The following is a 55560-nucleotide window of genomic DNA, read 5'->3' as shown; positions in this document are numbered from 1 at the left end:
AGCAGTCCCATACAGCAACACCGCCTTACGCGAGCACGCACCACCAACCCGTATCAACCATTTGACCAGGGCGGCGATCTGCCGACCTGGGACGTGCCGTTGACTCGTAATGAAGGGGTCTGGGGTTCGATTCCCCAAGGCGGCTCCAGGTCAGAGGCCCCCACCGGGTTCCGGTGGGGGCCTTTTGCTAACACCCTTGCTAACAGGGCCGCGGATCTGGTGGCTTTCCCCGCGACAGGGTTGAGCGTCGGTCGCCTTCAACGCGCCGATACTGCGGCCGTCTACGAACACGGTCTGCCTGAGACGGTGCGCCGCTCGCACAGTGAGCACCACACCTCGCCCGGCTCCGGCAGTCCGGTTACTTCGTTCAGTAACGGTCCCTTGATCTGACTCAGGGCTGTGGTGTCTTTGCTGAAGCAGCGGGCGACCCAGACATCATGATCGTATGTCCACCAGTTGTCGAGGTGAAGGTGCACAGCGGACGCTCCGTCGAACCACCACAGGTCCGCTGGCCCTGAAGCCTCATCGATTCGCGGAGGAAAGCCCGCACCCACCAGAACCGGGGCCGTTCCCCGTGTCGTGACCAATTCCAGCGTCAGATGTGACCAGCGGTGGACGGCCACAAGCAGCGCGTGCGCCTCAAGCCGCTGCTCGACGGTCCGGTTGAGGATCCTGAGCGGCTTGTCGGCGAGGGTCATCCCGACGCGGCCGTCCAGTAGAACCTCCACACCCCACGTCCAGTCACCGTCCACGATTCCGTAAAACGCCCATCCGTGGGGCGTCCAGTGGACCCTCGCATTGCCATCCAGCCCGTATTCCATTCCATTGGGTCCCAAAGCCGGGCACCACAGCCCGCCGTACCTCCGCTCGAAAGCGATCATCGCCTCAACGGCTTCAGTAGGAGCCTCGACCTCGATCCCGGCATGATCAACGGCACGGGCAGCCCGTTCGATCCAGTCCGCGGGCGTTGGTTCATACCAGCGCGCGTTTTCGTGAAGGAAGGTGTGGAGACGAGGCGATACCGAGCGGTCAGTTCGTATGTGCACATCTCAACGTAAAGTCCCTGAGCCTGCACTGGGCAGGGTCAGGGACCTTTGTAAGAGGCCGAACCATCTCTTATTCGAGAGCTTTGGCGAAGACATCGGCGGCGGCGGTTTCCGCTGAGCGGATCACGTGGGCATAGACGCGGAGGGTGATCGCTGGATCAGCATGCCCGAGCCGGGATGCGACCACATGGACCGGGACGCCGGCCAGGAGGAGCTGTACAACCAGCTCGGTTACGGCCTGACGAAACTCAGTCCCGCCTCCGCGTAAGCCGGACGTCGTCGCCGGGCCGCGAGGGGCGTCGCACTCCGCCCGCGCCGCCGAGGCCGCGCGGTGGGCGGAGGTGAGCCGCTCCGCGAACTTCCCGCAGGTGAGTGATCCCCCCCGACGGAGGCACCCGGCAAGGGGTGACCGAGACCCCCTTTCCCTCGCGTCGCATCACCCACCTCGTACGGCAGGCCGGACGCGGCCGTCGACGCGGTCCGGGCGCGATGTCCGCGGGCCGCTGACCGGCCGCTTTCGGCTTGACTTCGCCGTCGCGTCAACATCTACCGTCGTGAACGAGCCGGAAGATCCGGCCCGGTGACGGTGGGAGCGGGTGGGCGGGCCATGGCGTGGTCGATCGCACAGGTGGCGCGGATGTCGGGGGTGACGTCGAAAACCCTGCGTCACTATGACGAGATCGGGCTGCCGGCACCCGCCTGGGTCGGCGGGAACGGCTACCGCCACTACGAGGAGGAGCAACTGCTGCGGCTGCAGCAGATCCTGGTCCTGCGGGAGCTCGACCTCGGTCTCGCCGAGATCAAGGAGATCGTCGACCGGCACACCGACCCGGTGGAGGCACTGCGCGAGCACCACCGGCGGCTGCTGGGGGAGCGCGACCGGCTGGACGCGGTGGCCCGCGTGGTCGCTCGCACCATCACCGAACTCCAGGAGAGCGAAGGAAAGGATGACATGTCCAAAATCAGCAGGCCGGAGAACCTGTTCGAGGGGTTCGACGGGGCGCGGTACGGCGCGGAGGCCCGCGAGCGGTGGCCGGGGCACTGGGAGCGGTCCGGGCAGCAGGAGCTCCTGGACACCGCGACCCCGCAGGAGATCGACCGCATGGGACGGGAGGCCACGGCGGGAATGATCCGGATGGCCGAGCTCATGGCCGCCGGCACACCCGCCGACGACCCGATCCCGCTTTGTGGAGCCGGGCTTCTCGCGAGGTCTGACGCGCGGTTCGCCGCGAACTTATCGGTGAAAACCGGGCCTTTTTCCTCCCGCCGGAGTGCCCGAGCCGTACCGGAGGGCCACTCGGAGTCGGGTACACGTGCGATGAGCACCTGGAAAACCCCATAATCTATGGCTTATGTCTGAACGGGGTGAGGGACAGTCAGGGGTCGCGTCCAATGTCGGGCGCCTGGTCGCCATCGCGGCGGCGGCGGGGTTGCTGGTCGCGGGGATCGCGTTGCCGGCCGTGGGAGGCGCGGGTCTGGGCTTCGTGTCGGCCACCAACGAGCTGAATCTCAAGCCCGAGGATCTCGTCGAACCGCCGCCCGCGGAGGTCTCGATCGTCCAGGACGCCAGGGGCAAGGAGATCGCGCGCTTCTACGAGGAGTACCGCGAGGTCGTCAAGCTCGACCAGATCTCCGAGATCATGAAGACGGCGATCATCTCGATCGAGGACTACCGGTTCTACCAGCACGGCGCGATCGACCTTGAGGGCACGATCCGCGCGTTCGCCAAGAACCTGCACGCGGGCGGGGTGAGCCAGGGCGGATCCAGCATCACCCAGCAGTACGTCAAGCAGGTCCTGCTCAACTCGGCCTCCACCGACCAGGAGAAGGACAAGGCGCTGGAGGCCAGCTACGCGCGCAAGCTCAACGAGCTGCGTCACGCGATGGCGGTGGAGGAGAAGTACTCCAAGGACGAGATCCTGGGGAAATATCTGAACATCGCCTACTTCGGCGCGAGCGCCTACGGCGTGGAGGCCGCGGCCAAGCGGTTCTTCGGGGTGAAGGCGGCGGACCTCACCCTGCCGCAGGCGGCGACGCTGGCCGGTGCCGTCCAGGACCCCAACGCCACCGACCCCAACCTGGGCAAGAAGCAGCGCGAGCGGTTGCTGAACCGGCGCAACGTCGTGCTGGACCGGATGGCCGAGCTGGGCAAGATCACCCCGGCCGAGGCGGCCGAGGCGAAGGCCACCAAGCTCGGCTACAAGGGGACGAAGTTTCCCGGCGGCTGCGAATCCAGCAATTACCCGTACTTCTGCATCTACGTCCGCAACGAGATCCTGCGCAACCCCGACTTCGGCAAGACGGCCAAGGCTCGTGAGGACTTCCTCAACCGGGGCGGCCTGACGATCAGGACCACGATCGACCCGACCATGCAGGCGGCCGCCAACGCCGCGATCAAGAAGTGGGTCCACCCCTCCGACAACCCGGTGGCGGCCGAGGCTCTCGTCCAGCCGGGTACCGGGGCGATCAAGGCGATGGCCGCGAGCCGGACCTACGGCCGCAGCAAGGCCAGGAACGAGATGTCCTACAACCTCGTCGCCGACGCCGCGCACGGCGGCGGCGTCGGCCTGCAGGCCGGCTCGACCTTCAAGACGTTCACGCTGCTCACCGCGCTGGGACAGGGGATGAAGGTCAACGACGGGCTGGCGGCCGGTGCCGGTTTCCGCGCCTCGGGATACTCGGCGTTCAAGAACTGCAAGGGCGAGAACATCGGCGACCCGAGCCACACCGTCACCAACGACGAGGGCAACCCCGGCTGGAAGACCCTGCAGACCGGCACCTGGGGTTCGGTGAACACCTTCTTCATGGCGCTGGAACAACGCGTCGGGCTGTGCGAGACGATCAAGACCGCCAGGTCGCTGGGCATCCACCGCTCCGACGGTCTCAAGCTCCTGGAGTTCTCGACGTTCACGCTCGGCACCAACGAGATGGACCCGGTGACCGTGGCCAACGCGTACGCCGCGATCGGCGCGCGCGGCAAGTACTGCTCGCCGATGGCGATCAGCCGGATCACCGACCGCAACGGCAAGGTCACCACCTACAAGCCCAAGTGCCGCCAGGCGATCGACCCCGAGGTCGCCGACGCGGCGGCCGACGTGCTGTCGGGCGTGTTCACCAAGGGCACGATGCGGTCCGTCGGCGGTATCGGCCGCGACGCGGCGGGCAAGACCGGCACCACCGACAGCTCCGCCACCGCCTGGTTCGCCGGGTTCACCCCGGACCTGGCCGGCGCGGTCAGCATCGGCGACCCGCGCGGCTCACAGGACTACAAGCTGAACGGCGTCACGATCGGCGGCCGCTACTACGGCTCGGTCTTCGGGGCCAGCATTCCGGGTCCGATCTGGAAGGACACGATGCTGGCGGCGCTGAGGAACGTCGAGCCGACCCCCTTCACCCCGATCAACACGGAGCGGTTCGGCGGGTGCGGCCAGAGCTGCCAGCCCGCGCCGCCCCCGTCGAACGACGACGAAGGGGGCCCCATCGAGATCAACCCCGACGATCCCGGTGGTTTCGGCGGGCCCGACTGGAACAACGGTCCCGGCGGTCGCGGGAACGACGGCGGTGGCCGGGACAACCCCTTCGGCGGGGGCGGCGGCTGACGGGTTCTCCCACGGGGGCACGTCCTGCCGTTCTCCCACGGGGTCACGTTCTGCCGTTCTCCCACGGGGTCACGTCCTGCCGGGCGTGATCCCGTATCGCTGGAGTCGCTCGGCCTCGTCGGCGCGGCCGAGCTGTCTCAGCAGGCCGATCGCCCGTCGCAGGGCGCCTGGAAGGCCCAGTTCGGCGGCGCGCAGGTAGGCGAGGACGGCCCTGTCCGGGTGGCCGGTCTCGTGCAGCAGGACGGCGGTCCAGATCAGGGCGTCGGTGTCGCCAGCCTCGGTACGGGCGCTCAGCCAGGTGACGGCCTCCTCCGTCTCGCCGGTCTCGTACATCAGGTCGACCGCGTGGCCCAGGGCGCCGGTGTCGCCGGTCTCGGCGCGGGCCCGGAGCCAGGTGACCGCCTCCCCGGAACGGTCCAGCTGGTACATCAGGGTGGCGAACCGCCCGAGGGCGTCGGCGTCGCCGGTCTCGGCGCGGCCTCGCAGCCAGGTGATCGCCTCCTCGGCCCGCCCGGTCTCCTGGAGCAGCTCGACCGCCTTCCACAGGGCGTCGGTGTCGCCGGTCTCGGCGCGGGCCCGGAGCCAGGTGACCGCCTCCTCGGTCCGGTCCGCCCGCTGGAGCAGCTCGACCATCCGCCACCCGGCGCCGGTGTCCCCGGCGTCGGCGGCGTGCCGGTAGGCGGCGAGGGCCTCCTCGGTCCGGCCCGTCTCCTGGAGCAGCTCGACCATCCGCCAGCCGTCGCCGGTGTACCCGGTCTCGGCGGCGTGCCGGTACGCGGCCAGGGCCTCCTCCAGGCGACCCTCCCGGTGCAGCAGGGCGGCCATCGACCAGTGCGAACCGGCGTTTCCCGATTCGGCGGCGCGCCGGTGGGCGGCGATCGCCTCCGTGGTCCGCCCCGCCCTCTCCAGCAGGTGCGGCAGCAGGTCGAGGGCGAGACGGTCGCCGTCCTCCGCGCGGGCGTACAGCCAGGTGATCGCCTCCCCGAACCGGTTCGACTCCCGCAGCAGCTCGACCGCCTCTTCGAGGGCGAGGCGGTCACCGGTCTCGGCGCGGGCGCTCAGCCGGGTGATCGCCTCCTCGATCTGTCCCGTCCGCTGGAGGAGGCCGATCGATCGCCAGTAGGCGTAGGTGTCGCCGGTCTCGGCGCGAGGTCCCAGCCAGGTGATCGCCTCCTCGACCCGTCCCGTGTACTGGAGCAGCTCGACCTTCTTCGCGATCGCGCGGTGGTCGCCCCTCTCGGCGCGAGGTCCCAGCCAGGTGATCGCCTCCTCGGCCCGCCCGGTCTCCTGGAGCAGCTCGACAGCCTCCCACAGGGCGCCGGTGTCGCCCCTCTCGGCGCGGATCCGCAGCCAGGTGATCGCCTCCTCCGCCCGTCCCATCTCCCGCAGCAGGGCGACGGCCTGCTTGAGGACGTGGCCGTCGCCGGTTCTCGCGGCGCGACGGCAGGCGGTGATCGCCTCCTCCGTGCGGCCGGTCCTGTACAGCAGGGACGCCAGCCACTCCGGGGCGTCGACGTTCCCGGCCTTCGCGGCGCGCAGGTAGGCGGTGAGGGCCTCCCCGTGGTGTCCCGCCCTGTCGAGGAGCGCCGCGGTCCAGACGGGAAGACCGGCGTCGCCGAACCAGTCGTGGGCGCCTAGCCAGGTGAGCGCCTCCTTCGCCCTTCCCTTGCTCACGAGCAGGGCGATCGCCTCCCTCGGGGCGTCGGCGTTCCCCGCCTCCGCGGCGCGCAGGTAGGCGGCGATCGCCCTCTCGCGGTGTCCGGCCCCCTTGAGGATGGCGCCGCTCCAGCCGAGGGTCCGGGCGTTGTCCGGCCCGCCGTGGACGCGCAGCCAGGTGAGCGCCTCCTCGGTACGTCCCGTCTCCCCGAGCAGGGCGATCGCCTGCCGGGGGGCGTCGGGGTCACCGGCCGTGGCGGCTGCCCCGTACAGCAGGAGGGCGTGGTGGTAGAGCCCGCGGGCCCGGGCCTCGGCGGCGAGGCGCGGCAGGTCCTCGTGGTCGGCGTGGAAGACCAGCGCGTCCCACAGGGCCGCGGGAACGGGACGCGTACGGCGCTCGGCGCGGCCGAGCTGCTCCAGGTGGTCCGCCAGCCGGTAGCGGGGGTACGAGGCCGGCTCGTCGTGGCGGGGACGGACGCGTGTGAGGGGGCCGTGAGCGCCACAGGCGTAGGCCAGGGCCCGTTCGAACCAGTCCCGGGGCAGGGAGCCGTACTCGTAGTCGGTCAGGTAGTCGAACGCGGCGGTCTTCAGGAGGGCGTGCGGAAGGGCGGGGCCGTGCTCCGCGCGCCTGGCGTCGATGGCGGCCTCGATCACGGCCTTGGCCGGGGCGGGCGCGTTGCGGTAGCGCTCCACCATGCCGGGCACGCCGGTCAGGTACTGGGTGATCCGGCCGTCGCGGGCCCCGGCGTACGCGCGCTCCAGACGCGGGTCGCCGCCCGCCGCGCCGCGTACCGCCTCCAGGGGGGATCCGGTGAAACGGTCGGGGACGTGGACGGCCGTGCCGGTTACCAGCGCCCGTGCCTGGGCGCGGGGGTCGGCGCCGCCGCTCGCGGCGGGAAGCGCGGTGAGGGCGGCCCAGTATTCGGGCCAGAGGGTGCCCAGGACCAGCACCGGGCCGCGCTCCGGGTCGTCCACCAGGGCCCGCAGCCCGGCGGCGACGCGCTCGCCCAGGCCGTCGGCCGCGGTGAGCAGGTAGGACTGCGACTCGTCGAGCCACACCACGGTCCGCGGCGCGAGGGAGCCCAGGGCGAGGGCGGTCGTCTCCGGACGGCCGGGATCGCCCGGTTGCCACAGCCGCCACCCGCCGGGCAGCAGCCGCACGGCCTCCCAGCAGGCCCGGGTCTTGCCGGTCGACGAGTCGCCGACCAGCATCGCGACCGCGCTGCGCCCGGCCACCGCCCGCCGTACGGCGGCGGCCAGGCGGTCGTCGTGGGGGCGCGGCACGTAGGCGGGCAGGCCGGGCATTCCGGCGGCCTTCGCGCCCGCGTCGATCGCCCGCTGCACCCCCAGCGAGAACGGGTCGGTCAGCGAGCGGATCGGCAGCCCGGCCGGCGAGGCCAGGCGGGCCCTCCTCCACAGCTCGCGGCCCCGTGCCACGGCGTCGGAGGTGCCGGCGGGGTCTCGCCGGGCCAGACGGGCCAGCACGGTGATGACGGCCGTCAGGTCGGCCTGGCTGGGAGGCGGCTCCACCGAGGCCAGCATCCGGCGGACGGACTCGTGTCCGGGGGCGCCGGGACCGGGGAGGTCGCCGGCGATTCTCTCGGCGATGTCGTCGGGAGTGGGGGCCCCGGCTTCCAGGTGCAGCTCGTGCAGCAGGTCCCCGAGTTCACGGAGCGGTCCCTGAGGAGGCCGCGAGCGGATGAACAGGAGCGGTCGCCGCCGTACGCCGCCGTTCTCGTCGCCGTTGTTCATTTCTTGTCGCCACTCATCGCAACATCATCGCTCTCGACGGAGCCTGCGAAAGGTGGAAATCGACAATAATAAGGTGACAAATATGCTTCCGTCGTAAGCAGGGGTCGGTTTCCCGGTGGTGTGGCGCTCGTGGGGCGTGTTCCGGTCGTAGCTGTCGATGCGGAAAGAGACCTTTCCATTGCATGAACCGATAATAGGTATTTAGACGTTTTCAACGTATGTTCAGGGGATATTTCCGGGCTTGACGAGCGAATCCGAGGGCTTCGAACCGGCCACACCCGCCACACCGGCCGGACTTTCCATGCTGCATCGCCGCGGTCAGTTCGGTCAGTTCGGTCAGTTCGGTCAGTTCGGTCAGTTCGGTCAGCATGGTCAGTCAGCGCGAGCAGCGCGGTCAGCGCGTAATGGAGTGGCGCCGGCCCACGGGCCCCTGTTTGGATGCGGGTCATGATTGCCACTGAAGGCTCGGGGGCCCTGCTGGACCTGATCGAGCATTACTACGACGCGGTTCCGCGACGCGAGGCCCGGGTCGAGGACCACGGACCGCTCACCCTGTTCGTACGGGAGGGCGCGGGGTGGCCCTTCTACGCGCGCCCGGCTTCCGGGTGGTCCGGCGCGGTGCGGGTCGACGACGTGGCCGGGGTCCGCGCCCGGCAGCGCGAGCTCGGGATCCCGGAGAGCTTCGAGTGGGTCGCCGAGATCACGCCTGGGCTGCGCGCCGCGGTCGAGGGGGCGGGGCTCACGGTCCACGAGCACCCGCTGATGGTGCTCGGGACGGACGCCGCGCCGGAGGTGGCGTCCGGACACCCGGAGGTGCGGGTCCTGGGGGCGGACGACCCCGCGCTGCCCTCCGCGCTGGTGGTTCCGCACCTCGCCTTCGCCGAGCCCGGCACCCGCGTCGGCGCGGCGGACACCGCGGACCTGGCCGAGGCGATCCTCGCCCGCGCCGGTGACGGCTCCCTGGAAAGCGGCGCCGCACGGGTCCGGGCGGGACTGACGGTGCTCGCCGCGGCCGTCGAGGACGGTACGGCGCTGTGCGCGGGCCAGCACAACCAGGTCGGGGAGGTGAGCGAGATCGTCGGGGTCGGCACGCTGCCCGCCGCCCGTCGTCGCGGCCTCGCGCTCGCGGTCACCGCGGCGTTGATCGCCGACGCCCGCTCCCGGGGAGTGAAGACCGTCTTCCTGTCGGCCGGGGACGAGGACGTCGCCCGCATCTACGCCAGGCTCGGCTTCCGCCGCGCAGGCACGGCCCTGATCGCCGAACCCGCCGGTTAGGTCCCCGCCATCCGGCCTCCCCGCCGTCCGATGTTCCCGGCGGTCGGTGCTTTCACCGGTCGGGGTCTTCGTCGGCCGGGGTCCTCACCGATGGCGGTTCCCGGGCTCCGGCACCCGGCGGTCGTACGACTCCGCAGCCGAGACGACCGGCCGCTCGGACCGGGCGGCCGGAAGGCCGGTGCCCGGGGGCTCCCGGTTTGGATGGCCTCGATCACGCGGAGCCGGCGACGGAGACGAACCCGGAACCGGGCCGGTAGTTGGGAGACTGGTGCCGGAAGTAGGTGTTGTAGACCTGGCAGTAGTGGCCACCGCGGGCCAGCAGCGTGGTGTGGTCGCCCTCCTCGACGATCCGGCCGTGGTCGAGCACGATGATGCGGTCGACGTGCTCGATCGTGGAGAGCCGGTGCGCGATGACGATGGAGGTGCGGTCGGCCAGCACCCGGTCCAGGCCCTCCTGGATCTGGGCCTCGGTCAGCGGGTCGACGCTGGCGGTGGCCTCGTCCAGCACCACGATCGCCGGATCCTGGATGAGCAGGCGAGCCAGCGCGACGAGCTGGCGCTGGCCCATGGACAGGGCGCGGCCGTGCTCGCCGACGTCGGTCCGCAGGCCGTCGGGCAGGGCGTCGACCCAGTCGCCCCCGCCGACCGCAGCGGCCGCGGCGAGCACCTCCTCGTCGCCCGCCTCCGGCCTCGGGTAGCGGATGTTGTCGGCCACGGTGCCGCTGAACAGGAACGGGACCTGCGGCACCGCGCCGATCTGCCGCCGGTATCCGGCCAGGTCCAGCGTGCGTACGTCACGACCGTCGATCAGCAACCGGCCGTCCTGGAACTCGTAGAACCGGGTGATCAGCTTGCTGAGCGTCGACTTGCCCGCACCGGTGTGGCCGACCAGCGCGACGCTCTCGCCCGCCTCGACGGTGAGGTCGAAGCCCCGCAGGACGGGGCTCCCGGCGTCGTAGCCGAACGTGAGGTCGCGGAACTCGATGCGGCCCGCCAGCCTGCCGACCGGCTGGGGGTCGGTCTGCACGACCCGGGGAGGCGCGTCGATCAGGGCGAAGACCCGCTCCGACGCGGACAGGCCCTGCTGGAACTGGGACCAGAACGCGGCGATGGAGGTGAGCGGGAGCCAGAAGAGCGCGACGCTCTGGAGGAAGAGGAACCAGTCGCCGCCGGACAGGCCGCCGCCGAGCACGGTGGTGCCGCCCAGTTGGACGAGCGCGACCGTGGCCAGCCCGGCGACGAGGAAGAGCACGGGGAAGATGCCGGAGAAGACGAACCCCTGCCTGAGCGTCACCTGGTAGCTCTGCCGGTTGATGGGGCGGAACTCGTCGTAGATCCGCTGCTCCTGGCGGAAGTTCTTGGCGACGGTGATCCCGCCCATGGTCTCCTGCAGGGTGGCGTTCACCCGGCTCAGCGAGCGTTGCGCCCTGCGGGTGCTGCTCCGGGCGACCCGCCGGAACAGCAGGGCGATGCCCATCACGATCGGCGCCACGAGCAGGGTGAGCAGGGCGAGCTCGACGCTGCGCAGGAAGAGCATGATCGTGACGAAGCCGACCATCAGCACCTGGCTGATCAGGTCCATCGTCAGGGTGGAGACGGTGGCGAAGTCGTCGGTGTCGGAGGTGACCCGGCTGACGATCTTCCCTGACGGGTTCTCGTCGTAGAACGACAGGTCACGCTCCAGCACGGCGTCGAACGCGTCCTGGCGGAGATGCAGGACGACGTCGCCGGTGACCCTCGCGCTGTACCACTGGCGGACGAAGTTGAACAGCCAGCCGAGCACTCCGGCGATCAGCAGACCGGCGGTGAGCTGCCAGCCCACGTCGGCGATCGTGCCGTCCTCGATCCCGTCCACACCCCAGCTGACCAGCAACGGCATCGCCGCCTGGCTCAGCGAGAACAGCACGATCATGACCGCGACCAGGACCATCGACCCCAGCTTCGGCCGGAAGTAGGACAGGATCCGGCGAAGGAGGTCACGGTCGCCGTAGGTGCGGTCGTAGTCGTCGGCGTCGAGGCCGTCCATGATGAAGCCCATCAGCCCTGCGCTCCCTGCTCGCCCGCGAGGACCACGGCCGGGTCGGTGGTGTTGCCGGACACGGCGCCGTCGGCCGTGTCGGCCGCGTCGGTCACGTCGACCTCGTCGTAATGGGAGAAGATCCGCCGGTAGAGGCGGCTCCGGGTGAGCAGCTCGTCGTGCGTGCCGTAGTCGACCAGCTCGCCCCGGCGGAGCAGCAGGACCTTGTCCGCCCAGCGGATCTGGGAGAGCCGGTGGGTGATGAGGAGGGTGGTGCGCCCGTCGAGAACGCGGCCGATGGCCTGCTGGATCCTGTCCTCGGTGGCGGAGTCGATCGCGCTCGTCGAGTCGTCGAGCACGAGGATCGCCGGATCCGTCAGCAGGGCCCGCGCGATGGCCAGGCGCTGACGCTGGCCGCCGGAGAGGGTGACGCCGCGCTCACCGATGACCGTGTCGTAGCCGTCGTCGAGCTCGCCGATGAAGTCGGCCGCCTGGGCCTCCTCGGCGGCCCGGACGACGGCGTCGCGCTCCGCCCGCTGTCCCAGCCCGAAGGCGATGTTCTCGGCCACCGACCGGGAGAACAGCACGATGTCCTGCTCGATGGTGGAGATCTGGGAGCGCAGCGAGTCGAGGTCCCACTCGCGGACGTCCACGCCGTCGACCAGGATCCGGCCCGCGGTGACGTCGTAGATCCGGGGGACCAGCTTCGCCAGGGTGCTCTTGCCCGAGCCGGTCTCGCCGACGATCGCCACGGTCTCGCCCGGCCGTACGGTGAACGTCACCCCGCGCAGCACCGGGTCGTCCTCCCCGTAGCCGAACGTCACGTCCTCGAAGACGATCTCCCCGCTGATCGGCGCGGCGTGGCCGTCGGCGCGCTGCCCGAGCTCGGTCTCGGTGTTCATGATGCTCAGGATCCGGCGGGAGGACACGATGCCGATCTGGACCAGCGAGAAGGTGAAGATCGAGATGTTGGTCGGGAAGCCCAGCATGGCCACCAGGCCCATGAAGGCGACCAGCTCGCCGATCGTGACGGCGCCCGCGGCGTGCAGGTAGAGGCCGTGCCAGAGCGAGCCGGCCATCGCGAAGGCGAAGAGCAGGGTCGGCAGGTAGCGGGCCTGGACCAGGCCGTTGCGGGCGAAGGAGTCGCGGTAGAGCCGCGCCAGGGTCCTGAACCGCCGCCGCTCCTGCTCCTCCTGCGCGGTCACCTTGATGACCTCGATGCCGCGGACGGCCTCGTTCAGCCCGGCGTTGAGATCGCCGAACTGCTCCCGCATGCGAGTCGCCACCGGGTTGAGCCGTCCCATGTAGTGCCGGAGCGCGACGACGAAGGCGACCGCGAAGACGCCGGGCACCAGCAGCAGCCGCGGATCGATCGTGACGATGAAGACCAGGGGCACGAGGCCGGTCAGGCCGGAGTCGACGATCAGGTCGACGCCCGGACTGATCATGGTGGAGAGCTGCCGGATGTCGTTGGCCGCCCGCGCCATCAGGTCGCCGACCCGCTGCCTGTTGTGGAAGGTCTGGCTCTTGCCGAGCAGGCTGACGTAGAGCTCGTCCCTGGCGTCCCGCTCCAGCCGCTTGGCCAGCACCTCGCTGGCCAGCCGCGCGACGACGTCGAAGGCGCCGCGGGCCAGCACGATCGCGAGCAGCACCAGCGAGATCGCGCCCAGTGCCCGCGCCCCGCCGCCGTCCTCGCTCAGCACGGCGTCGAAGGCCGCGCCGGTGAGCCCGGGGACCATGGCGTTGAGCACGACCATGATCAGCGATGCGCCGAGGAACCCGGTCAGCTGGAGCGGATGGCGGCGGACATGGGACCAGAGCCAGCGCACCGGACCCCGCCTGTCGTGCGGGCGGCCGGATACGGAGAACTCCGAACTGCTGGTGACCACGAGCTCGCCCCCGAGCGGATCGATGATGGGATCGAACTTGTTTTCTACCACCGGGCACCGACCGTTTCCCATCGCATTTTCCGGCGCCCGCCCCACCCGGCGCCCACCCGGCGCCCGCGATTGGCGTACTCGGAGGTGCCCGAAGTGCCGGGGCGGACTCGCGTGAACTCGCCCTCACCTGTCTGGACGGTCCCCCGAGAGCCCGGTCGATCGCCGGATACGGCGCGGACGGATACCACGTGGACCACGCCGTCGAGGCGTGGCGGGTACGGACCACTCGCTGCGGAACGCCCGTGACCGGCGATCGGTGCGAGGAGCTGGGCTACTACCCGCGGAGCGCCATCGCGCCGACCCACCTGGAGAGGTGGCGGCTGAGAACCGGGTGACGGAGAAACCTCGCTGGTCGCGACAAGGGCCGGCGTAGCGCCTCCCGGCGGGCCCCGGTGTACCGGGTCACCGCCGGGAGGCACTGGGTCGGTTCGTCACCTGGAGGTCACTGCCAGGTGTCCAGGCGGCAGCCGTCGGTGGTCTTGCCGTTGTTGCAGTGGTTGAGCTGGAGGGCGTCGAGCTGGTAGGCGAAGGTCTGGCCGGCGGGGCTGACCACCGAGATCTGGACGCCGGCCGCTCCGGCCGGGGCGGTCGCCCTGTGCCGGTATTCCGTCCAGGTGCTGGTCAGCGCGATGGTCGGACCGTCGCTGGTGGAGATCAGGGTATTGGACGAGTTGTACCACGACAGGCGCAGCTTCACGTTGCCGGAGGTGGCGGTGGTCATCTTGGCGAAGAACTTGTAGGGCTGGCCGGCGGTCACCGCGGGTTTGCGGGTGACCGATACGACGCCGGCGGCGTGTGACTGCACGTTCATGGTGAGCGACCGGCGGCCGTCGTAGTGCTTGGCCGAGATCTGCGACGTCGGGCCGGGCGGGGTCACCTGGATCCAGCCGCCGCCCGAGACGCTGAACCCGGTCGGGGTGGCGTACGGCGCGTCGGCCTCGACGGTGCGTTCCTGCGCGGTCAGCAGGTCGTTGCTGTAGCCGATGTCGCAGCAGGTGGGGGTGGTGAAGTAGGGCCAGGCCGCGACGTTCACCTTGCGGGTGTCACCGGCCTCGTTGCCGGTGTAGAAGGTCGCCGTGGTCTCGCTCGGGTCGTAGTAGTTGTTGAAGTCGTGGTCCAGCTGCCAGTCGTAGGCCGGGTTGGACATGACGTCGGGATAGCTGAGGTGGTCGACGGCCTCGGTGACCTTGGGATGGTCCACGTAGAAACCGTCCGCGGCGAGGTGGGTCAGTTCGTGGAGCTGTGTGGCGCTGGACCATTCGTCGACGGTCGCCGCGCACGTCGTCGTGCACCAGGCGGTCGCGGTCCCGTTGAAGTCCTCGAACACCACGTACTTGCGGTTGGCGTTGTCGTATCCCGCCGTGCCGAGATCATCGGTGATCTTGTCCACCGTGGTCTCGCCGCCGATCACGCCGGCCTCGATCTTCTCCGGTATCACCAGCGCGCGGGCGTAACCGGAGTAGGTGCCGGTGTCGTAGCCGGTGCGGCAGCTCAGCTTCAGGTGCTGGTCGTAGTTGGTGGACTCGTCCAGCTCCAGGTCCATCCGGTCGACCAGCTTGGCGATCTGCTCGACGTGGGTCTCGTAGTTGTTCCCGCCGCCGTCGTGCCAGGCGTAGATCACCTGGATGGCCGGGGTGCTCGCGCTCGCGTTCTTGGGGTCGGACAGCGTCGTGGTGCAGCCACGCTTGGGCACGTCGGCGTCCACCGGCAGTGAGTACGGACCGGTGGGTTCGTTGATGTACGGCGGCGCGAACGCGGCCACCGGACTCGCCATCGTCAGAACGACGAGTCCCCCCGCGGCGATCGCCGACATGATGCGACGTAGTTTCAGCGACAAAAGTGTTCCTCCCGTTGAGAACCCATGATCGGGAGAGTAATCAGCGCCGCTGACGAAATAAATACCTCATTTCAAACATTTTCGGACTGATAAATAAGCGTACAGTCTCGCTCTGATATCGGGTTTGCCGTAACCAAAAGTGTAATACCGATAATAGTTTCAGTTGGCCATCTTTTTCTGACAAAAACCTCGATAAGGTATCTTGGGCTGATTTAATTACTAATGTCCACAAAAAGGATAGTTTATTACATTTTGTGCTATGTGGCGGAGTCGACGTGCCGATAGGAGGCCCGTAGCAAACAGTGTCCAGCGGATATGGCTCTGAACTGCGGTCACTGAGGGTTTTGAGGATGGTTGCCGATCTCCTCGGCCGTATCCCCGGTGACCCCCTGGAGATTCCGCGGGCGGCGTCGCCGTGGTTGGCGGGCCAGACGGCGGTGGTGGGCACGACGGCCGGATCGCCAGGCCGTACCGGCTGGAATCGGGATGCCGGACCTGAAACCGGCATGTAGCCTGCGCGGGGACTTGGAAAGAGGGAAGCGCAGTGGCACATGTTGAGGTCGGGCATCTGACATACGTCCTGCCGGATGGGCGGCCGTTGCTGGACGACGTGTCCTTCCGGGTCGGCGAGGGGGTCAAGGCGGCCCTCGTCGGGCCCAACGGGGCGGGCAAGACGACCCTGATGCGGCTGATCGCGGGTGACCTGCAGCCGGTCGACGGGAGCGTCGCCAGCTCCGGCGGCCTGGGCATCATGCGGCAGTTCATCGGCAGCATCCGCGACGGCAGGTCCGTGCACGACCTGCTGGTCAGCGTCGCCCCGGGGCGCGTACGGGAGGCGGCCGCGCGACTCGACGCCGCCGAGCTCGTGATGATGGAGCGCGAGGACGAGAAGGCGCAGATGCGCTACGCGCAGGCCATCACCGACTACACCGACGCGGGCGGCTACGACATCGAGGTGCTCTGGGACACCTGCGCCATGGCCGCCCTCGGCATGCCGTACGACGACTGCAAGTACCGCGAGGTCAACACGCTGTCGGGCGGTGAGCAGAAGCGGCTGGTGCTGGAGGCGCTGCTGCGGGGGCCCGACCAGACGCTGCTGCTCGACGAGCCGGACAACTACCTGGACGTTCCGGGCAAGCTCTGGCTGGAGCGGGCGCTGCGCGAGACGGCGAAGACGGTGCTGCTGGTCAGCCACGACAGGGAGCTCCTGGCCAACGCGGCCGACCGGATCATCACCGTCGAGTCGGGCAACATCTGGGTCCACGGCGGGGGCTTCCGCTCGTACGCGCAGGCGCGCAGGGAGCGCAACGAGCGCCTCGACGAGCTGAAGAAGCGCTGGGACGAGGAGCACGCCAAGATCAAGCGTCTGGTCCTCATGCTGAAGCAGAAGGCCAAGTACATGGACACCATGGCCGCCGCCTACCACTCCGCCCAGACCCGGCTGCGCAGGTTCGAGGAGGCCGGGCCGCCGGAGGCGGCGCCCAAGGAGCAGTTCATCAGCATGCGGCTCAAGGGCGGCCGGACCGCCAAGCGGGCGGTGATCTGCGAGAAGCTGGAGCTCACCGGCCTGATGAAGCCGTTCGACCTGGAGATCTGGTACGGCGAGCGGGTCGCGGTGCTGGGCTCCAACGGCTCGGGCAAGTCACACTTCCTGCGCCTGATCGCCGGGGAGGAGGAGGTCCGGCACACCGGCGTGGCCAGGCTGGGCGCCCGGGTCGTCCCCGGCCACTTCGCCCAGACGCACGCCCGCCCCGAGCTCATCGGCCGGACGCCCTGCGAGATCGTGATGACCGAGCACGCCCGGCTCAAGAACGAGGCTATGAAGGTGCTGTCCCGCTACGAGCTGGCCGGGACCATCGCCGAGCAGCGCTTCGAGACGCTGTCCGGCGGCCAGCAGGCCCGGTTGCAGATCCTGCTGCTCGAACTGTCGGGCACCACCCTGCTGCTGCTGGACGAGCCGACCGACAACCTCGACCTGGCCAGCGCCGAGGCTCTCCAGGAGGGGCTGGACGCCTTCGACGGGACCGTGGTCGCCGTCACCCACGACCGCTGGTTCGCCGATGACTTCGACCGGTATCTGGTCTTCGGCGCGGATGGGAAGGTCTACGAATCATCCGAACCGGTATGGGACGAGGCCAGGGTGGTCCGGCAGAGGTAAAGACTCGGGCCGTTTCCGGCGCGTCCAGGTGGGTGAGGGGCCGTCACCGGTTATCACGGCAGGGTGACGCACAGCACCCGAATCGTCGGCGCCCTCGCCCTCCTCCTGCTCGTCGGATGCGCCGGATGCACCGACGACGACGAGGAGACGAAGCAGGCCGCCGCGCTCCAGCCGATCGCGGTCAGGGAGCAGGCCTCGTCCATCATCAAGGGCGATGATGGATACGTGGTGAACTGGGCCGGAGTGCTCGCCAACACCAACCCGTGGCACTTCGGCGAGCACGTCGTGGCCACCGTGGTGGCCAAGAACTCCGAGGGCAAGGAGGTCGTCCGGCTGGAACAGCCGCTGGACGCCGTGCCCCCCGCGGGGACGCTCCCCTTCACCGGCCAGGTGGTGACCCAGGACAAGCCCGCCGCCGTGAGCATCGCGTACCGCCCGGCGCGCTGGCACCAGGCGGGCCGGATCGTCTCGGCCTTCCAGCCCTTCCCGGTCCGGGAGGTGCTGACCGACCGTACGGCCGACGGCGACTATCTCGTCACCGGCTACGTCGGCACCCCGTACGTGATACCGGCCCGCAGTCTCGCCGTCACCGCGCTCCTGCGCGACAAGCGGGGCAAGCTGCTCGGCGGTGGGAGCACGTTCGTGGACAACGTCCAGGCGGGACAGAAGCGGCGGTTCATCCTGCAGATCAAGAGCGTCGCGAACACCGGCGACATCGCCTCCGCCGAGGTGACCGCGCGCACCTGGGGGTCGAGCAGCCGCCCCTTCGAGCAACTCGCCCTCGGCGGTTCGCTGCCCCTGAACACGGTCAAGCCGAAGATGCCGCCGTTCGCCAAGGACCGGGGCAGGCAGGCCCCCCTCGCGGGCGCCGTCGGCCCGTGACCGCCGGCCTCGTGACCCCTCGCCCATGGCCGGGGAGTCCTTCCTCGGTGTACCAATAGGAGCGATTAATTCGATTAAATGGCTATTTGTCAATATTTATGACTGCTATTAGTGACGGGCTTTCACTCGATTCATTGACATTACGAAGACAGTCGGAGTCACCGCCCGCGAATCGCTGGAATTTCCGGTTACCCAGCGTTTACCTTCGATTGCATGACTGACAGTGTCCTGGTCGCGGCGTTGTGCGCGAGGAATCCCGGAGCCCTCGCCGATCTCTACGACTCATACGCGGAAAGCGTCTACCGATACTGCCGTTCAATGCTCGCCACCTCCGACTCCGCGGAGTCGGCACTCCTCGGCACCCTCATCGCCGCCGAGGCCCATGTTCACGCGCTCGCCGACTCCCGTCGGCTGGAGGCGTGGCTGTACGCACTCGCTCGGGGGGAGTGCGTACGGCGCCATCTCGCCGAGGGGCCCGTCCCGGTGGTCCCCGCCCCGCCCGTTCCCGTACCGGTGGTCACCGCCGGAGGCGACGCGGACCTGCGGGTGATGGCGTGGAACGCCACCCGGAGCCTGTCGCCCGACGACCGTGAGGTCCTCGACCTGAGCTGCCGGCACGGCTTCGGGCCCATCGACCTCGGCGCGGTCCTGGGCGTCACCCCCAAGGTCGCCGGCGCGCTGTACGAGTCGGCGAGGGAGCGCCTGCGCGACGTCGTCACCGCGGAGGTCCTCGTCCGCAAGGGGCCGTACGACTGCGCGAGCCGGGCCCGCATGCTCACCGGCTTCACCGGCGAGCTCACGCCGGAGGCGCGCGAGCGGGTCATCCGCCACGTGAACCGCTGCGACACCTGCGCCCCGCACCGGGTCAGGCAGGTCTCCGCGGCCAAGGTCTTCGACCTGCTCCCCCTGGTCGCGCTCCCGCCCACGCTGCGCGCGTGGGTGATGAGCTACTTCACCGACCCCGATCGGGTCCCCTACCGGCGCGACGTCGCCCACCTGGCCGGTCCTCTCGACAACACCGGGTTCCCGGTCGCCAGGGGTCGCGGACGTCGCCGCTCCTACGCGCTGGCCGGTACGGCGGCCGCGGTCGCCGCCGCGGCGGCGCTCGCCCTGTTCCTCGCCCAGACCGTGGCCGACCCGGGAGGCGCGCGCTCCGGCGTCGCCTCGGGGACGTTCCCGGTGGTGGCTGAGCCTCCGGACGCCCGGATACCGGGAGAGTCCCGGCGGGGAGGCACGTCCGCGCCGCTGGAGCCCGTCGGGGAGGGGGTGGCCGTCGAGCGGATCGGCTCGCTCGGGATGACGGAGCCGGTCAGTGTCACCGGACCCGCCTTCGGGGGCGACCGGCCGGGGCTGCCGGGCCCGACCGGCACTTCGACGGAGGACGCGCCCCGGCAGCCGGGTGACGGATCGTCCGGCGACGGACCGGCCGATCCCGCCCGTGAAGGACCTTCGAGCGAGTGGCCGGTCGACCGGCCGGCCACCCCGGCGGAGAACCCGGCCCGGCCGTCCTCGCCCGTGTCACCCGTGTCACCCGTGTCTCCCGTGTCTCCCGTGTCTCCCGTGTCTCCCGTGTCTCCCGTGTGGCCCGTGCCGCCGGGATCTCCCGGGGCCGGCGCGCCGGACAGGCACCACCCGTCTCGCGACCACCACGGACACTCCGCCCGCCGCTGCGGGATCACCCACCGACCTGCGGATCCGGCGCATCCACGGGCGAATCAGGGCTCCCCGCAGACGGATCCGGCACCTCCGCGGGCGGATCCGAGGTCTCCGAGAGGGGAGCACAGGCCCCCGCGTGCTGCCCCTCGGCCGCCGCAGGCGGACCCGGCCCCACCGCGGGCGAACCCCCGGTCCCCTCGTGTGGACTCCGGGACCTCCCGGGCGATGATCCCCCGCCCGCCGTACGCCGACCTGCGGCGCCCGCGGACGAACCCCGGTCACCCGAGGTCCGGTCCGCGGCGGGTCCCTGACGATTCCCGGCCGGCCCCCGCCGATCCGGGACGGACCCCGGACGGCGCGGGTCACGGGGCGAGCCCGGACGGCCAGGGCCCGGCACGAATCCCGAACCGCTCGGCTCACGGCCGGACCCCGGACAGTTCAGGTCACGGGCGAACCACGGGCAGCCCTGCCGCCAGGCGGACCACGGACGGCTCGGCTCCGACTCCGGGGCGGACCTCGGACGGCGTGAGCCGGGGGTGGGCCTCGGACGGCGCCGGTCAGGGGCGGTCGCCGGGCGATTCGGGCCGGGAGCGATCCTCGGCGGATCGGTAGCGATCCTCGACAGGTCGGGTCCGGTCCTCGGCAGGTCGGGGGACGATCCTCGGGAGGTTCCCCGCTGGCTTCCACCGGTACGAATCCCGCCAAACCGCCCGCGCGGCCGGAGGCTTCCGTCCTTTCCTGGTCGGCTGCCACACCGGTCTGATCGGCCTGATCGGCCTGACCGGCTCGACCGACCTGGTCGACCTGACCGGTCTGCCGCCGTCCCCCTTCCCCGGTCCTCGCTTCCCCTTTCCCGGCACCGCTCCCGGCACCGCCTTTCCCGTTCCCGAACCCCCCGCCTGTCCCGTTCCTCAGCACTGCCTTCGCCGTTCTCCGGCCCCTGTTCCCGGCCTGTCCCGGACCTCCACCGGGAGGGCCGTACGGACGTCCGGGGAGAAAACCGTCGCGTGTCTGTCGCGCGCCCGTCGTACGAGAGATCAGGTGTGAGATACGGGGACCGAGGTCCCCGCCGACGGGGGTATTGTGGCGGGCGGTGACCACGGGGCGTGAGTGACATGTGTGCGGAGAGTGACGAACGGGAATGTTGAGGTAGGCCGCCGCCTGGCACGCGGCGACGCGCCGCGTCGTGCGGTGAGACCGCGACACGTGGTGAGACCGCGATACGCGGTATTCAAGGTGACTCCGGGGGGAGACGCATGCATTCAGTCAGACGGCGCCGTCATGCCGCCGCGGTGGCGGGCCTCGCCTGTTGCCTGATCGCCGGGCCGGGGCTCCCCGCCGGCGCCGTTCCCGGTCGGCCGGGACCGGCTGACGACGCCGCGCCGGGTGGGGTGTCGGGGCCGTCGGCCGACGAGGTCGCCGACGCGCGGGCGCTGGCCCGCGAGCGCGGTGAGAGGCTCGGCTCGACCACGGTCCTGGTCGCCGAGGCGCGGGCCAGGCTGGAGGAGCTGGCCGCCCAGGCGGAGCGGCTCGTCGAGTCGTACAACGGGGAGCTGGTCAAGACGGCTCGCGTCAAGAAGCTCGCCGAGCAGGCGGCCGCGCGGGCCAGGACTGCGGGTTCCGAGGTCGGGGAGGCGCGGCAGGCGGTGGCCGCGATCACCGTCCAGAACTACGGCGGCCTGGACATCGCCCAGCCCATGATGGCCATGATCACCGACAGCGGCGGTCCCACGGACGACGGCTACCTGCGCAGGGCCAGCATCCTCGCCCACATGGGCGGGGGGCAGGCGGAGACGCTCAAGCAGCTGCGGGAGGCCCAGGAGGTCTTCGCCATCCTCCAGGCGCAGGCGGACGACGCCTACGCCGTGCAGCGGGAGGCGCAGGCGAGGGCCGAGGAGACGAAGCTCGCGGCCGAGGAGGCCGTCGCCAGGCAGGTCGACGAGACCCGGCGGATCGAGGAGGAGCAGGCACGGCTGGAGAAGCTGGCCGAAGAGGCGCGCGGCGCCGCCGACCTGCTCGCCAGGAAGCGCGAGGCGGCCCTGGAGCAGGCCAGGATCGCGAGGGAGAACGCCGAGCGCGCCCGATACCAGGCGGCCGCGGTGCGCCGCGAGGCGGCGCGGATGGCGGTGGCCTCGGGAGAGCCCGCGTCGCGCTGGGCGCTCACCGTGACGGCCGGTTCCGCCAGGGGTGACGTCGCCGCCGACTGGGCGCTCACCCAGCTCGACAAGCCGTACGTGTGGGCGGCCGACGGGCCGGCCGCCTACGACTGCTCGGGGCTGACCATGCGGGCCTGGGAGCGGGTCGGGGTCCTCATGGACCACTGGACCGGCACCCAGTGGACCGCGGGCCCGCACGTGCGGCTCAGCGAGCTCCAGCGGGGCGACCTGCTCTTCTACGGGCAGATCACCCAGAACCCCGGCGACATCCACCATGTGGGGATCTACATCGGCCGGGGGCTGATGGTGCACGCCCCGCAGACGGGGGACGTGGTCAGGGTCGCGCCGATGTGGCGCAGCGACCTCGTCGGCGCGACCCGTCCCGTGTGATGACCGGTCAGCGAACTACCGGCCGGACGACCTGCCGAAGAACGACCGTCCAACGGACGCCCAGCCGGACGACCTGCCGAAAGACGACCGTCCGACGAACGACCGTCCGACGAACGACCGGCCAGCGAAAGACCGGCCGGACGAACCGTCAAAGAGCGACCGGCCGAAAAGACGACCGGCCGGCGGACGACAGGCCCGAACGACCGCCCGATGGACGACCGGCCGATGGACGACCGGCCGATGGACGACCGCCCGATGGACGACCGGCCGAAAGGCGACCGGCTGGAGAACGACCGTTCAGAAGATGACCGGCCAAGGGGCGGCCGGCCAAAGACCGGACGAAGACCGGGTAATGACCCGGTCGCGAATCAGTGCTTTCCGTGGACCTCGTCCTTGGCGCGCTTGATGGAGCGGACGATCTCCTCTTCGGCCTCCACCCTGCCGACCCAGTTGGCGCCCTCGACCGACTTACCGGGCTCCAGATCCTTGTAGACCTCGAAGAAGTGCTGGATCTCCAGGCGGTCGAACTCCGGAACGTGGTGGATGTCGCGGATGTGTTCCATCCGGGGGTCGGTGGCGGGGACGCACAGGACCTTGTCGTCGCCGCCCTTCTCGTCGGTCATGCGGAACATGCCGACGGCCCGGCACTTGATCAGACAGCCGGGGAAGGTCGGCTCCTGGAGCAGCACCAGGGCGTCGAGGGGGTCACCGTCCTCGCCGAGCGTGTCTTCGATGAAGCCGTAGTCGGCGGGGTACTGCGTGGAGGTGAAGAGCATGCGGTCGAGCCTGATGCGGCCTGACTCGTGGTCCACCTCGTACTTGTTCCGTTGCCCCTTGGGAATCTCAACGAGAACGTCGAACTCCACCGCGGTTCCTCCACTCAGGCCCCCGGGCACCCCCGGTTGGGCGTTAATGTCTCGTAGGCGATTTATGCCTTTTGGATACCTTGGATACCGATGATGAGAGGACGGCGACGAAATGCGGCGTGAGCGGTGGGTGGCCTTGGTCACTCTCGTCCTGCTGCAGATTTTCGTCGTCGCGGCCGGGGCACACCTGCTCACCAGCGATGTGCTGGACGAGGGTGAGCCCGAGACGATCGTCGCGTCGGCCGAGCCGCCCCCCGTCCCGGTCATCACCGCGGGTCCGGTGCTGGCCGCGGGGGGGAACGGCCCTCTCCCCGCCAAGGGTACTTTGGCGGAGCGGCTGACCGAGGCGTTGGGTGACCCCGCCCTGGGGAGAAGTGTCGGCGCCGCGGTGCTCGACGCGGAGACGGGCGCCCTGCTGTTCGGCAGTGGCCCGGCCACGGGCATCACCCCCGCCTCCACCACCAAGGTCGTCACCGCGGTCGCCTCGATGGCCTCGCTGGGACCCGACGCCAGGCTGAGCACCCGCGTGGTGCGGGGGGCCTCGCCCGGTTCGATCGTCCTCGTCGGCGGCGGCGACCCGACTCTGGCGAGTCCCAGGACGGCGGGGAGCCCGGTCTATCCACGGCCCGCCTCGCTCGCCACCCTCGCCTCACGCACCGCGAGGGCGCTCAAGGGGGCCGGGGTGTCCAAGGTGACGGTGGCCTACGACGACTCCCTCTACACCGGGCCGCGCACCGCCGCGACCTGGAAACCCGGCTACGTCCCCGAGGGCAGCGTCGCCCCGGTCACGGCACTCATGATCGACGAGGGCAGGGCCTCCCGGGGAAGCGACCAGCGGGTCTCCGACCCCTCCCGCGCGACGCACGCCGCGTTCGTGTCGCTGCTGTCGAAGTACGGGATCACGGTCTCCAGGTCCGCCAGGCGTTCCAAGGCCCCGGCCGGCGCGCAGGAGCTCGCCCGGGTCGACTCCGCGCCGGTCTACGCCCTGGTCGAGCGGGCCCTCACGCTCAGCGACAACGACCTATCGGAGGCGCTGGCCAGGCACGTGGCGATCAAGGAGGGGGAGCCGGCCTCCTTCGACGGCGCCGCCGCGGCCGTCGGCAAGGTGCTGACCAGGCTCGGCGCGGCGAAGGGCGTGCGGGTGTTCGACGGCAGCGGGCTGTCGCCGAAGAACCGCATCGCCCCCGAGGCGCTCGCCCGCCTGGTCTCGACGGCGGCCTCCCCGGCCAACCCCGGCCTGCACCCGATCATCAGCGGCATGCCGGTCGCCGGTTTCAGCGGCACCCTCGGGCACAGGTTCGACAAGCTCCGCTCCGCCTACGGGCTGATCCGCGCCAAGACGGGCACCCTGGACGGGGTCAACACCCTGGCGGGCATGACCACCACGCGGGGCGGACGGCTGGTGACCTTCGCCTTCATGGCGGACGAGGTCCCGCCGGGCTGGGGCAAGGCGGAGGCGGCCCTCGACAGGCTCGCCGCCGCGGTCGCCGCGAGTTGATCACGGGTTCCGGGTGCGCGAGTCGGGGGGAGAGCACGTACGGTGGACGGTATGCAGGTGATCGACTGGGATCTTGCCGTAGCGACCGGAACGCGCCTGGTGCGCCCCGGGCCGCAAGTCAGCCGAGAGGAGGCCCGGCAGGCCGTCGCCGATTTACGGCGGCTCTCGCGCGAGGCCGAGGGGCACGTCCGCGAGTTCACCCGAATCGACACCGAGACCGCGCCGCAGGCCGCGACCATCGTCGACAGGCCCGGCTGGATCAAGGCCAACATCGAGGGCTTCCGGGTGGTGCTGGAGCCGCTCACCGAGCGGATGTCCGCCCGGGGGAACCAGACGCCGGCGATCGTGAGCGCGGTGGGCTCGCGCGTCACCGGTGTCGAGGTGGGCGCGGTGCTGGCCTTCCTCGCCTCCCGCGTCCTGGGGCAGTACGAGCTGTTCCTGCCGCCCGACCCGACCGGCCAGGCGCCCACGGGACGCCTCACCCTGGTCGCGCCCAACATCGTCCACGCCGAGCAGGAACTCAACGTCAACCCGCGTGACTTCCGCCTCTGGGTCTGCCTGCACGAGGAGACCCACCGGGTGCAGTTCACCGGCGTCCCCTGGCTGCGCGAGTACGTCAGGGCGCAGACGACCGACTTCCTGCTCGCCTCCGACATCGACCTGCCCGCGCTGCTGGAGCGGCTCCGCTCGGCCGCCGACACGTTCGCCGACGTCGTCAGGGGCGGTGAGGGCAACCTGATCGACGCGATCCAGACGCCCGAGCAGAAGGTGATCCTCGACCGGCTCACCGCGGTGATGACCCTGGTCGAGGGACACGGCGACTACGTCATGGACGCGGTCGGCCCCTCGGTGGTCCCCTCGGTCGCCGACATCCGCGCCAAGTTCCACCACCGCCGCGAGGGCGGTTCCCGCCTCGACCGCACGATCCGCAGGCTGCTCGGCCTCGACCTCAAGATGAAGCAGTACGCCGAGGGGTCGGCCTTCGTCCGCACGGTCGTGGGACAGGTGGGCATCGACGGCTTCAACAAGGTCTGGACCTCGCCGGAGACGCTCCCCACCCAGGTGGAGATCGCCAAGCCGGAGCGCTGGATCGCCAGGGTGATCGGCACCCCGGCCATTCCCGAGGCCAGCGGCACCGTCGGCTGACCGGTCCGGCCGGGTGGTCCGATCGCGGACCACCCGGCCGGCTGACCGTGTGCCGGCCGCACCGGCCGCGCGCGGGGTGGTCGTGTCGCCGTCCCCTCCGAGGCCGGACAATGGCGGGCATGGGTCCGCATCCCGCCGTCGCCGACGTCCGGCGCGCCGTACGGCTCGCACTGGGTGAGCTGGAGCCGGGCGCGCTCGTGCTCGCCGCGTGCAGCGGCGGCACCGACTCCCTGGCCCTGGCCGCCGCGCTGGGCTTCACCGCGCCACGCGCCGGGCTCCGCGCCGGTCTGCTCAGCGTCGACCACGGCCTGCAGGAGGGGTCGGGTGACCGCGCGGGCGAAGTCGTACGGCTCGCGCCCGGCCTGGGGCTCGACCTCGCCGAGGCGCTGCCCGTCTCCGTGGGCACCTCGGGCGGGCCGGAGGCCGCGGCGCGGCAGGCCAGGTACGCGGCACTGTCCGAGGCGGCGGAGCGTCTCGGCGCGGCGGCCGTGCTGCTCGGGCACACCAGGGACGACCAGGCGGAGACCGTGCTGCTCGGGCTGGCCAGGGGGAGCGGCACCCGGTCGCTGGCCGGGATGCCCGCGCGGGCCGGGATCTACCGGCGGCCGCTGCTGGAACTCGGCCGCGCGACGACCGTGGCGGCCTGCGCGGCGCTCGGCCTGACCCCGTGGGACGACCCGCACAACCTCGACCCCCGGTACACCCGGGTACGGGTCCGCGAGAGGCTGCTGCCCGCCCTGGAGGACGAGCTCGGCCCCGGCGTCGCCGAGGCGCTCGCCAGGACCGCGTCCCTGTGCCGCGACGACGCCGACGCGCTGGACGCCTGGGCCGGGGAGGTCTACGCCCGCGTCGCCGTACGGGATTGCGCTCTTAGCGATATCAACACGGTGACGGTGGCCGTACGGGACCTGGAGGAACTTCCGGCCGCCGTGCGGCGGAGGGTGTTGCGGAGGGCGGCCATCGACGCGGGGTCGCCGCCGGGCACGCTCGCGGCCTCGCACGTCATGCAGGTCGACCGTCTGGTCACCGCGTGGCGGGGGCAGCGGCGCGTGGAGGTGCCCGGGGGGGTCGGCGCGGTTCGCCGGTATGACACCCTGATACTCGCCAGACAGCCAGCCAGCCCCGTTTCGTAAGGAAAATCCCAAGGTGGACGCAGCCGATATGGGCAGGGACCTCTCGAAGGTCCTCATTCCCGAGGAAGAGCTCCAAGCCAAGATCAAGGAGCTCGCGAGCCGGATCGACGAGGACTACGCGGGCGAGGACCTGCTGATCGTGGGCGTGCTCAAGGGCGCGGTCATGGTGATGGCGGACCTGGCGAGGGCCCTGCACCTGCCCGTTCAGATGGACTGGATGGCCGTCTCCTCCTACGGGGCGGGCACCAGGTCGTCGGGCGTCGTGCGCGTGCTCAAGGACCTCGACACCGACATCGCCGGACGCCACGTGCTCGTCGTCGAGGACATCATCGACTCGGGCCTGACCCTGTCGTGGCTGGTCCACAACCTGAAGTCGCGCAACCCCGCCTCGGTGGAGATCTGCGCCGCGCTGCGCAAGCCGGACGCGATCAAGGTGCCGATCGACGTGAAGTACGTCGGTTTCGACATCCCCAACGAGTTCGTGATCGGTTACGGCCTCGACTACGCAGAGCGCTACCGCAATCTCCCCTTCATCGGGACTCTCGCCCCCCACGTATACGGAGCGGGCTGAAAAGTACGCCCTGCGCGAAGTGAGCCATTCACAAACGCGACATTGCCCATAGCGGCGGGGAACACGGACCTACCTGACGTACGTTGGTAGGGCAAAGCCGGTCTGTCCGCGCGGTGACCCCGTGCGCCACGCCGGTGTACCTTCGGACAACCGAAGAGGTGGCCTCCCGCCGTCTCTGGGTAGTCAGTTGGAGCGGTTAGGGATACCGCGAACCCCGGGTTCGCCCGGGGTTGCCAGGCTCTGGTCAGGAAGGGACGGGCCCGCCGGGGTTCCGCATCGGATGGATCTCAAGCGATTTACACGTGGGCCACTGCTGTGGATCCTGGGCATCGTCGTTCTGCTTCTTCTCGTCACCACAATGTGGGGCGGTGACGGCAACTTCGAGAGACGAGACACCTCCCAGATCATCAGCTGGATCGACGAGGGCAAGGTCTCGAACGCCAAGATCATCGACAAGGACCAGCGCATCGAGGTCACTCTGACCGACAAGAAGCGCTACTACTCCTCGTGGGTGACGGGCCAGGGCGTTCAGCTCGCCGACAGGCTCCAGACGGCCAAGGCGGCCAACAAGCTGCCCGGCGGATACAACGTCGACGTGCCCAAGGAGAACTTCCTTCTCGGGCTCCTGGTGAGCTTCCTGCCGATCGTCCTTATCGTGCTGTTCTTCCTGTTCATCATGAACCAGATGCAGGGCGGCGGCTCCCGGGTGATGAACTTCGGGAAGTCGAAGGCGAAACTCATCACCAAGGACACCCCGAAGACCACCTTCGCCGACGTCGCGGGTGCCGACGAGGCCATCGAGGAGCTCCAGGAGATCAAGGAGTTCCTGCAGGCCCCGGCGAAGTTCCAGGCGATCGGCGCCAAGATCCCCAAGGGCGTCCTGCTCTACGGCCCGCCCGGAACCGGCAAGACCCTGCTCGCCAGGGCCGTCGCCGGTGAGGCCGGGGTGCCGTTCTACTCGATCTCCGGTTCCGACTTCGTGGAGATGTTCGTCGGTGTCGGCGCCTCCCGGGTCCGCGACCTGTTCGAGCAGGCCAAGGCGAACGCTCCGGCGATCATCTTCATCGACGAGATCGACGCGGTGGGCCGCCACCGCGGTGCCGGTCTCGGCGGTGGTCACGACGAGCGCGAGCAGACGCTGAACCAGCTCCTCGTCGAGATGGACGGCTTCGACGTCAAGGGCGGCGTGATCCTGATCGCCGCGACCAACCGGCCCGACATCCTCGACCCGGCGCTGCTGCGCCCCGGTCGTTTCGACCGCCAGGTCACCGTCGACCGCCCCGACCTTGAGGGCCGCAAGGGCATCCTCAAGGTGCACGGCCGCGGCAAGCCCTTCGCCGAGGGCGTAGACCTCGACATCATCGCCCGCCGGACGCCCGGTTTCACCGGTGCCGACCTGGCCAACGTGATCAACGAGGCCGCGCTGCTCACCGCGCGGGCCGACCAGAAGCTGATCACGATGGAGCTCCTGGAGGAGTCCATCGACCGCGTGATGGCCGGTCCCGAGCGCAAGTCCCGCGTCATGTCGGACCAGGAAAAGAAGATCATCGCGTACCACGAGGGAGGGCACGCCCTGGTCGCGCACGCGCTGCCCAACTCCGACCCGGTCCACAAGATCACGATCCTGTCCCGCGGACGCGCCCTCGGTTACACGATGACGCTGCCGATGGAGGACAAGTTCCTCGCGACGCGCTCGGAGATGCTGGACCAGCTCGCGATGCTCCTCGGCGGCCGTACGGCGGAGGAGCTCGTCTTCCACGAGCCCACCACCGGCGCCTCCAACGACATCGAGAAGGCCACCTCCATCGCCCGCCGCATGGTCACCGAGTACGGCATGAGCGAGCAGCTCGGCGCCCGCAAGTTCGGCAGCGGCAACGGCGAGGTCTTCCTCGGCCGCGAGATGGGCCACGAGCGCGACTACTCCGAGAAGATCGCCTCCACGATCGACGAGGAGGTCCGCCGCCTCATCGAGTCCGGCCACGACCAGGCCTGGGAGATCCTCGTCGAGTACCGCGACGTCCTCGACAACCTGGTGCTGGAGCTGATGGAGAAGGAGACCCTCTCCCGCGACCAGGTGCTCCAGATCTTCGCCCCGGTCGTCGTCAAGGAGAAGAGGCCCTCCTACTCCGGCTACGGCAAGCGGCTGCCCTCCAACCGACCGCCGATCCTGTCCCGCAAGGAGCAGTCCGGCAACGGCGCGCTCCCCACGGGCGAGGCCGGCGGCAACGGCGCCCTACCGGCGGGGACTGGTCACCCCGACGTCTCGCCCAAGGACGTGAACTGAGCGTGGGGGGTGCCAAGCCGCTCCAGGTCGACGCGGCCCGGCTGGAAGGTGCCGTACGGGAGATCCTCATCGCCATCGGTGAGGATCCCGACCGCGACGGCCTCCGCGACACCCCCGCCCGCGTCGCCCGCGCCTACGCGGAGCAGTTCGCCGGGCTGGGGCAGACCCCTGAGGACGTCTTGACCACGGTCTTCGACGTGGACCACGACGAGATGGTGCTCGTCCGCGACATCGAGGTCTACTCGACCTGCGAGCACCACCTCGTACCGTTCCACGGCGTCGCCCACGTCGGCTACATCCCGAACGCGAAGGGGCAGGTCACCGGCCTGTCCAAGCTCGCCCGCCTCGTCGACGTGTACGCCAGGCGTCCCCAGGTCCAGGAGAGGATGACCTCCCAGATCGCCGACGCGCTCATGGGCGTGCTGGAGCCGCGGGGGGTCATCGTCGTGATCGAGTGCGAGCACCTCTGCATGACCATGCGGGGGGTCCGCAAGCCGGGCGCCAAGACGATCACCTCGGCCGTGCGCGGGGACTTCCGCAACAGCGACAAGACCCGCGCCGAGGCGATGGCCCTCATCATCCGCTGAATCCCTGAATCCCTGAATCCCTGAATCCGCTGAATCCCCTGGAATCGCCGGATTCGCTGAAGCGCCTTCCCTCGTGCTTTCGAGAGCCCGTGCGGACGCGACCCCGCTCAGACCGCCGACCCGGGCGGTCCGGGCGGGGTTTCCGCGTTGCGGAGGGTCCGGAGGAGCGTGGCGGGACCGGTGATCAGGCCGGTGATCAGGGCTGCGGCCGGGAAGGGCCGTGTGGCGGGGAAAGTCGCCCGGGCCGACCCGAGCCGACCCGGGCCGACCCGGGCCGACCTTGGCCGGGCTGATCGGGCTGATCGGGCTGATGTCGCCACACCCGGCAGGGCCGGGCGCCCCGATCGGGTTCTCTCCGGCTCACGGATCGAGACGGCCGTGCCCGAGGGGCCGAGTGCCCGAGGGGCCCGCGGAGCCGCCCGCTCAGGGTGGTCCCGCGGAGCGGCCGGCTCCGAGCGGAGGAGAACGCGTGCCGGCCAGACGTCCCGGGCGGGACGCCGACCGAGGGCCGTCCGCTCTGTGACGGGTGTGCGGATTCGTTATGGCACAAGCCGGACCCACGAGACGGGCGTAGAGTGCGCAACGCCTAGGCTTGTCGCCATGACTACGTGGAGTGTGCCCGGGCTGCCGGACGCGGGCCGGTGCCTCGTGATGGGCGTGGTCAACGTGACTCCCGACTCCTTCTCCGACGGCGGCAGGTGGTTCGACCCGGCGGTGGCCGTGCGTCACGGCCTGGAGCTGGTCGAGCAGGGCGCCGACATCGTCGACGTGGGCGGCGAGTCCACCAGGCCCGGCGCCGCGCGGGTGCCCCTGGAGGAGGAGCTGGCCAGGGTCGAGCCGGTCATCCGGGAGCTGAGCCGCGAGGGCGTCACCGTCAGCGTCGACACCATGCGGGCCGAGGTCGCCCAGATGGCCGTGGAGGCCGGGGCGAGACTGGTCAACGACGTCAGTGGGGGGCTGGCCGACCCGGCGATGCCGAGGGTCGTGGCCGCCTCGGGCGTACCGTACGTGGTGATGCACTGGCGGGGGCACAGCCACGCCATGGAACGCAGGGCCGTGTACGGCGACGTGGTGACCGAGGTGCGCGAGGAGCTCGCCAAGCGGATCGCCTCCGTGCTGGCCGAGGGGGTGGCGGAGGAGCAGGTCGTGCTCGACCCGGGGCTGGGCTTTTCCAAGAACCCCGAGCACAACTGGGCGCTGATCGCGGGCATCGACAGGCTCGGGGAGCTGGGATACCCGCTGCTCGTCGGGGCCTCGCGGAAACGCTTCCTGGGTCGCCTCCTGGCCGGCCCGGAGGGCGTGCCGCGCCCTTTCAGTCGTAGTGACGATGCCACGCTCGCCGTGACCGCGCTCGCCGCGCAGGCGGGGGCCTGGTGTGTGCGCGTGCACGACGTCCGTCCGAACGCGGACGCCGTCCGTGTGGCTGCCGCAGTTCAGGGAGCGAGATCATGAGCGTCGACACCACCGCCGTCGAGACGGTCAACCAGGCGTTCTACACCGCCATCGAGGACGCCGACCTCGACCGGATGACCGAGATCTGGGCCGAGGACATCGAGGGCGAGCAGGTGAGCTGCGTCCACCCCGGCTGGCCGATCGTGAACGGCCGGCAGGAGGTGCTGCGCTCGTGGGCGCTCATCATGGCCAACACGCCCTACATCCAGTTCGTGCTGACCGACGTCCGCGTCATGGTCCTGGGCGACGTCGCCATCCTCACCTGTGAGGAGAACATCCTCACCGCGGGCGACGAAGGTGATTCCAGCTTCGCGGCGGGCAAGGTGGTCGCGAGCAACACCTTCGTGCGTACGTCGGCGGGGTGGCGGCTCTGGCTGCACCACGGTTCACCCGTGCTGCAGGGAGACGACGAGGACGAGGAAGAGGAAGCCGCGTGAGCGAGCGCACCGGTGAACGGTCCGGCGGGGGTGGCGGTCACCCGATGGCCGGGGGGCACGACGAGATGCCCCTGCGGATCGACGACGGCGTCAGCGACCTGATCGGAGATCCGGCCGACGAGCCCGTCGGCGGCCCGGCCGGTGGCCGGCTGCCGGATCCGCTGGACAACCTGGCCCTGGGCCCGTCCGGGGAGGTGGCGTACATCCCGTCACAGGGAAGGACGGCCGCCGACCGGATCAGCCTGAAGGGGCTGCGTGTGCACGGGCGGCACGGCGTGCTGGCGGCGGAGCGGGAGCTCGGCCAGGAGTTCGTCGTCGACGTCACCCTGTTCCTCGACACGGCGCCGGCGGCGGCCGGTGACGACCTCACCAGGACCGTCCACTACGGCGAGCTCGCCGAGGACCTGGCGGGGGTCGTGGGGGGCGAGCCGGTCGACCTGATCGAGACCCTCGCCCAGCGGCTGGCCGACGTCTGCCTGGCCCGCGAGCTCGTCCAGGTGGCGGAGGTGAGCGTGCACAAGCCCGCCGCGCCGATCCCGCTGCCGTTCGACGACGTGATCGTGACGATCACCCGGGGCCGGGCATGAGGGTGGTCCTGGCGCTCGGCAGCAATCTGGGCGACCGGTTCGACACCCTGCGGGGCGCGCTCGACGCCCTCTTCGAGCAGCCGGAGCTCACGTTCGTCGCGGTGTCGCCGGTCTACGAGACCGACCCGGTCGGCGGCCCGGAACAGGGCGCCTATCTCAACGCGGTGGTGATCGCCGAGAGCGCGCTGGAACCCCGGGAGCTCCTCGATCGTGCTCAAGGTGTGGAGAACGCCTTCGGCAGGGTCCGGGTGGAGCGCTGGGGAGCGCGCACCCTGGACATCGACCTGATCACCGTGGGGGACGCCGTGATGGACGACCCCGACCTCACCCTGCCGCACCCCAGGGCACACGAGCGCGCGTTCGTGCTGGTCCCCTGGGTGCGGGCCGACCCCGGGGCCGTCCTCTCCGGGCGCCGGGTGGCCGACCTGCTGGCCGGTCTCGACCAGGGTTACGTACGGCCGCGCCCCGACCTGACCCTCCAGAGGCCCGCGTGAAGCCAACCCGTCCCGGCGTGCTCGTCGGGATCTTCCTCGTGTTCGCGATCCTCACCTGGGGTCTCCTCAAACCGCTCTACTCGGACCTGCCGACCGTGCCGTGGACGGCGATCCCGACGGTGCTGCTGCTGGCGATCGGCGAGTTCTACAGCGGGTGGATGACGAGGGCCAGGATCGAGCGCAAGCCCGACACCAAGCCCGTCGAGCCCTTGGCCGTGGCCCGCCTGGCCGCCCTGGCCAAGGCCTCCGCGTACGGCGGGGCGATCTTCGGCGGGATCTTCGCCGGGTTCACCCTTTACACGGTGGAGCTGCTGGAGCAGGAGGTCCCGCGCCGTGACTTCTTCATCACCGGCGGGTCGCTGCTGGTGTGCGTGCTGCTGATCTGCTCGGCCCTGTACCTGGAGCACTGCTGCAAGGTTCCCAAGGACTCCGCGGACGACGATCGCTGAGGCGCAGCGCCCGGTTCGGTCCCCTCTCGCCGTCCGTCGGTGAGAGGTCGCGTCAGCGCGGTCGTCTCGCCGTCCACTTGCGTCCGAAGAGCATGATGACCGGGAGGGTGCAGACCAGCGCCCCGGCGACGGCCAGAGGGCGCTCCAGCCACCAGAACAGGTCCGGCCGCACCCTCTCGCCGGGCCCGCCGCCCGCCACCCACCAGGTCAGCGCCACCCAGATCGCCATGCCGGTCGTGTGGAACAGGAACAGCGGGAGCGCGAACCGGTTGACCGTCTCGTTCACGCGCTGCCACCGGGGATGTTCGAGCAGGCGTTCCATGGACGGCCTCAGCACCTCCACCAGGCCGATCTGGAAGATCAGGAGCGCCACGATGACGAAGGTGGGCGGTGCCATGTTGGAGAGCTTGTCGCCGGGGACGCCCACCATCGACCCCGGGTAGATGCCCGAGTAGACCAGACCGAAGAGGGCGAACAGCCCGGTCCACAGGATGGCGACGTCGAAGCGGCGGGGAAGCGCCACCACCCTGTCGTAGAAGAAACCGGCCTGGTGGGCCAGCCCCCAGACGATGATCATGTTGAGCCAGCCCGCGGCCTCGTACCCGTAGCGCAGCCGCAGCACGTCGACGACGAGCGCCGCCCCCGCCAGCCAGATCAGGGCCAGCACGTCGTAGTGCCGGTGCAGCCAGAGCGAGACCGGGAGCAGGGCGATCAGCACGAGGTAGACGCCGATGAACCAGAGCGGGCTGATGACGAGCAGGACCACGCGGTCCATCCACTCGATCCCGAACGCCCACGCCACGAGCACGCCGAACACGATCCAGGTCCCGGTCAGCGCCAGCGCGGGGATCGCGAGGCCCCGGATGCGCCGCGACACGAAGGTGCCGATGCCGACCCCGCGCTCGCGGGCCCGGTTCCACGACAGCAGGTGGACGTATCCGCCCACGTAGAAGAAGAGCGGCAGCACCTGCAGCAGCCACGTCAGGATCCACAGCCCCGAGGTGAAACCGAGCGGGCTCGTCGGCGAGGGGCCCTCGGGGCCCCACTGCAGGATCGTGAACGCCCAGTGCCAGACGACCACGACGATCAGGCTGAACGCGCGCAGCCAGTCGACGTACCGGTCCCGCCGTGGCCCGTCCGCGACCTGAGGAACCCCGGGCGTCCCGGGCGCCGGGACCGCGGCGGGCCCGGCAGTCGCGGCCGGTTCGGCCGGCTCGGCGGCCCCCGGGACGGAAGCGGGCTCGGCCGCTCCCGGAACAGGCTCGGCCGCTCCCGGAACGGGCTCGGCCGCTCCCGGAACAGAGGCGGCGGGGCGTGTGGGGAGCGCCGGAGAGGCCGCGGGGGCCGCCCTCTCCTGGTCCTCACCGGGTTCGATCATGCGGTTCCAACCGTGCCTTACTCGTCACTTGTCGATGTCGCCGACGACGAAGAACATCGAGCCCAGGATGGCCACCATGTCCGCGACCAGGTGACCGGGAAGCATCTCGCGCAGCACCTGGACGTTGTTGAAGGAGGCCGAGCGGAGCTTCAACCGCCACGGCGTCTTCTCCCCGCGCGAGACCAGGTAGTAGCCGTTCAGGCCGAGCGGGCTCTCCGTCCAGGCGTAGGTGTGGCCCTCGGGAACCTTCAGCACCTTGGGCAGGCGCTGGTTGACCGGCCCCGGGGGCAGGTCGAGGAGCCGTTCCACGCAGGCGTCGGCGAGGTCGAGGGAGACCTTCACCTGCTCAAGCAGCACCTCGAAGCGGGCGTGGCAGTCTCCCGCCGACCGGGTGACGACCTTCACCGGCAGCTCGCCGTAGGCGAGGTACGGCTCGTCCCTGCGCAGGTCGACGTCGACGCCGGAGGCGCGGGCGATGGGGCCGCTCACGCCGTACTGCATGATCGTGTCGCGGTCGAGGACGCCCACCCCGCGCGTGCGGGCGAGGAAGATCTCGTTCCCGGTGACCAGGTTCTCGATGTCGGGCAGCCGTCGCCGCACGTCGGCCACGGCCTGGGCGGCCCGGCCCGTCCACCCCTCGGGGATCTCCTCCTTGAGGCCGCCGACCCGGTTGAACATGTAGTGCATGCGCCCGCCGGAGATCTCCTCCATCACGGCCTGCAGGGTCTCGCGCTCCCGGAACGCGTAGAAGACCGGGGTGATCGCGCCGAGTTCCAGGGGGTAGGAGCCGAGGAACATCAGGTGGCTGAGCACCCGGTTGAGCTCGGCCATCAGCGTGCGCGTCCAGACCGCCCTGACCGGCACCTCCATGCCGAGCATCCGCTCCACCGCGAGCACGACGCCCAGCTCGTTGGCGAACGCCGACAGCCAGTCGTGCCGGTTGGCCAGCACGATGATCTGCCGGTAGTCGCGCACCTCGAAGAGCTTCTCCGCGCCCCGGTGCATGTAGCCCACGATCGGCTCGGCCGAGCTGATCCGCTCGCCGTCCAGGGTGAGGCGCAGCCGCAGCACGCCGTGCGTGGACGGGTGCTGCGGGCCGATGTTGAGGATCATGTCCTCGGTCGCGAGCTCCTTGCCGTGCGCCCCCCGCACGGCCTCGGCTCCCGCCCCCATTCCCACGCTCAGCTCGCGGGGCGCGCCTTCAGTCATAGGGCCATGCTGTCACGTCAGCCGCGCGAGGCAAGATCCCGCAGGGCGTCGACCAACCGGTCGACGTGCTCGGAGGTCGTGCCGATGCCGATGGAGGCGCGGACGGCTGAGGCGGTGACGTCGTCGCAGCCGCCGTCCTTGGCGCCCAGCAGGTGCCGTACGAAGGGGTGGGCGCAGAACTTGCCGTCGCGGACGCCGATGCCGTAGTCGCCGGACAGGGCCTCGGCGACCTCGCGGGCGGTGAAGCCGTCCACCACGAAGGAGACGATGCCGACGCGCGGGTGGTCCGGGCCCCACAGGGACAGCTCGTGCACGCCGGGGACGGAGGCGAGGCCCGCGCGCAGGCGCCCGAGGAGGCGCTCCTCCTCGCGGACCAGCGGGGTCCAGCCGGTGGCGGTGAGGGCGTCGCAGGCCGCGGCGAGCGCGACGGCGCCCAGCACGTTCGGGGTCCCGGCCTCGTGCCGGGCCTCGGGGTCGTCGTGCCACTCGGTGCCGTCGTCCTCCACGGCCTTCACCGCGCCGCCGCCCCGCAGGTACGGGTCTGCCTCGGCGAGCCAGTCGGAACGGCCGATCAGCGCGCCCGTGCCGAACGGCGCGTAGAGCTTGTGGCCGGAGAAGACCACGTAGTCCAGGTCGAGCGCCGTCAGGTTGAGGCGGCGGTGCGGGACGAGCTGCGCGGCGTCGACGAGGACGCGGGCCCCGTGGCGGTGGGCGATGTGGGCCAGCGCGGCGATCGGCCAGAGCTCCCCGGTGACGTTGGAGGCGGCGGTCACGACCAGCAGCTTGGGGCCGTCGATCGCGGCGAGGGCGTCGTCGGCGGCGCGGACGGCCTCGCCGGGGAAGGCGGGGGCGGCGAGCCGCACGACCCGGTCCCAGGGCAGCAGCGAGGCGTGGTGCTCGGTCTCGAAGACCACGGCGGTGGTGCCCTCGGGCAGGCTGCGGGCCAGCAGGTTGGTCGCGTCCGTGGTGTTGCGGGTGAAGATCACCGAGTCGTCGGGACGGGCACCCACGAAGGCGCGCACCGTGTGCCTGGCCTGCTCGTAGCGGGCCGTGGTCAACTGGGACGCGTACCCGGCGCCGCGGTGGACGCTGGAGTAGGCCGGGAGCGCGGCGGCGACGGCGGCGCTCACCGGCTCCAGACAGGGGGCGCTCGCGGCGTAGTCGAGGTTGGCGTAGCGGACGAGCCTGCCGCCCCTGACCGGGACCTCCAGGTCCGAGCCGAGCACGGCCGGGATCGGGCGGTCACCGGAGGACGCGCGGGTCTCGGGGACGCTCACCGGGACGACGGTGCTCTCGGGGGTGCTGAAGATCGTCAGGGTGGACATGCCAGGGCTCCTTCGAGGTCATCGGACCCCAACCCATGACACAGGTGCCTGGAGCCCGCGCTTGCCCGGCACACCTCGTGCCGGACCAGGTCCTCACCCGGGGCACCCCGCCGCGGACGCGAGGGTTGCCGGCCAGCGAGCCGGGGCTTGTCACTGGCACTCATGACCTACGGGGGAACTATAACCGACACCCCGCGGTGCCCCGCAAGTCCGAAACGTGATCAACCCGATATCGGAGCCGGAACGAGCGCCCTCGGAGGCACTTGGCGAATTTGACAGCGAAGTGTGATGAGAGGGAAGGAACTCCGGGCGTCTCCCGGTCGTCCTGGCAGTCAGCCGGACAAGCGTTCGGGCAGTTGGCCGACGGTGTGCTCATGCGCCGACCGACGAAGGAGAAAACAATGGACTGGGTGACCAACCCGGAGATATGGATAGGGTTCTTCACCCTTGTCGCCCTGGAGATCGTCCTGGGAATCGACAACATCATCTTCATCTCGATCCTGGTGAGCAAGCTCCCGCCCGAACAGCGCGACAAGGCGCGCAGGCTCGGCCTCGCCGTCGCCCTGATCAGCCGTCTCCTGCTGCTGCTGGCGCTGTCGTGGGTGGTGAGACTCACCGAACCGATGTTCGAGCTCTTCGGGCAGGGGATATCGGGGCGCGACCTGATCCTGATACTCGGCGGCCTGTTCCTGCTGGGCAAGAGCGTCCACGAGATGCACGGCAGCCTGGAGGGCGACTCCGGCCACTCCGAGGGCAGGGTGGCCGCGTCCTTCACCTCGGTGATCATCCAGATCATGATCCTCGACGTCGTCTTCTCGCTCGACTCGGTGATCACCGCGGTCGGCATGGTCGACGAACTGGGTGTCATGATCGCGGCTGTCATCGTCTCGGTCATCGTGATGCTGGTCGCCTCCGGGCCGATCAGCCGTTTCGTGGAGCGGCACCCGAGCATCAAGATGCTCGCCCTGTCCTTCCTGGTGCTGATCGGCGTCGTGCTCATCGCCGAGGGCTTCGAGCAGCACATCTCCAAGGGCTACATCTACTTCGCGATGGCGTTCTCGCTGCTGGTGGAGCTGCTGAACATCCGGATGCGCGGCAAGGCGAAGCGGCGGAAGCCGGTCGAGCTGCGTTCCCGCTACGAGGCCGAGAGCGAGGCGGGCCCGGAGACCCAGGGATCTCCGGAGACCCCGGAGACCTCGGTGGGTCAGGCGGCCCAGGCGGCCCAGGCGGCCCAGGCGGCCCCGGCGGGCCGGGCGGACGAGCCGGCCGAGAGGGGGAAGCCCGACGAGCGAGCCGGATCCTAGCCGGAGATCACCGAGGCCGGAGATCACCGAGGCCGGTGGTCACCAAGGCCGGAGGCCATCGAGACCGGGGATCGCCGAGACCGGGGATTACGATGCCTACGTGCGCTTTGATCCCTGGAATCCGGAATTCGTCGCCCACCCCTACGACGTCTACGACGAACTGAGACGGGAGCGGCCGGTCAGCTTCTTCGAGCCGACCGGCCAGTGGCTGGTGGCCAGGCACGCCGACGTCAACGCGCTGCTGCGGGACCGCAGGCTCGGCCGCTCCTACCTGCACGTGGCCTCGCACCGGGAGTTCGGCAGGCCGGACGACCCGGACTTCCAGGACCCGTTCTGGCGGGTGATCAGGGCCGGGATGCTCGACGTCGAGCCGCCGGTGCACACCAGGCTCCGGCGGCTGGTGTCGAAGGCGTTCACCCCCCGCATGGTCGAGGCGCTCCGCCCCAAGGTCGCCCGCATGGCCGGGGAGCTGGTGGACGCCTTCGTCGAGCGCGGCGGCGGGGACCTGATCGCCGAGGTCGCCGAGCCGCTCCCGGTCACCGTGATCGCCGAGATGCTCGGCGTCCCCGAGGCCGACCGGCACCTGCTGCGCCCCTGGTCGGCCGACATCTGCGGCATGTACGAGCTCCAGCCGTCGGTCGAGGCCCAGCGCACGGCCGTACGGGCGGCCGAGGAGTTCTCCGCCTACCTCGTCGAGCTGGCCCGTGCCCGCAGGGCCGACCCCGGTGACGACCTGATCAGCGCGCTCGCCCTGGTGGCCGACGAGGGCGACAGGCTCACCGAGGAGGAGCTGGTCGGCACCTGCGTGCTGCTGCTCAACGCCGGGCACGAGGCCACCGTCAACGTCACCGGCAACGGCTGGTGGTCGCTGTTCCGCAACCCGGCCGAGCTGGACCGGCTCCGCGCCGACCACGCCCTGCTGCCCACCGCGGTCGAGGAGCTGATGCGCTGGGACACCCCGCTGCAGATGTTCGAACGCTGGGTGCTGGAGGACATCTCGGTGGGCGGGGTCGACATCCCGCGCGGTACCGAGGTGGCGCTGCTGTTCGGCTCTGCCAACCGCGACCCCGAGGTCTTCGCCGACCCCGCCCGCCTGGACGTGGGCCGGGCCGACAACCCGCACATCTCCTTCGGCGCCGGGATCCACTTCTGCCTGGGGGCCCCGCTGGCCAGGGTCGAGCTGATCGAGTCCTTCGGCGCCCTGCTCCGCAGGGCGCCGAAGATGGAACTCGCCGCCGAGCCGTCCTGGGGACCCGGCTACGTCATCCGGGGCCTGGAATCCCTCCAGGTACGGACCTGAGAGCGGGTACGGGTCTGAGGGCAGGTACGGGTCTGAGGGCAGGTACGGGTCTGAGAGCCGGGACTGGCCTGAGAACGAGGACTGGCCTGAGAGCGGGTGCGGGTCTGAGAGCGGGGACTGGCCTGAGAGCGGGGACTGCTCTGAGCGCGGGGACCGGTTCCGAGAGCGGGTGCGGGACAGGTCAGGGACGGCTCTGCGACAGCCAGCCGAACCCGCCGAGGCCGCCCGCGGCGATGAGCTCCGCCTCCTCCGAGGCCCTCGCGAGGGCCTGCAGGTAGCCGCGCGGGTCGTTCCCGGCCTGCTCGACCGCGGGGCGGCCCCCGGTGACCCCGAGGGCGCGCAACGCCTCCCGCTGGGTGGTCAGCGCCGTCGTGACGGCCCCGGCGCTCTCACCGGCGGCCGCGCAGGCGTCGAGCGCCACGTGGGCGGTGATGTCGCACGAGCCGTCGGGCACGGGCGCGACCATCGACCCGTCGCGGTAGCCGGCCAGCGTGCCGTACGGCGGCCGGTCGTCCAGGGCGTGGGAGTAGTCGATCGCGACCGCCCGGCCGCGCGCCAGCCGTACGATCACCGACGCCCAGGCCCTGTCGCGCGGCCTGCCGATCTCGGCCCGCTCCCCGACGGCCCGCATCGGCCACCATCGGTCCAGCCAGGCGAGGTCCGCCTCGGAGGGCCTGCCGCCGAGGCGCTCCTCGCCGTCGGTGACGTTGACCATGACGAGCCGGGGCCCGTCGGCCGTCTGCTCGGCGATGTCGACCGGGATGTTGTCGAGCCACTCGTTGGCGATCACCAGCCCGTGGATCCCGTCCGGCGCGGCCCTCGCCCAGACGATCTCCCCGGGCAGCGCCGACGGCCGGGGCGCCAGGTCGACCGCGGTCACCCGCAGCCTCGACCGGAGCGCGGGCGGCGCCGCGGCGAGCACACCGGCCGCCAGCTCGCCCTCGCCCGCGCCGATGTCGACCAGGTCGAGCGGGCCGGGACCGCCGAGCGCCTCGTCGATCGCGGCCAGCTCGCGCAGCACGGCCTCGGCGAAGACGGGGGAGGCGCCGACCGATGTCCGGAAATGGCTGGAGGGGCGCTCCCGGAGATAGAAGCCGCTTTCGCCGTAGAGCGCATGCTCCATCGCGGCACGCCAGGTGAGCCACACGCTCTCAGACGCTACCCGCCGGGGCGGGGGAACGAGATCGACTCGCGCTGACGTTTCGAGTGAATGCATGACTACATTCTGTCACCGGTTTGCCCGATCGTTGTCGACGCCGCGTCGGCGCGTCGCCGTCCGGATCGCCTCGTGAGCCGGGCCTGTGGCCTCTCCGGCGGGGCCCGTACGCTCCCGGTTCTCCCGAGCCGGGCCTCCGGAGGCCCGCTACCGACCGCTACGGAACACGCGTCTTGCCACGGGTACGACGACATGGCCCGTTACGCTGGTCAATCGGGCACGGAGCCCCACATGGTCGAAGGACGGGACGTCATGGACGCAGTCGATCGCCCGGCACGGCTGGCCGTCGGAGTGGTTGGAGCGGGCAGGGTCGGTTCGGCGCTCGGCGCCGCGCTCGTCAGGGCGGGGCACCGGGTGGTCGCGGCGAGCGGCGTCTCCGACGCCTCCAGGGAGCGGGCGGTCGAGCGGCTCGGGCTCGTCCCCACCCGGCCTGAGGACGTGGTGGCCGGTGCGGACCTCGTCCTGCTGACGGTCCCCGACGACGTGCTGCCCGGCCTGGTCTCCGGCCTGGTCGAGACCGGCACCGACCTGCGCGGCAAGCTGGTGGCCCACACCAGCGGCGCGTACGGCCTGGCCGTGCTGAACCCGGCGATCAAGGCCGGGGCGCTGCCGCTGGCGCTGCATCCCGTGATGACCTTCACCGGCCGCGACGACGACCTGCGCCGCCTCACCGGGATCTCGTACGGGGTGACCTCTCCCGACCGGCTCCGCCCGGTGGCCGAGGCCCTCGTCATCGAGATGGAGGGCGAGCCGGTCTGGATCGCCGACGAGGACCGGCCGCTCTACCACGCGGCCCTGGCGCAGGCGGCCAACCACATGGTGACGCTCGTCGCGGAGTCCTCCGAGCTGCTGGAGAGGATCGGTGTGGAGCAGCCTGGCCGGATGCTCGGCCCGCTGCTCGGCGCGGCCCTGGAGAACGTGCTGAGGCTCGGCATCGCCGGGCTGACCGGTCCGGTGGTACGCGGTGACGCCGGGACCGTCCGCAGGCACGTGGACGCGCTGATCCTCGCCGCCCCCGAGGCCGCGGACGCCTACGTGGCGCTCGCCAGGCTCACCGCCGACCGGGCGCTGGCGGCCGGGCTGCTCAAGCCGGAGGCCGCCGAGCGCCTCCTGGACGCCCTGGGCGGCAACATCTGGACCTGAACGGCCCCGCGAGGCCCCGGGGGCGCGACGTACGGCCTTGAGGGACCGGGAGGCGTGCGAGATCGGCCCGGGAGGCGAGTACGGCCCCGAGAAGCTCCCGCCGCAGCCTTGGGGCTCCCGTGCCGACCCGGTGCCCGCCCCCGCGACCCGATCGGGTTAGCTGATCCGGTGAGCCGAATCCGCCCGGCGAAGGGAACCGGCGGATTCCGATGACCGTCATTCCTCTCCGGCCCGGGAGCCGGAGCACCCCCGGGAGGTTCCAGTGATCGTGGCGGACGACCGCGCAGGGCTGCTCAAGGCCCGCGAGGCGCTGGGGATCGGCGCGGGCGCCTCCCTCGGGGGAGGCGCGCTGGCACTCGTGCCGACCATGGGCGCGCTGCACGAGGGGCACCGCTCGCTCATCCGGCTGGCCCGCGAGCGGGCCGCGCACGTGGCGGTGAGCATCTTCGTGAACCCGCTCCAGTTCGGGCCCACCGAGGACTTCTCCCGCTATCCCCGTACGTTCGACGCCGACCTCGCGGTCTGCGAGGCCGAGGGGGTGAGCGTGGTGTTCGCCCCCTCGGCGGAGGACATGTACCTGCCGGACAGGCAGGTCGGCGTCTCCGCGGGCGGGATGGGCTCGGTCGTCGAGGGGGAGTTCAGGCCCGGCCACCTCGACGGCGTGCTGACCGTGGTGCTGAAGCTGTTCAACCTGGTCCAGCCGGACGTGGCGGTGTTCGGGCAGAAGGACGCCCAGCAGCTCGCGGCGATCCGCAGGATGGTCGCCGACCTGAACCTGCCGGTCTCGATCGTCGGCGGGCCCACGGTCCGCGAGCCGGACGGCCTGGCGCTGTCCAGCCGCAACCGCTACCTGTCACCGGAGGACCGGGTGGCGGCCCTGGCCCTGTCCCGCGCTTTGACGGCGGGGGCCGGGCGACACGCCCCCGCGGAGATCCGCCGGGCCGCGCTCGCCGTCCTGGCCGCCGAGCCGTCGCTGGCGCTCGACTACCTGGTCCTGGTCGACCCCGCGACCTTCACGGAGGTCGGCGACGACCACAAGGGTGGGGCGATCCTCGCGGTGGCCGCCAGGGTGGGGTCCACCAGGCTGATCGACAACGTCACGCTCGACGTTTGAGCGAGATGCTCCTGCGACGCTCCGACGTGGCGATGTACCCACCAGGTTGACCGACAACGTCACGCTCGGCGTTTGAGCCGCCAGGTGCGTCCCCGAGCTGCGGCGATTTCGTGGTTTGGGTGAAATGTCCCACCCCGGGGAACAGCCGCTTCGAGGGCCGCGTTATCGTCACACTGACGAAATGAACGGCCTCTAATGAACCCCGCGAGGAGGCGGCTATGAGCATCCCGGCCATTCCCCAGAGGTTGACCGCTCCCGCTCCGGGCTGGACGGTACGGGCGGACGTGGTCGTGGTGGGCTCCGGCGTCGCCGGCCTCACCCTGGCGCTGCGGTACGTCGCCCTCGACCCCGGGGCGAAGGTCCTGGTCGTCACCAAGGACGTCCTGTCGTCCGGCTCGACCCGCTGGGCCCAGGGCGGCATCGCCGCCGTGCTCGACCCGCGAGACACCCCCGAGGAGCACCTTTCGGACACGCTCGTCGCCGGAGTCGGACTCTGCGACGAGGAGGCCGTCCGGATCCTGGTGACCGAGGGGCCCGACGCGCTGCGCGGCCTGATCGCGGTGGGCGCCAGGTTCGACACCGACGCCTCGGGGGCGCTCCAGCTCACCAGGGAGGGCGGCCACCGGCGCGACCGCATCGTGCACGCGGGCGGCGACGCCACCGGTGCCGAGGTGCAGCGGGCGCTCGTCCAGGCCGTCGCGGAGTCGGGGATCGAGGTGATCGAGCACGCGCTCGTCCTCGACCTCCTCAAGGACGCCGAGGGCCGTACCGCGGGTGTGACCCTGCACGTCATGGGCGAGGGCGAGCGCGACGGGGTGGGCGCGGTCACGGCGGGGGCCGTGGTGCTGGCCACCGGCGGCATGGGACAGGTCTACGCCGCCACCACCAACCCCGTCGTCTCCACCGGCGACGGGGTGGCGCTCGCGCTGCGCGCGGGGGCCGTCGTCAGGGACCTGGAGTTCGTCCAGTTCCACCCGACCGTCCTGTGGCTCGGCGAGCACTCCACCGGCCAGCAGCCGCTCGTCTCCGAGGCGGTCAGGGGCGAGGGGGCCGTGCTCGTCGACGCGGACGGCACCCGGTTCATGCAAGACGTCCACGAGCTCGCCGACCTGGCCCCCCGCGACGTCGTGGCCAAGGCGATCATGCGGCGGATGCGCGCCACCGGCGCCGACCACGTCTACCTCGACGCCCGCCACTTCGGCGAGGAGAGGTGGCGCACCCGCTTCCCGACGATCCACGCGGTCTGCCTGGAGCACGGCATCGACCCGGTCACCCAGCTCGTCCCCGTCGCGCCCGCCGCCCACTACGCCAGCGGCGGCGTCCGCGCCGACCTGCGCGGCCGTACCAGCGTGCCCGGCCTGTACGCGTGCGGCGAGGTCGCGTGCACCGGCGTGCACGGCGCCAACCGGCTCGCCTCCAACTCCCTGCTCGAAGGCCTGGTCTTCGCCGGGCGCATCGCCGCCGACATCCACGCGGTACGGGCCGCGCGCGCCGGGAACGCGACACCGGTCGCGGGTGGGCCCGTGGCGGGCGAGCCGGTTCCCGACGACCGGCCCACCGGCCTGATCGACCCCAGGGCCCGGACCAGGATCCAGGCGCACATGAGCCGGGGCGCGAGCGTGCTGCGCGGCCAGGAGTCCCTGGGAGAGGTCGCCAGGGCCCTGCTGAACCTCAGGTGGACCCCGGTGACCGTCGAGCCGTGCACCGAGTCCTGGGAGACCACCAACCTCCTGACGGTCGCCTCCGCGCTCGTGGCGGCCGCCCGCGAACGCCGGGAGACCCGGGGCTCGCACTGGCGGGAGGACTTCCCCGAGCGCGACGACGCCTGGTGGCTGGGCCACCTCGACACCACCCTGACCGCGGAGGGACCCGCCATGACGTACGTACCGCACGGGCGGCGCGTGACCGCGCTGCCGCCCCAGGTGGAGAACGACCTGGTCGAGGCGGGCCTGGACCCGGCGGTGGTGACCGCGATCCTGGAGGCCGCCGAGGCCGAGGACCTCCAGGACGCGGGTGACGTCACCAGCGCCGCCACCATCCCCGCGGACCAGACCGCCACCGCCGACGTGGTGGCCCGCGAGGACGGCGTGGTCGCGGGGCTCGCCGTGGCCGAGGGCGCGTTCTCCCACCTCAGCCAGGGCCGTCTGGTGGCCGAGCGCAGGGTCAAGGACGGCGAGCACGTCGCCAGGGGGGACGTGCTGATGACCGTCACCGGCCTCACCCGGGACCTGCTGACCGCCGAGCGCACCGCGCTCAACCTGCTCACCCACCTGTCCGGCATCGCGACCCTGACCGGCCGCTGGGTCTCGGCGGTCGAGGGCACCGGGGCCCGGATCAGGGACAGCCGCAAGACGCTGCCCGGACTGCGGGCCCTGGAGAAGTACGCGGTCCGGTGCGGCGGCGGAACCAATCACCGGATGTCGCTTTCGGACGCGGCGCTGATCAAGGACAATCACGTGGTGGCCTCGGGCGGGGTCGCCGAGGCGTTCCGTGCGGTCCGCGACGCCTATCCCGGCCTGCCGATCGAGGTCGAGGTCGACCGGATCGACCAGATCGAACCGGTGCTGGCCGAGGGAGCGGAGGAGATCCTGTTGGACAATTTCACCGTCGAGGAGCTGGCACTGGCCGTACGGCTGGTGGACGGCCGGGCACGGCTGGAGTCCAGCGGGGGGCTGACCCTCCAGGTCGCTCGTGACGTGGCCGAAACAGGTGTTGACTACCTTGCCGTGGGCGCGCTCACGCATTCGGCGCCGGCGCTGGACATCGCCTTGGACCTTCGGGGGAATTGATGCTGCTTGCCATCGACGTCGGCAACACCCACACCGTTCTCGGGCTCTTCGAGGGCGAGGACGTCATCGAGCACTGGCGGATCGCCACGGACGCCCGGCGCACGGCGGACGAGATCGCCGTCGTGCTCCAGGGGTTGCTCGGCCAGTCACCACTGCTCAAGGGCGCCGACGTCAACGGCATAGTGATCTGCTCGACCGTCCCCTCGGTGCTCAACGAGATGCGCGAGATGTGCCGCCGCTACTACGGCGACGTGAACGCGGTGATCGTCGAGCCCGGCGTCCGCACCGGGGTCCCGGTCCGGATGGACAACCCGAAGGAGGTCGGCAGCGACCGCATCGTCAACGCGCTGGCGGCCATCCAGCTGTACGGCGGCCCGTGCGTCATCGTCGACTTCGGGACCGCGACCTCCTTCGACGCCGTCTCCGCCAAGGGGGAGTACGTCGGCGCGGTGACCGCCCCCGGCATCGAGATCTCGGTGGACGCGCTCGCCGCGGCCGGGGCGCAGCTGCACAAGGTGGAGCTGATCCGCCCCCGCTCGGTGATCGCCAAGAACACCGTCGAGGCGCTCCAGGCCGGCATCATCTACGGCTTCGCCGGTCAGGTGGACGGGATCGTCGAGCGGATGGCGGCCGAGCTCGCCGTCGACCCCGACGACGTCACCGTGGTCGCCACCGGCAGCGCGGCGCCGCTCGTGGTGAGCGAGGCGCGCTCGATCGACATGCACGAGCCCTGGCTCACGCTGATCGGCCTGCGGCTGATCTACCACCGCAACGCCCCCTGAGGGCACCGCGTCACGGAGGTACCCCCCTCCCTGCCGCACGACCGGTTGCTCATGTCGCGGGACCGGTTCCCCGCGCGGCGCGACCGGCTCCCCGGCGCCGCGCGACCGGCTTCGCGTGTCGCACGGTCGGTTTCCGTGCCGCGGGACCGTCTCCCGTGCCGTACGACCGGCGAACTCACGAGGTTCGCCGCATCGGTACCCTTTGGAACTGTGACCGATGACGTGACGAATCCCGCCGAGGATCTGCCCGAGCAGATGCGCGTGCGCCGGGAGAAGCTCGACCGCCTCCGTTCCGAGGGCGTCGAACCCTACCTGGTGAACTTCCCGCGCACCGCGACCAACGCCGAGATCCGCCAGAAATACGCTGATCTCTCCGCTGACACCGCGACGGGCGACAAAGTGGGCGTCACCGGCCGGGTGATGCTGTCCAGGACCGGCGGCAAGCTCTGCTTCGCCACCCTCCGCGACGGCTCCGGCGACCTCCAGGTCATGATCTCCCTGGACCGGGTGGGCGAGGAGTCCCTGGCCGCGTGGAAGCGCGACGTCGACCTCGGCGACCACGTGGGCATCGAGGGCGAGGTCATCACCTCCCGCAGGGGCGAGCTGTCCATCCTCGCCGACCGCTGGGCGATCACGTCGAAGTGCCTGCGCCCGCTGCCGGAGAAGCACCTCGGGCTCACCGACCCCGAGGCGCGGGTCCGCCAGCGCTACGTCGACCTCATCGTCAACGACGAGGCCAGGAAGATGGCCCTCACCCGCAGCGCCGTGGTCAGGGCCGTCCGCGACTTCTGGCACGAGGAGGGCTACCTGGAGGTCGAGACGCCGATGCTCCAGCCGATCCACGGCGGAGCCACGGCCAGGCCCTTCAAGACCCACATCAACGCGTACGACATGGAGCTCTACCTCCGCATCGCGATCGAGCTCTACCTCAAGCGGCTGGTGGTCGGCGGGCTGGAGAAGGTCTTCGAGATCAACCGCAACTTCCGCAACGAGGGCGCGGACTCCACCCACAACCCCGAGTTCACGATGCTGGAAGCGTACGGCACGTATCTCGACTACAACGACATCGCCGACCTGACCCAGCGGATGATCCAGAAGGCCGTGCTGGCCGCTCTCGGCCACTCCGTGGTCGTCCACGAGGGCCAGGAGATCGACCTCGGCCTGGCGAAGTGGCCGCGGATCACCCTGTACGGATCGGTCTCCGAGGCTCTGGGCGAGGAGGTCACCACCGAGACGCCCCTGGAGCACGTCCGCAAGCTCGCGGACGCGCGGGAGATCCACTGGGACGCCAAGTGGGGCCAGGGCAAGCTGGTCCAGGAGATCTTCGAGGCCCTCGTCGAGCACACGCTCGTCCAGCCCACGTTCGTCATGGACTATCCGCTGGAGACCTCCCCGCTGGCCCGCGTCCACCGGGACAACCCGCTCCTCACCGAGAAGTGGGACCTGATCGGCTTCGGCACCGAGCTGGGCACCGGCTACTCGGAGCTGAACGACCCGATCGAGCAGCGCCGCCGTCTCACCGAGCAGTCCATGCTCGCCGCGGGCGGCGACGTCGAGGCCATGCAGCTTGACGAGGACTTCCTCACGGCCCTGGAATATGCGATGCCGCCCACCGGCGGCATGGGGCTCGGCATCGACCGCCTCATCATGGCCTTCACCGGCAGGAACATCCGCGAGACCATCCTGTTCCCGCTGGTCAAGCCGACCGCCTGAGCCCGTCGGGGCGGTGCGGAAGGACGTTCTCCCGGTACGGTGGCGCCGGGCCCCGCAGCCGGGCCCGGCGCCACCGCCATGAGAGGCCGCGTCGCCGCGTCGCCTCGTCGCTTCGGCACCGGGCCCGGCCCGCCGCCGTCACGACGCGGTCCCGCACCGGGGGCGCGTACCAGGGGGCGAACCGGAGCCGTGAGCCGCGCGCGACCGGGTCGCGGCGAAGTCCGGTTCCCCGATAGTCTCCGGGCCGTCTCCATCGCCCCCGTCGCCCCCGGGCCCTTCCTCGCGGAAACACCCCGGGGCTCCGGGGCGAGGCGCCCTCGGGGATCCCCGAGGATCGGGGTGGGGCCTCGTGGAAGCGTCCCAAGGCGCCGAGGCCGACCCGGCGGGTGGGAAATGCCGGCCGGGCTCATGGTTCCGCGCAATGTTTGACGCATTTCCGTACGGTGCAGAAATCCCTTTCCAGTATGTCCAATATCGCCCGGGCATCCTGTCGCCGTCACGTGGTACTTCGCGAATGCCGCAAAGCTGCACGCTTGACCCTCACATTTCCGCGTTTTTCATGGTGTGTCGTCAAGGTGGCAGGGGCATGGTTGTCGGAGAGCGTCGGGAAGAGATCAATTTTTTCCGAGAAATGCGGGCGGGCCGGATCCCGAGGGGGCGGCTTCGGAGTGCCCGGCGGGACGGCGGTTCCGGCGAAACCTTGTTCTGCCAGGACTTCGTTCGCCGCAGCCAGGGGGTGCTTGCCGGCTCGTGCCTGCGCTCGATCATGACATAGCCGCAAAGGCACTGACATATCATGAGTACTTCACGTAGCGCCTGCTATGTCAATACTGGACGCACGCTATGAAGAGTGGAACTTGACGACCTTTGAACAAGGCGTTTACCGTTCCTGGCGGACGGTATTCATTTCCGGCGTCTCGCGCCCGGTTTCCAGAGTGGGGGGAGTGACTCTTGATGGCATATCCAGAAGTGGATTCACGCCATGGCGACAGCCCCCTGGGCATGAGCGATATCGGTCTCAGCGACGACGACCTCGTGCTGCTGGCTGAGCTCGCCAAGGGTGTCACCGTCGATCGGGTGGGGCGTCGCCTCGACATCAGCGGCCGGACGGTCAGACGCAGGCTCAGAGGCATCTGCGACCGCATCGGCGTCGCCACGGCGATCGAGGCCGTGGCCTGGGCAGCTCGTCGCCGCCTGATCTGACACACCGCACGCGTGTCCGGCAGGTCGGGCCGGACACGCGTGCGGGCTGACACGCGTGCGACCCGGCCCGGCCGTACGTGGGTCCGATCGCGGTTCCTCCCGCGAGCACGCGCTCCGGGCCCCGCGGCCCCGGCCCGGCCGTACGCGAATCCGACGCGGATCCGATCGTCGGCGCCGGTTGCCGGTTCAGGCGGCGATGCGGACGCCTCCGGCGAAGGGCCGGTTGTCGATCGTGGCGATGTGGACGACGTCACCCGTCTGGGGCGCGTGGACCATCAGGCCCGCGCCGATGTAGATCCCGACGTGGTGCAGGTCGCTGTAGAAGAAGACGAGGTCACCGGGGCGCAGTTCGTTCCTGGTGACGTGGGTGCCCGCGGTCCACTGGTCGCCGGTGTAGTGCGGCAGGCTGATGCCGACCTTCTGGTAGGCCCACATGACCAGGCCGGAGCAGTCGAAGCCGTTGGGACCCTCGGCGCCCCAGACGTACGGCTTCAGCTGCTGGGTGAGCGCCCAGCGGGTGGCCTCCGCGGCCTTGCCGCTGCCCACGATGGGCACGTTCGTCCTCACCCGGGCGCCCCTGTTGCCGACGGCCCTGGCGCGCACCTCGCTGAACAGGTCGCTCTCGACCCGGTCGACCAGCCGCTCGATCTTGGTCCGGTTGCCGTCGATCTCCGCCAGGATCTTCTTGACCTCCGCGGTCCTGGCCTTGGCTCCGGCCTGGGCCCGCTCGGCGGCCTCGATCGCCCGGCTCACCTGGGCGACCTCCTCGCTCTGCTGCTGCTGGAGCGCGTAGTTGGTGGTCGCCTGGTCGAGGAAGGTGTCGGGATCGGTGGCCTGCGTGAAGACGAGCCCCGAGTTCAGGCCGCCCGACATGTAGGTGCTCTGCGCGAGGAGGGTCGCCTTGGTGCGGCGGGCCGCCAGCTCGGACTCGCTCGACGCGAGGGTCTTCTTGGCGCTCTCTGCGGCCCTCTGGGCCTGCCTGAGCTTGACCCGCTCGCCGTTGTAGCGCTCCGCGAGGGTGCCGATCTCCTGGTGCAGCTTCTCCGCCTGTTTGGCCAGCTGCTGGAGGCTGGGCTCGGGGTCCGCGGTGGCCGCCACCAGCGGGGTGCCGAGGGTCAGGGTGGCGAATACCAGGCCGACGACCGCCATGCGACGGCGCAGCCCTCGTGGCGCGCGCTCTCGGCAGCGGGTGTCGTGACCCGCGTGCTCTCCTCCGTGGTCGCGCGTGCGCTTCACCAACAGGCTCCTTCTCCTCGGCCGCCTACCGGGTTAGCTGACGGGTTCGGGCCGGAGGCAGCCCTACCGGGTGCGCCGGTGGCACTCGGATTCACCCCGGAGGACGTGGTGGGTCCCCGGTTCCCTGCGTGGGGGGATTCGGCGGGTCAGGCTTTTTACGTCTCTGACATCGAGCACGGAGATTAGTGCACCTGTGGTTCCTGCTCAACCAGAACTGCGAATTCAGTAGAGGTTTCGCAACTGAGGTGTCACGAAAAGATCACACCTCAATATGATCAACATGGCCATTACGCTGCCTTTGCCTCCCGTGTGACGGGTGTGATGGAGGTCTTCCCAGGTCCGGGACCGTGCCAAAGGTGAGTTGCGGCACACGGGAGGCGCCGTGCACCGAGCGTGGTAAAGCGACTGCCAAGGGTCACGTGCGGCCTGCGAGCTGGGAGTTAAGGAGGAGCCGTAATTGAAGACCCGTGAGGACGTACGCTGAACGGTCATGGAGCAGCTTGCTGAGCATTCTCCCGTGCCGGTCATTCACGCCCCCGGCGACGGGGAGCGGCGCGCCGAATCCGCGGGGGCGGAGCGAGGTTCGCCCGGGCCGGGGACGGGTTCCGAGATCACGGTCCGCCGCGCCCGCACCCAGGACGTCCGGGCCGTCAGGCGGCTCGTCGACACCTACGGCGGCGTCGGCCGGCGCCTGCTGGAGAAGGCCACCGTCACCCTGTACGAGCACGTCCAGGAGTTCTGGGTCGCCACCGACGCGGAGGGGGAGGTGATCGGCTGCGGGGCCCTTCACGTCCTCTGGGAGGATCTGGCCGAGATCCGCACCGTCGCCGTCGATCCGACCCGCAGAGGAATGGGGATCGGCCACCGGATCGTCTCCGCGCTCATTCGCACGGCCGCCGAGCTGGGCCTGCGCCGGGTCTTCTGCCTGACCTTCGAGGTCGACTTCTTCGCCCGGCACGGATTCCGGGAGATCCAGGGCACGCCCGTCGCCCCGGAGGTCTACGCCGAACTTCTCGCCTCCTACGACGAGGGTGTGGCGGAGTTCCTCGACCTGGAACACGTCAAGCCCAACACCTTGGGAAACACCCGGATGCTGCTGCATCTGACACGGGAGCCAGACTCTGATGACTTTAGAGCTGACTGATCGGAAAGGTGACTGTTGATACCTATGTCGATACCTTGTGCAGCAGCATGCATGTGCGTCTGACATTTGCCACATGCGCAGTCTAAGTGAGGTGACGCGGTGAGCACCGGACAGCCGCCGTATCCACAGGATGATCCCGACCGCGATCGCACACCGTCGGGGCAGCCGGATTACGGACAGCACAACGCGGGTCGAGGCCCTGGCGGACTCGACCCCGACGTGACAGTCGTGGGGTACAGGTCGGAGGCCTCACAGCCGAACACCGGCCCCGGACAGAGCCAGCCCGGATACGGCCAGCAGGGCTACGGGCAGCAGGGCTACGGCCAGCAGCCCGACTACGGCCAGCAGGGTGGGTACGGCCAGCAGCAGGGTTACGGCCAGCAGCAGGGCGGGACCGGCGCGTACGGGCAGCAGCCCGGCTACGGCCAGCAGTCCTCCCACGAGCAGCAGGGCTACGGCCAGCAGCAGGGGTACGGGCAGCAGGGCGGGACCGGCGCGTACGGCCAGCAGCCCGGCTACGGCCAGCAGGGTTACGGCCAGCAGTCCTCCCACGAGCAGCAGGGCTACGGCCAGCAGCAGGGGTACGGGCAGCAGGGCGGGACCGGCGCGTACGGCCAGCAGCAGGGCTACGGTCAGCAGCCCGACTACGGGCAGAAGCAATCCCAGCCCGGTTACGGTCAGCAGCCCGACTACGGTCAGCAGCAGTACGGCCAGCAGCAGGGCTACGGCCAGCAGCCCGACTACGGGCAGCAGGGCTACGGCCAGCAGCAGCCCGCGTACGGGCAGCAGGGCTACGGCCAGCCGTACGGCGGTCCTCCCGGGGCCCCCGCCCCGCTCGCCGAGTGGTGGCAGCGCCTGCTGGCGAGGATCGTCGACGGGATCATCCTGGCGATCCCGTTGTTCATCATCACCGCGGTGCTGACCGCCGTTCTCGTGACGCAGGCGAACTTCAACACCGAGACGGGCGCCTTCACGGAGCCGGGCGGCGTGTTCCTCGCCAGCCTGCTCACCGCCCTGATCACCGGGGCGATCTACATCGCCTACGAGTTCTTCATGCTCACCCGGGGCGGGCAGACGGTCGGCAAGATGGTCATGGGCATCAAGGTCGTGCCGGTCGGCGGCGCCCTGCCGCCCGGCGGGCTCAGCTCCGACGTGGCGCTCAAGCGCGCCGGAGTGATCTTCGGTCCGCAGCTCCTGAGCTGGGTCCCGTTCTTGAACTACGTGGCCAACATCTTCTCCCTGGTGAACGTTCTGTGGCTGCTGTGGGACAAGCCGCTGCAGCAGGCCCTGCACGACAAGGTGGCCGGAACGGTCGTCGTCAAGATCAAGTAGTTCCCTGAATAACGGGGCCGGCGGTTGAACCGCCGGCCCCGTTTTCGCGTGCGGGCGAGAAAACGAGGGGCCTTAGGGGCTCCGTATGGGTCCAGGGGTCCACGGCCACGGAAGCGCAAAACCATTTGCCGCGCCCTGAGCAACGCGGGGGAACTTATGACCGAGTCTCGCCCCGCTCGCCGGAATATTCGCGTACGGTGCCCACAACGGGCTCACCGGCGCCTGTGGGTCCCCTATGAGGCGTCAATGCCGGATCCGCCGCCGTCGGGGGTTCGCGCACTACTCACCGAATGGTCTGCCCGGCGTGCCTCCGGCATCCTCGGCGATCCCGTGCCGGATTCTCTTCTTCGCCTTCCGTCGCGCGTTCAGGACAGCCGGTGAAGGCCTTCTTACGGACCCGGATCGGGGGCGCGTGGTGTTGGCGGGGTTGTCCGGGGGACTCATCGTGTTTGGTGGTTATACGGTCTACGACTATGTACTCCGTGCCAGAGCGGGTCGTACTCTTGGCAAGAAAGTGTTGAAGATCCGTCTTGTTCCATACGCTTGCGTCACATCGGCCCACACCGGGGTGATGAAGCGAGCGGCTCTCCGTCCGGGTGTTCCGTCAACGGCGGGCATTCCCGTGATGAACCCGCTCGCGGCGATCTCCGGTTCCATGGCGAGGTGCCGTTCGTCCCGGCGGGCAGGCCCCTTCATCAGCGGTTTCGGCGCGAGGAGGCCGACGGCGCGGCGGCCGGGAACCCCGCGGGCATTGGTATTACGGAGACGGCGATGATCACCTGATCGCCCTGTCGGTTTTTCCTCACGGCTTTACGGCCGCAACCGGTAAGGCGGCTGGAGAGAAGCATTAGGCTGGAGAGAGACGGACATGGTCGCCCCTGCTGACGCACGTCGCCGGCCGGTGGCGCTATGGTCATCTGTGGGCGGTTCCAGACCGATCGGGCGTGCCTGCGCGACCCGGGAGTCGCCGCCACATTTCCATGGTCCCCAGAAAGCCACCCACGGTGCGGAGCGAGGACGAATGTACGACGTATTGTCCGCGTTGATACCCCCGGCGGTCGTCGGCGGGGCCTTCATCTTCGGAGTCGTCAAGCTACTTCGGAGTGAAGCCGTCGGCCGGCGTCCGGCAAAACGACCCGACCCGGAGTCGCAGAAGAGCTGATCCACAGGTGCCTCGACTGCGAGTCTCGGTTGCCTGTGAGAATCGCCGGGCTCCTGGAATTGCCGCTCTTCGATCGCGGGTATATGTTTAGCTTGCGAATGAAACAATACCCGCGAAAGGATTGTGTAGATGGCCAAGCAGATCCAGGAGATTCTCATCGACGACCTCGATGGGGGCGAGGCCAATGAGACTGTCGCCTTCGCGATTGACGGCACCAGCTATGAGATTGACCTGAGTGACGTTAACGCGAAGAAGCTCCGTGACTCCCTGTCGCCTTTCGTGCAGAGCGCCCGCCGGTCCGGCGCCCTGGCTCCCCGTCGCCGCCGCGCAGGCGGAGCGCGG

The 55560-nt window shown here is 70.4% G+C and carries 43 protein-coding genes and 2 riboswitches (1 of these 45 only partly in view); of the genes, 31 read left to right on the top strand and 12 right to left on the bottom strand.

Translation table 11 applies throughout. The annotated features are described in order from the left end of the window. Positions 1-281: 281 nt before the first annotated feature. Positions 282-1046, bottom strand: a complete 765-nt coding sequence (locus ACSC1Q_RS33215) for a hypothetical protein (protein WP_436762646.1) — start codon at positions 1044-1046, stop codon at positions 282-284. A 127-nt stretch (positions 1047-1173) separates the two neighbouring features. Here ACSC1Q_RS33215 and ACSC1Q_RS33210 point away from each other — a divergent pair, with 127 nt between their 5' ends. The 3 genes from ACSC1Q_RS33210 (at position 1174) to ACSC1Q_RS33200 (ending at position 4645) form a co-directional block, all read left to right on the top strand. Then, entirely contained in the window at positions 1174-1314 is a 141-nt protein-coding gene (locus tag ACSC1Q_RS33210; RefSeq protein ID WP_436762645.1) for a hypothetical protein, read from the top strand. A gap of 339 nt (positions 1315-1653) precedes the next feature. Further along, positions 1654-2388 (top strand): MerR family transcriptional regulator, encoded by a 735-nt coding sequence (locus ACSC1Q_RS33205; protein ID WP_436762644.1) that lies wholly within the window; start codon positions 1654-1656, stop codon positions 2386-2388. Positions 2389-2398: 10 nt separating this feature from the next. Beyond that, on the top strand, positions 2399-4645 hold the full coding sequence (locus tag ACSC1Q_RS33200) for a transglycosylase domain-containing protein (RefSeq protein WP_436762643.1): 2247 nt from the start codon (positions 2399-2401) through the stop codon (positions 4643-4645). A gap of 69 nt (positions 4646-4714) precedes the next feature. On the opposite strand, the gene ACSC1Q_RS33195 is transcribed toward ACSC1Q_RS33200, so the two are convergent. Both ACSC1Q_RS33195 and ACSC1Q_RS33190 read right to left on the bottom strand, forming a co-directional pair. Further along, positions 4715-8053 (bottom strand): hypothetical protein, encoded by a 3339-nt coding sequence (locus tag ACSC1Q_RS33195; RefSeq protein WP_436762642.1) that lies wholly within the window; start codon positions 8051-8053, stop codon positions 4715-4717. A 211-nt stretch (positions 8054-8264) separates the two neighbouring features. Then, positions 8265-8423, bottom strand: a complete 159-nt coding sequence (locus tag ACSC1Q_RS33190) for a hypothetical protein (RefSeq protein WP_436762641.1) — start codon at positions 8421-8423, stop codon at positions 8265-8267. A gap of 77 nt (positions 8424-8500) precedes the next feature. On the opposite strand from ACSC1Q_RS33190, the gene ACSC1Q_RS33185 reads away from it, so the two are divergent. Beyond that, entirely contained in the window at positions 8501-9328 is an 828-nt protein-coding gene (locus tag ACSC1Q_RS33185) for a GNAT family N-acetyltransferase (RefSeq protein WP_436762640.1), read from the top strand. 211 nt (positions 9329-9539) lie between these two features. On the opposite strand, the gene ACSC1Q_RS33180 is transcribed toward ACSC1Q_RS33185, so the two are convergent. After that, positions 9540-11366, bottom strand: a complete 1827-nt coding sequence (locus ACSC1Q_RS33180; protein WP_436762639.1) for an ABC transporter ATP-binding protein — start codon at positions 11364-11366, stop codon at positions 9540-9542. Beyond that, entirely contained in the window at positions 11366-13285 is a 1920-nt protein-coding gene (locus ACSC1Q_RS33175) for an ABC transporter ATP-binding protein (protein WP_436762638.1), read from the bottom strand. Before ACSC1Q_RS33175 ends, ACSC1Q_RS33180 begins: the two co-directional genes overlap by 1 nt. A gap of 188 nt (positions 13286-13473) precedes the next feature. Between ACSC1Q_RS33175 and ACSC1Q_RS33170 the strand changes: the two genes are divergently transcribed. Then, positions 13474-13620, top strand: a complete 147-nt coding sequence (locus tag ACSC1Q_RS33170) for a hypothetical protein (RefSeq protein WP_436762637.1) — start codon at positions 13474-13476, stop codon at positions 13618-13620. Between the two features lie 107 nt (positions 13621-13727). On the opposite strand, the gene ACSC1Q_RS33165 is transcribed toward ACSC1Q_RS33170, so the two are convergent. Then, positions 13728-15122, bottom strand: a complete 1395-nt coding sequence (locus tag ACSC1Q_RS33165; protein ID WP_436762636.1) for a hypothetical protein — start codon at positions 15120-15122, stop codon at positions 13728-13730. Positions 15123-15666: 544 nt separating this feature from the next. Here ACSC1Q_RS33165 and ACSC1Q_RS33160 point away from each other — a divergent pair. From ACSC1Q_RS33160 to ACSC1Q_RS33145, 4 genes are all read left to right on the top strand, one after another. Then, complete coding sequence (locus tag ACSC1Q_RS33160) at positions 15667-17280, top strand: ABC-F family ATP-binding cassette domain-containing protein (RefSeq protein WP_436762635.1); 1614 nt, start codon at positions 15667-15669, stop codon at positions 17278-17280. 63 nt (positions 17281-17343) lie between these two features. Next, positions 17344-18162: a hypothetical protein gene (locus tag ACSC1Q_RS33155; protein WP_436762634.1), complete on the top strand. Its 819-nt coding sequence runs from the start codon at positions 17344-17346 to the stop codon at positions 18160-18162. 213 nt (positions 18163-18375) lie between these two features. Beyond that, positions 18376-20430, top strand: a complete 2055-nt coding sequence (locus ACSC1Q_RS33150) for a hypothetical protein (protein ID WP_436762633.1) — start codon at positions 18376-18378, stop codon at positions 20428-20430. Positions 20431-21074: 644 nt separating this feature from the next. Next, positions 21075-22364 (top strand): C40 family peptidase, encoded by a 1290-nt coding sequence (locus ACSC1Q_RS33145; RefSeq protein WP_436762632.1) that lies wholly within the window; start codon positions 21075-21077, stop codon positions 22362-22364. 368 nt (positions 22365-22732) lie between these two features. Here the strand turns inward: ACSC1Q_RS33145 and ACSC1Q_RS33140 are convergent, their stop codons facing one another. Then, positions 22733-23230 (bottom strand): inorganic diphosphatase, encoded by a 498-nt coding sequence (locus tag ACSC1Q_RS33140; RefSeq protein WP_329087576.1) that lies wholly within the window; start codon positions 23228-23230, stop codon positions 22733-22735. Between the two features lie 130 nt (positions 23231-23360). On the opposite strand from ACSC1Q_RS33140, the gene dacB reads away from it, so the two are divergent. The 11 genes from dacB (at position 23361) to ACSC1Q_RS33085 (ending at position 33868) form a co-directional block, all read left to right on the top strand. After that, positions 23361-24728 (top strand): D-alanyl-D-alanine carboxypeptidase/D-alanyl-D-alanine endopeptidase, encoded by a 1368-nt coding sequence (gene dacB / locus ACSC1Q_RS33135; protein WP_436762631.1) that lies wholly within the window; start codon positions 23361-23363, stop codon positions 24726-24728. Between the two features lie 51 nt (positions 24729-24779). Beyond that, positions 24780-25874 (top strand): zinc-dependent metalloprotease, encoded by a 1095-nt coding sequence (locus ACSC1Q_RS33130; RefSeq protein ID WP_436762630.1) that lies wholly within the window; start codon positions 24780-24782, stop codon positions 25872-25874. Positions 25875-25993: 119 nt separating this feature from the next. After that, complete coding sequence (tilS, locus tag ACSC1Q_RS33125) at positions 25994-27007, top strand: tRNA lysidine(34) synthetase TilS (RefSeq protein ID WP_436762629.1); 1014 nt, start codon at positions 25994-25996, stop codon at positions 27005-27007. 13 nt (positions 27008-27020) lie between these two features. Then, positions 27021-27578 carry a hypoxanthine phosphoribosyltransferase gene (hpt, locus tag ACSC1Q_RS33120; RefSeq protein WP_350972541.1) on the top strand — a complete coding sequence of 186 codons (558 nt, stop codon included), beginning with the start codon at positions 27021-27023 and terminating at the stop codon, positions 27576-27578. Between the two features lie 280 nt (positions 27579-27858). Then, the gene (gene ftsH / locus ACSC1Q_RS33115; RefSeq protein WP_436762628.1) at positions 27859-29862 is read left to right on the top strand and encodes an ATP-dependent zinc metalloprotease FtsH; all 2004 of its coding nucleotides are present in this window, start codon (positions 27859-27861) and stop codon (positions 29860-29862) included. Positions 29863-29864: 2 nt separating this feature from the next. Continuing rightward, positions 29865-30449 (top strand): GTP cyclohydrolase I FolE, encoded by a 585-nt coding sequence (gene folE, locus ACSC1Q_RS33110; RefSeq protein WP_436762627.1) that lies wholly within the window; start codon positions 29865-29867, stop codon positions 30447-30449. Between the two features lie 600 nt (positions 30450-31049). After that, entirely contained in the window at positions 31050-31901 is an 852-nt protein-coding gene (folP, locus tag ACSC1Q_RS33105) for a dihydropteroate synthase (protein ID WP_436762626.1), read from the top strand. Beyond that, on the top strand, positions 31898-32338 hold the full coding sequence (locus ACSC1Q_RS33100; protein WP_350972537.1) for a nuclear transport factor 2 family protein: 441 nt from the start codon (positions 31898-31900) through the stop codon (positions 32336-32338). Before folP ends, ACSC1Q_RS33100 begins: the two co-directional genes overlap by 4 nt. A 203-nt stretch (positions 32339-32541) precedes the next feature. Continuing rightward, positions 32542-32925, top strand: a complete 384-nt coding sequence (gene folB / locus ACSC1Q_RS33095; protein ID WP_436762654.1) for a dihydroneopterin aldolase — start codon at positions 32542-32544, stop codon at positions 32923-32925. After that, a complete protein-coding gene (folK, locus tag ACSC1Q_RS33090; protein ID WP_436762625.1) occupies positions 32922-33419 on the top strand; it encodes a 2-amino-4-hydroxy-6-hydroxymethyldihydropteridine diphosphokinase in 498 nt (165 codons plus the stop codon). Before folB ends, folK begins: the two co-directional genes overlap by 4 nt. Next, the gene (locus tag ACSC1Q_RS33085) at positions 33416-33868 is read left to right on the top strand and encodes a DUF3180 domain-containing protein (protein ID WP_436762624.1); all 453 of its coding nucleotides are present in this window, start codon (positions 33416-33418) and stop codon (positions 33866-33868) included. The genes folK and ACSC1Q_RS33085 overlap by 4 nt, the downstream gene beginning before the upstream one ends. Positions 33869-33920: 52 nt before the next feature. On the opposite strand, the gene ACSC1Q_RS33080 is transcribed toward ACSC1Q_RS33085, so the two are convergent. The 3 genes from ACSC1Q_RS33080 to ACSC1Q_RS33070 are packed head-to-tail and all read right to left on the bottom strand — an operon-like array spanning position 33921 to position 37780. Further along, positions 33921-35246, bottom strand: a complete 1326-nt coding sequence (locus tag ACSC1Q_RS33080) for an acyltransferase family protein (RefSeq protein WP_436762623.1) — start codon at positions 35244-35246, stop codon at positions 33921-33923. A gap of 24 nt (positions 35247-35270) precedes the next feature. Further along, the gene (locus tag ACSC1Q_RS33075) at positions 35271-36455 is read right to left on the bottom strand and encodes an NADH-quinone oxidoreductase subunit D (RefSeq protein WP_436762622.1); all 1185 of its coding nucleotides are present in this window, start codon (positions 36453-36455) and stop codon (positions 35271-35273) included. A 17-nt stretch (positions 36456-36472) separates the two neighbouring features. Next, entirely contained in the window at positions 36473-37780 is a 1308-nt protein-coding gene (locus ACSC1Q_RS33070) for an aminotransferase class V-fold PLP-dependent enzyme (protein ID WP_436762621.1), read from the bottom strand. A 52-nt stretch (positions 37781-37832) separates the two neighbouring features. Beyond that, a riboswitch (SAM riboswitch) is annotated at positions 37833-37948 on the bottom strand. Between the two features lie 233 nt (positions 37949-38181). Here ACSC1Q_RS33070 and ACSC1Q_RS33065 point away from each other — a divergent pair. Together ACSC1Q_RS33065 and ACSC1Q_RS33060 are read left to right on the top strand one after the other, a co-directional pair. Then, positions 38182-39084: a TerC family protein gene (locus ACSC1Q_RS33065; RefSeq protein WP_436762620.1), complete on the top strand. Its 903-nt coding sequence runs from the start codon at positions 38182-38184 to the stop codon at positions 39082-39084. A gap of 100 nt (positions 39085-39184) precedes the next feature. Further along, entirely contained in the window at positions 39185-40384 is a 1200-nt protein-coding gene (locus ACSC1Q_RS33060; protein ID WP_436762619.1) for a cytochrome P450, read from the top strand. Between the two features lie 181 nt (positions 40385-40565). On the opposite strand, the gene ACSC1Q_RS33055 is transcribed toward ACSC1Q_RS33060, so the two are convergent. Continuing rightward, entirely contained in the window at positions 40566-41507 is a 942-nt protein-coding gene (locus ACSC1Q_RS33055) for an SAM-dependent methyltransferase (RefSeq protein ID WP_436762618.1), read from the bottom strand. A gap of 345 nt (positions 41508-41852) precedes the next feature. Between ACSC1Q_RS33055 and ACSC1Q_RS33050 the strand changes: the two genes are divergently transcribed. The 6 genes from ACSC1Q_RS33050 (at position 41853) to ACSC1Q_RS33025 (ending at position 50344) form a co-directional block, all read left to right on the top strand. Then, a complete protein-coding gene (locus ACSC1Q_RS33050; RefSeq protein WP_436762617.1) occupies positions 41853-42743 on the top strand; it encodes a Rossmann-like and DUF2520 domain-containing protein in 891 nt (296 codons plus the stop codon). A gap of 289 nt (positions 42744-43032) precedes the next feature. Next, positions 43033-43857 carry a pantoate--beta-alanine ligase gene (panC, locus tag ACSC1Q_RS33045; RefSeq protein ID WP_436762653.1) on the top strand — a complete coding sequence of 275 codons (825 nt, stop codon included), beginning with the start codon at positions 43033-43035 and terminating at the stop codon, positions 43855-43857. A 218-nt stretch (positions 43858-44075) separates the two neighbouring features. After that, positions 44076-46646: an L-aspartate oxidase gene (locus ACSC1Q_RS33040; RefSeq protein ID WP_436762616.1), complete on the top strand. Its 2571-nt coding sequence runs from the start codon at positions 44076-44078 to the stop codon at positions 46644-46646. After that, the gene (locus tag ACSC1Q_RS33035; RefSeq protein ID WP_350972521.1) at positions 46646-47428 is read left to right on the top strand and encodes a type III pantothenate kinase; all 783 of its coding nucleotides are present in this window, start codon (positions 46646-46648) and stop codon (positions 47426-47428) included. Before ACSC1Q_RS33040 ends, ACSC1Q_RS33035 begins: the two co-directional genes overlap by 1 nt. 255 nt (positions 47429-47683) lie before the next feature. Continuing rightward, positions 47684-49141, top strand: a complete 1458-nt coding sequence (gene lysX / locus ACSC1Q_RS33030) for a bifunctional lysylphosphatidylglycerol synthetase/lysine--tRNA ligase LysX (protein WP_436762652.1) — start codon at positions 47684-47686, stop codon at positions 49139-49141. Positions 49142-50143: 1002 nt separating this feature from the next. After that, a complete protein-coding gene (locus ACSC1Q_RS33025) occupies positions 50144-50344 on the top strand; it encodes a helix-turn-helix domain-containing protein (RefSeq protein WP_030905642.1) in 201 nt (66 codons plus the stop codon). Between the two features lie 186 nt (positions 50345-50530). Here ACSC1Q_RS33025 and ACSC1Q_RS33020 read toward each other — a convergent pair whose 3' ends face one another. Next, positions 50531-51580, bottom strand: a complete 1050-nt coding sequence (locus tag ACSC1Q_RS33020) for a C40 family peptidase (RefSeq protein ID WP_436762615.1) — start codon at positions 51578-51580, stop codon at positions 50531-50533. Positions 51581-51588: 8 nt separating this feature from the next. Continuing rightward, positions 51589-51734: riboswitch (cyclic di-AMP (ydaO/yuaA leader) on the bottom strand. Between the two features lie 456 nt (positions 51735-52190). On the opposite strand from ACSC1Q_RS33020, the gene ACSC1Q_RS33015 reads away from it, so the two are divergent. From ACSC1Q_RS33015 to ACSC1Q_RS33005, 3 genes are all read left to right on the top strand, one after another. Next, a complete protein-coding gene (locus ACSC1Q_RS33015; RefSeq protein WP_436762651.1) occupies positions 52191-52724 on the top strand; it encodes an amino-acid N-acetyltransferase in 534 nt (177 codons plus the stop codon). Between the two features lie 228 nt (positions 52725-52952). Beyond that, positions 52953-54056 carry an RDD family protein gene (locus tag ACSC1Q_RS33010; RefSeq protein WP_436762614.1) on the top strand — a complete coding sequence of 368 codons (1104 nt, stop codon included), beginning with the start codon at positions 52953-52955 and terminating at the stop codon, positions 54054-54056. A 1291-nt stretch (positions 54057-55347) separates the two neighbouring features. Then, positions 55348-55560 carry the 5' portion of a histone-like nucleoid-structuring protein Lsr2 gene (locus tag ACSC1Q_RS33005; RefSeq protein WP_012895497.1) on the top strand. Its footprint extends 120 nt past the window's final position, so 213 of the gene's 333 nt are visible here — the first part of the coding sequence; it begins with the start codon at positions 55348-55350; its stop codon lies off the right edge, out of view.

Source organism: Streptosporangium heterodermiicola, from assembly GCF_051390675.1.
In the GTDB taxonomy this organism is placed as follows: domain Bacteria; phylum Actinomycetota; class Actinomycetes; order Streptosporangiales; family Streptosporangiaceae; genus Streptosporangium.
This window is presented reverse-complemented; position numbering and strand designations above follow the sequence as displayed.

Excerpts from the sequence above, each read along its gene's own strand:
- ACSC1Q_RS33205 (WP_436762644.1), top strand. The coding sequence starts at position 1,654 with ATGGCGTGGTCGATCGCACAGGTGGCGCGGATGTCGGGGGTGACGTCG.
- ACSC1Q_RS33200 (WP_436762643.1), top strand. The coding sequence starts at position 2,399 with ATGTCTGAACGGGGTGAGGGACAGTCAGGGGTCGCGTCCAATGTCGGG.
- ACSC1Q_RS33195 (WP_436762642.1), bottom strand. The coding sequence starts at position 8,053 with ATGAACAACGGCGACGAGAACGGCGGCGTACGGCGGCGACCGCTCCTG.
- ACSC1Q_RS33190 (WP_436762641.1), bottom strand. The coding sequence starts at position 8,423 with ATGCTGACCGAACTGACCGAACTGACCGAACTGACCGAACTGACCGAA.
- ACSC1Q_RS33185 (WP_436762640.1), top strand. The coding sequence starts at position 8,501 with ATGATTGCCACTGAAGGCTCGGGGGCCCTGCTGGACCTGATCGAGCAT.
- ACSC1Q_RS33180 (WP_436762639.1), bottom strand. The coding sequence starts at position 11,366 with ATGGGCTTCATCATGGACGGCCTCGACGCCGACGACTACGACCGCACC.
- ACSC1Q_RS33150 (WP_436762633.1), top strand. The coding sequence starts at position 18,376 with ATGACTGACAGTGTCCTGGTCGCGGCGTTGTGCGCGAGGAATCCCGGA.
- ACSC1Q_RS33145 (WP_436762632.1), top strand. The coding sequence starts at position 21,075 with ATGCATTCAGTCAGACGGCGCCGTCATGCCGCCGCGGTGGCGGGCCTC.
- ACSC1Q_RS33130 (WP_436762630.1), top strand. The coding sequence starts at position 24,780 with ATGCAGGTGATCGACTGGGATCTTGCCGTAGCGACCGGAACGCGCCTG.
- tilS (WP_436762629.1), top strand. The coding sequence starts at position 25,994 with ATGGGTCCGCATCCCGCCGTCGCCGACGTCCGGCGCGCCGTACGGCTC.
- ftsH (WP_436762628.1), top strand. The coding sequence starts at position 27,859 with ATGGATCTCAAGCGATTTACACGTGGGCCACTGCTGTGGATCCTGGGC.
- folP (WP_436762626.1), top strand. The coding sequence starts at position 31,050 with ATGACTACGTGGAGTGTGCCCGGGCTGCCGGACGCGGGCCGGTGCCTC.
- ACSC1Q_RS33100 (WP_350972537.1), top strand. The coding sequence starts at position 31,898 with ATGAGCGTCGACACCACCGCCGTCGAGACGGTCAACCAGGCGTTCTAC.
- folK (WP_436762625.1), top strand. The coding sequence starts at position 32,922 with ATGAGGGTGGTCCTGGCGCTCGGCAGCAATCTGGGCGACCGGTTCGAC.
- ACSC1Q_RS33080 (WP_436762623.1), bottom strand. The coding sequence starts at position 35,246 with ATGATCGAACCCGGTGAGGACCAGGAGAGGGCGGCCCCCGCGGCCTCT.
- ACSC1Q_RS33075 (WP_436762622.1), bottom strand. The coding sequence starts at position 36,455 with ATGACTGAAGGCGCGCCCCGCGAGCTGAGCGTGGGAATGGGGGCGGGA.
- ACSC1Q_RS33070 (WP_436762621.1), bottom strand. The coding sequence starts at position 37,780 with ATGTCCACCCTGACGATCTTCAGCACCCCCGAGAGCACCGTCGTCCCG.
- ACSC1Q_RS33065 (WP_436762620.1), top strand. The coding sequence starts at position 38,182 with ATGGACTGGGTGACCAACCCGGAGATATGGATAGGGTTCTTCACCCTT.
- ACSC1Q_RS33055 (WP_436762618.1), bottom strand. The coding sequence starts at position 41,507 with ATGGAGCATGCGCTCTACGGCGAAAGCGGCTTCTATCTCCGGGAGCGC.
- ACSC1Q_RS33050 (WP_436762617.1), top strand. The coding sequence starts at position 41,853 with ATGGACGCAGTCGATCGCCCGGCACGGCTGGCCGTCGGAGTGGTTGGA.
- ACSC1Q_RS33040 (WP_436762616.1), top strand. The coding sequence starts at position 44,076 with ATGAGCATCCCGGCCATTCCCCAGAGGTTGACCGCTCCCGCTCCGGGC.
- ACSC1Q_RS33035 (WP_350972521.1), top strand. The coding sequence starts at position 46,646 with ATGCTGCTTGCCATCGACGTCGGCAACACCCACACCGTTCTCGGGCTC.
- lysX (WP_436762652.1), top strand. The coding sequence starts at position 47,684 with ATGCGCGTGCGCCGGGAGAAGCTCGACCGCCTCCGTTCCGAGGGCGTC.
- ACSC1Q_RS33025 (WP_030905642.1), top strand. The coding sequence starts at position 50,144 with ATGAGCGATATCGGTCTCAGCGACGACGACCTCGTGCTGCTGGCTGAG.